The following is a 56,803-nucleotide window of genomic DNA, read 5'->3' as shown; positions in this document are numbered from 1 at the left end:
CTCGATGTTGTCCAGGAGCGGGTTGGGCTGCGGCTGCCTGGCGGTGGCACCGAGCGTGGGGCAGGCGGCGACGTCCGTGAGGAGGGTCTTCCTGATCAGGCGGACACCCGGCTGCCCGGTCAGCTTCTCGGTGCCGCTGGTGTCGGTGGCGCCGCGCGGGTCGGCGAGGTAGAGGCGGACGGTGTTGCCCACGCCGGCGGTGAAGCCGCGCTCCAGGACGAGCAGCCGCCCGTCGGGCGTGGCCTGGACCTCCGGCACGCCGAGGCTCGCGTCGTCGGTGCGGTAGGCGTACTGCGCGGCGAGCCGGAAGGGTCCGTCGCCGCTGCGCCGCCAGGTCTGGAAGCGGACGGTGCGGGCGTCGTCGCCGCTGAGCGCGTACTCCATGGAGGCGAGCAGGGTGCGGCCGCCGGGCAGCAGGGTCAGGCCCTCGAAGGTCTGGTTGGCGGCGGCCCGGCCGGCGGGGGCCACGCGCAGCGCGGCGGGCACCGGCAGCCGGTCCAGGACGCGGCCGTCGCGGGAGTAGCGGCGTACGGACGGCTCGGTCTCCGAGGTGACCAGGCGGGTGCCGTCCCGGTCGACGGCCAGGCCCTCGGAGTCGAGCGGCGCGCCGCTCTCGTCGGCGAGCCGGACCACGCCCGTCGGCTTGAGCGTGCGCCGGTCCAGGGTGAACAGCTCGGAGCGGTCGGAGAGCGCGGCCAGGTCGCCGTGCCGGTCGCGCGCGAGCGCGGAGAAGTTGCCGGCGTAGGAGCCCTGGTACGTCGTCTTGTCGAGCGCGTCGGTGAAGCGGTCCAGGGAGACGGACGGGGAGCAGGCGTGGTCCCGGCCCACCGGGGCGGCAAGGACGGCGGGGGCGGTCGAGGCGGCGGCCGGAGCGGCGGTCAGGCAGCTGGCCGCCGCCAGTGCGGCGGTGACGGTCGCGAGTACGGTTCTCAGACGCATGACCGTCACCGTAGGGCTCCCGGGTGACGGGCGGGCCACCGCGTCGTGAAGCGTCAGCCGGTCGGCGGCACCGGGACGGTCGCCTCCGCGGGCCGGGGCGCGGGCTCCACGCGCTTGACCCACCGCGCGGTGGGCGCGAGGTCCTTGTGGACGGCCCGGGCGATGTTCTGGATGGTGGTGACGCCGTAGTCCATGGTGCTGTTGTCCTGGGTCAGCACCGTGATGGTGTAGTCGTGGCCGCCGCCGTTGAAGGTGCCGACGCTGTGCACCCGCCAGCCGTGGGTGGCGCGCTGCAGCCAGCCGTTCTTGACGTGCCAGGCGACGTTGGAGGGCGCACCGGCGGGGGTGCCCCAGCGCTGGGAGGACACGACCTGGCCCATCAGCTTGAGGATGTAGGCGCGGGAGTTGTCGCTCAGGAGGGAGTTCTTCCCCGTGACGAGGGCGAGCAGCTTCTGCTCGTCGCGCACGGTGATCTGGGTCAGGCCCCAGTAGCCGTCGGCGCCCGGCTTGGTCTGGGTCATGCCGGCGGCGCTCAGGAATCCCTTGACCTTGCTCACGCCGAGCTGCTTCCACAGGGCGGACGTCGAGTCGTTGTCCGACTGGGTGATCATCGCCTTGGCGAGGTCGGCCTCGCGGTCGGTGAGCTTGCGGTTCGTCTTCTTGGCGTCCCACAGCAGGGTGGCGAGGACGGTCACCTTGACCACGCTCGCGGAGTCGTAGGCGCTCGACTCCCGGAAGGTGCAGGTGGTGTCGGTGCCGCGGTCGCGCACACCGACGGCGATGGAGCCCTTGCGGCCCGCCATGGCGGCGGTGATGTCCTTCTGCAGCTTGGCGGCCAGGCCGGCCCTGCCGGAGGTGCAGCTGACCTTCGGTGCGGCGGCCGCCGCGGGCGTCGCGGCGGCCACGCAGGGAACGAGCATCCCGGCGCCCGCGCCGATCGCCGCGAGCACCCTGACGCGTCGTGATATCCAGTGAGTCATACCCAGTGGACGCACAGATTCACGGGAATGGTTGTACGAACGCGACAACTTCCGCACGGGTGACCGGATCACGCCCCTCACCGGCGCCGGGTGAGCGTCACCGCGGTGGGTAGGAAGAGCGCGTGGCGGAACAGAGGCACGGCGAGCACCACTTGTCCGGACGGCTCCTCGCGGCGCTGTGGACGATACGTCTGCTGGCCGGGGAGACGGGACGGCCGCCGCGGCGGGAGGACCTCCTGGTGAAGGAGAAGCCCTCGGACTTCCTCGAAACGGCCATGGCGTCCCTGCTGGACCACCTCATGGCGGCCAAGCGCCGCGGCGGGGAGCACTGGAGAGCGGCCGCCGAGGTCTACGGCGCGATTCCCGGCCTGCTGCCGCTGAGGCAGGTACCGGCCCACACCATGGGCCCCGGCCCGCAACGCGCCTTCGCGGACGGGTACGCAGAACAGCGCGCGGCGCACGCGGAGAAGTACGGGCGGCTCGTGGAGGGTTGACCGCAGCGCGCCCCTGGCCGCCGGCGGTCACGCCTCCCGCGCCGCCGGTCGGTCCAGGTGCGTGGGCGCGAACATCCGCAGCACCGCCGGGAGGACGACCACCGACGGTCCGGGTGTCGCCAGGGCCCGCGCCAGGTCGGCCTCCAGCGTGTCGGGGGACGTGCGCACGCCCGGTACGCCGAAGGACTCGGCGAGGGCGACGTAGTCGGGGCGGGTGAGTTCCGTGGCCGTGGCCCGGCCGAAGGCGTCGGTCATGTACTCGCGCAGGATGCCGTAGCCGCCGTCGTCGACGATCAGCCAGGTGACGTCCAGGCCGTACTGGCGGGCCGTGGCCAGTTCGGCGATCGAGTACAGGGCGCCGCCGTCGCCGGAGACGGCGAGCACCGGGCGGGTCGGGTCGGCCACGGCCGCGCCGAGCGCCGCCGGGAAGCCGTAGCCGAGGCCGCCGGCGCCCTGGGCGGAGTGCATGGTGTTGGGTGCCTGGGCGTCGAAGGCCGACCACGCCCAGTACGCCAGGATCGTCATGTCCCAGAAGGACGGCGATCGGGCGGGCAGAGCGCGGCGCACCGACGCCAGGACGTCCTGCTCCAGGGTGAGGTCCTGGGCGGCGATGCGGTCGCGGACCTTGGCGAGGAGGTCGCGTACGCGGCCGGCCGCGGTGTCGTCCGTCCGTTCGTCCACCGTCTCCAGGAGGGCCTGGAGGGCGAGCCGGGCGTCGGCGTGGATGCCGAGGGCGGGGTGGTTGGCCTCCAGCTTGCCGGGGTCGGCCTCGATCTGGATCACCCGGCCGCGCGGGGCGAACGTGTGGTAGTTCGAGGAGAGTTCACCGAGGCCGGAGCCGACGACGAGCAGGACGTCGGCGTCCTCCAGGAAGTCGGTGGTGTGCCGGTCCTCCAGCCAGGACTGGAGGGAGAGCGGGTGGTTCCAGGGGAACGCGCCCTTGCCGCCGAAGGTGGTGACGACGGGGGCGTCCAGCCTCTCCGCCAGGGCACGCAGCTTCCCGGAGGCGTCCGCGCGGACGACGCCGCCGCCCGCGATGATCGCCGGGCGGGCCGCCGTGGACAGCAAGTGGGCGCCCACGGCGGTGAGTTCGGGGCGCGGCAGCAGGTCCTGCGGGGTCGCGTCCATCGCGGTCACCACCGGCAGGGCGGTCCGCGCGAGCAGGACGTCCTGCGGGATCTCCACCCAGACCGGGCCGTGCGGGGCGGTGAGCGCCGACTGCCAGGCAGCGGCGATCGCGGACGGGATCTGGGAGGGGGCGCGGACCGTGTGGACGGACTTCACCACCCCGCGGAACGAGGCCGCCTGGTCGGGCAGTTCGTGCAGGTAGCCGTGGCGGCCGCCGCCGAGCCCGGCGGTGGGCACCTGGCTGCTGATCGCGAGGACGGGCGCGGAGGCCGCCGCCGCCTCCTGGAGGGCGGCCAGGGAGGTGAGGGCCCCCGGGCCGGTCGACAGGAGCAGCGGGGCGGCCTCGCCGGTGACCCGGCCGTAGGCGTCGGCGGCGAAGCCCGCGTTGTTCTCCACCCGCAGGCCGACGTAGCGCAGGCCGGAGCGGCGCAGGGCGTCGAACACGCCGAGGGCGTGCTGGCCGGGCAGGCCGAAGACGGTGGTCGCGCCGAGCCCGGCCAGGGTCTCCACGACCAGGTCTCCGCCGGTGCGGCCGGGGGGAGGGTTCAGGGCGGCCTCCGCCTGGGCGGGCGTCGGGCGGAGTACCAGGTCGTGGTCGTGCGTCACTTGGGCTCGGTCTCCTCAGCGCGTCATGCGGTGCGGGCCGCCGCGATCTGGCGGCTCATGATGGTGGTCAGTTCGTACGCCGTGTGGGAGGCGGCGACGGAGGTGATCTCGGCGTGGTCGTAGGCCGGGGCGACCTCGACGACGTCGGCGGAGACCAGGTTGCAGGAGGCCAGGCCGCGCAGGATCTCCAGGAGTTCGCGGGAGGTCATGCCGCCGGCCTCGGGGGTGCCGGTGCCGGGCGCGTGGGCCGGGTCGAGGCAGTCGATGTCGATGGAGATGTACAGCGGGCGGTCGCCGATGCGCCCGCGCAGCTGGTCGGCGACCTCGTCGGCGCCGCGGCGGTACACGTCCGCGGAGGTGACGATGCCGAAGCCCATCTTCTCGTCGTCGGTGAGGTCCTGCTTGCCGTACAGCGGGCCGCGGGTGCCGACGTGGGAGAGGGCGGAGGTGTCGAGGATGCCCTCCTCCACCGCGCGCCGGAAGGGGGTGCCGTGGGTGTACTCGGCGCCGAAGTAGGTGTCCCAGGTGTCGAGGTGGGCGTCGAAGTGGAGCAGGGCGACCGGGCCGTGCTTCTTGGCGACGGACCTGAGCAGCGGCAGGGCGATGGTGTGGTCGCCGCCGAGCGTCATCAGGCGGGCGCCGGTGCCGAGCAGGTCGTCGGCGGCGGCCTCGATCGTGTCGACGGCCTCGTTGATGTTGAACGGGTTGACCGCGATGTCGCCGCCGTCGGCGACCTGGGCGAGGGCGAACGGGGAGGCGTCCTGCGCCGGGTTGTAGGGGCGCAGCAGCCGGGACGCCTCGCGGATGGCGTTACCGCCGAAGCGGGCGCCCGGCCGGTAGGAGACGCCGGAGTCGAACGGCACGCCCACGACGGCGACGTCGGCGCGGCCGACCTCGTCGAGGCGGGGCAGCCGGGCGAAGGTGGCGGGACCGGCGTAGCGCGGAACGCGGGAGGAGTCGACGGGGCCGCGGGGCGTCTCGGTGCTGCTCATGATGAAATGCCTTCTTTCCTGCGCTTCGTCGCGCATGTACTGCTTCCCTGGCGACTCTACGGGTGCGCCGGGACCGGTTCGGACGCGGGTTCGGGGGTGCGGCCGGCGAGGCGTTCGCGCCAGACGGCGAGGACGGACTCGTCGGTGGGCCGGGTGGCCAGGGACACGGCGACGTAGGCGACCAGCGAGGACAGCAGGCCGTAGTAGACGGGCTCGTTGGCGAGGATGCCGAAGCCCGCCATCAGGCCGATGACCGCGAGGCCGCCGACGATCACGGAGGCGAGGGCGCCGGGCGCGGTGCCGCGCTTCCACAGCAGCCCGCCGAGGATCGGCACGAGCAGGCCGCCGACGAGCAGGTTGTAGGCCACGGTCAGCGCCTCGACGACGTTGTTCAGCGCGATCGCGGTGCCGATGACGCCGACGCCCATGATGAGGATGAAGGCCCGGTTGCCCCTGACCTCGTCGTGCGCCTCGCCGTGGCCGTCGCCCCGCGCCTCGCCGCCGCGGCGCACCGCGCCGCGCAGCCGGGACCAGATGTCGTTGTTGGCGACGGTGGCGCAGGCGATCAGCGCGCCGGAGGAGGTCGACATCACGGCGGCCAGCGCGGCGGCCAGCACCAGGCCGCGCACGCCGACGGGCAGTTCGTCCTTGACGATGGTGGCGAACGCGTCGTCGGCGCTGCCCAGGTGCGGGTAGAGGACCTTGGCGGCGGTGCCGATGACGGCGCCGGCCAGGGCGTAGACCAGGCAGTAGGTGCCGGCGACGGTGCCGCCGTGGCGGGCGACCCTGTCACTGCGGGCGGTGAACACGCGCTGCCAGATGTCCTGCCCGATGAGCATGCCGAAGGTGTAGATCAGCACGTAGGTGAAGATCGTCTCGCCGCCGATGCCCAGCGGGTCGAAGTACGAGGTCGGCAGCTTGGCCCGCATCGCGCCGAAGCCGCCCGCCTTGACCACGGCGATGGGCAGCAGCAGGAGCAGTACGCCGATCGTCTTGACGACGAACTGCACCATGTCGGTGAGCGTGATGGACCACATGCCGCCGAGGGTGGAGTACGCGACGACGATCGCGCCGCCGATGACGATGGCGACCGTGCGGTTCAGGTCGAACAGCACGTCGAAGATCGTGGCGTAGGCGATGGTCGAGGTCACGGCGAGCATGAGGGTGTACGCCCACATGACCACGCCGGAGATGATGCCCGCCTTGCCGCCGTAGCGCAGGTCGAGCATCTCGGAGACGGTGTAGACCTTCAGCCGGGCGATGCGGGCGGAGAAGAACACGGAGAGGGCGAGGATGCCGAGGCCGATGGTGAAGACCATCCACGCGCCGGACAGGCCGTACTTGTAGCCGAGGCCCACACCGCCGATGGTGGACGCGCCGCCGAGGACGATCGCCGCCATGGTGCCGGAGTACATCGCGGGCCCCAGGCGGCGGCCCGCCACCAGGAACTCGCTCTTGGACTTGGCGCGGCGCATGCCCCACCAGCCCATGGCCAGCATGCCGGCCAGATAGAGAACGATCACCGTGTAGTCGACGGCCATGTGGGGCCCTCCTTCGCGCACTGTCCGGTGGCGGGTCGTGCAAAGACGTGTGGATTTCCTGGGGTCCCCCGGAAAGGGGGCGCCGGCAGTGGCACGCGGGGACATCCGCCCGTACCCGCGGCCGCCGGGTCTGGAACGACATTAGGTGGCCGGAAAGCGACTGCGAAGTGTACTTTTCATCCATTCGAGGGGGCAGGGATGGAGGAAGCGCACACCATGCCGGACACGCCTGCCCCAGCGGGCCCCCTCACCCAGGTGGTCCCGCCGACCCCACCGGTCCCGCTGGCCGCGCTCATGGCCCGCGACGACCTCGCCCTGCGCCAGCTCGCCGGGCCCGCCGGGCCGGACGTCGTCATCCAGTGGGCGCACGCCTCGGAGATGGCCGACCCCTACCCGTACCTGCTGGGCGGCGAGCTGCTGCTGACGGCGGGCGTGCACATCCCGCGGAACGCGCCGGCCGGGTACTTCGACGACTACGTCGCGCGGATCGTCGCGGCGGGCGGCGCGGCCCTCGGGTTCGGTGTGGCGCCGCTGCACGACACGGTCCCGCCCGCGCTGAGCGCCGCCTGCGAGGCCCGGGGACTGCCGCTGCTGGAGGTGCCGCCCCGGACGACGTTCGCCAAGGTCGCCCGGGCCGTGTGGCAACTGGTCGCCCAGTCCCGGACGGCCGAGCTGCGCCGGGTCACCGAGGCCCAGCAGAGCCTGGCCGCCGCCGCGTCCCGCCCCGACCCCGTCCCCTCGGTGCTGCGCCAGCTCGCCCAGCGGCTGACCGGCCTGGCCGTCCTCTACGGCCCCGACGGCACCCGCATCGCCGCCGCGGGCCGGGAGCCCGCCCAGGAGGTGGGAGCGGCCCTGGCCGGCCTGGCCGCGGTGGTGCGGCCGGGGCCCGCAGGACGGGCGGTTCCCCAGGGACGGACGGGGGCGGGGGCACCGCCGGGCCCCGGGGCGGGGGCGGGGGCGGGGGCCGGCGGGCCGTACGCACCCAGTTCGGCCGCCGACACCGTCGCCGGCAGCCACCTCGCCGCCTACGCCCTCGGCGCGGGCCACGGCTTCGTCCTCGCGGTGGCCTCCCCGCGGCGCGAGCAGGGGGACCACACCATCGCCTCCGTGGCCGCCGTGCTGCTGTCCCTGCTGACCGGCGAGCACCAGAGCGGCACCTCGGCGGCCCGCTCCGCCGCGCTCGTCCGGATGCTGCTGGGGGCGTCCGCCGAGGACGTGGCAGCGCTGCTCGGGCAGGGGCCGTGGACCGTCGTGCACGGCCGCCCCGAGCACCGGCCGGCGGACGCCGTCGCCGCCTCCGCGCTGGGCGCCGCCCTGGGCTCGGCGCTGGTCGACCTGACCGAAGGTTCCGGGACCGTACGGGTGCTGCTGCCGGCCGAGCGGGAAGCGGTACGGCAGCCGGGCTGGACCCTCGGGGCCAGCGCGGCCGTCCCGCCCCGGGAGTGGCCGGCCGCCGACACCCAGGCGGCGCGCGCCCTGGCCCGCGCCCGCGCCACCCGGGCCCCGCTGGTCCGCCACGGCGACCGGCCCGGCCTCGGCGACCTGGTCCCGGCCGAGGAGGCCGCCGCCCACGCCCGCGCCGTCCTCGCCCCCCTCGCCGCGCACCCCGCGCTGACCGAGACCCTGCGCGCCTGGCTCTCCCTGCACGGCAGCTGGGACCGGACCGCGGTGGCGCTGGCCGTGCACCGCAACACCGTGCGGCAGCGCATCGCCCGCTGCGCCGCCCTGCTGGCGGCCGACCTCGACGACCCGGACGTCCGCATGGAACTGTGGTTCGCGCTGAGACACGGGGAGTGACCCGCGTCCCAGCCCGTGGCGCGCGGCGGACTCGCGCAGCGGGCTGCCCCACAATGGGAGCCATGCCGATACCCGGGACACCCAGCCGCGCCGAACTCGTCGACCATCTCGTGAGGACCCGTATCGCGGGGGACGTCGCCACGCCCCGCGAGAACAACCTCTCGCACTACCGCAAGCTGGCCAACGGCGACCGCGGCTTCTGGCTCGGTCTGGAACTCGGCGACCGCTGGAGCGACGAGCAGGACGTGCTCGCGGTGATGGCCGAAAGGGTCGGCGTCAACGACGACCCCGAGTACCGGCAGGGCCAGGACACCATCGACCCGGATCTGACCGTCGACGGCCTGGAGCGGCTGGCCGGCCGGCTGCGCAAGGCGGCCGCGGGCAGGCAGCGGGTGCTGTTCGCCACCGGCCACCCCGGCGGCCTGCTGGACGTGCACCGCGCGACGGCCGCCGCGCTGCGCGCCGCCGGCTGCGAGATCGTCGTCATCCCGGAGGGACTGCGGACGGACGAGGGGTACGTCGTGCAGTTCGCGGACGTGGCGGTCCTCGAACACGGCGCCACCCTGTGGCACACCCACTCCGGCGAGCCGATGCGCGCCGTCCTCACCGGCCTGGACAGCGCGGGCCGCCCGCTGCCCGACCTCGTCGTCGCCGACCACGGCTGGGCGGGGTGCGCCGGCCAGCTCGGCGTCGACTCCGTGGGCTACGCCGACTGCAACGACCCGGCCCTCTTCCTCGCCGAGGCCGAGGGCACCCTCCAGGTGGCGGTCCCCCTCGACGACCACGTGGTCAGCCCCCGCTTCTACGACCCGATGACCGCGTACCTGCTCGACCGGGCGGGCCTGTCCGCCTGACCGCGCCCGGGCCCACCGCGTCCCGTCACGGCCACGGGTTGAGACCCTCCGAGCGGCGCTGCGCGAATCCCGGCGTCGGGTCCAGGTAGACCCGGCTGACGACGGGGAGCGCCTCGCGCAGCCGCTGCTCGGCCTGCTCGCAGGCCCACTCGATCTGCGCCGCGCTCGACACGTCCCGGAAGTCGACCTTCGCCGCCACCAGGGCCTCCCTGGGCCCCTGCACGAGCGTCGTCAGCTCCAGTACGGCCTCGATGTGCTCCACCGCCAGCAGTTCCGCCCGGATCCGCTCCCGGGTGGCGCGGGGCAGCGGACGGCCGATGAGCAGTTCCACGTTCGAGCGGCCCAGCACCCAGGCCACGTACAGGAGCAGCGCGCCGATGCACAGCGAGGCGACGCCGTCCCAGACCCCGGACCCGGTGAGCTGTCCGCCGAGCAGGCCGCCGGCGGCGAGCAGCAGACCGACCAGGGCGGCGGAGTCCTCCATGACCACGGCCTTGACGGCGGTGTCGGCGGTCCGCCGGAAGTAGCGGCCGAAGGGCACTTTCAGGCGGGCGGCCTCACCGCGGGCCTGGCGCAGCCCCGTGCGCAGCGAGAAGCCCTCCAGCAGGAAGGCGACGGCGAGCACGATGTACGACACCAGCGGGTCGCCGAGTTCCTCCCCCGACAGGAGCGTGTGGAGGCCGTCGTAGAGGGAGAAGACCGCGCCGCCGACGAACGTGGCGACGGCCGCGAGCAGCGCCCAGATGTAGCGCTCGGGGCCGTAGCCGAGCGGGTGGTCCTCGTCGGCGGGGCGCTCGCTGCGTTTGAGCGCGGTGAGCAGCAGGACCTCGGTGACCGTGTCGGCCACCGAGTGCGCGGCCTCCGAGAGCATCGCGCTGGATCCGCTGATCACCCCGGCCACCGCCTTGGCCAGCGCGATCCCGAGGTTGGCCAGGGCGGCGACGATCACCGTGAAGGTGCTCTCGCCGCCGCCCGGCCCCTGTGCTGTCGACTCTCCTGCGGTGTCCGCCATGCCCCTCAGTGTTCCCGGGGAACGCGGACCACGCCTTCCTGGATCACCGTGACGGCCAGCCGGCCGTCCCGCGTGTGGATGCGGGCCTGCCCGAGACCGCGCCCGCCGGACGCCGAGGGCGACTCCTGGTCGTACAGCAGCCACTCGTCGGCGCGGAAGGGCCGGTGGAACCACATGGCGTGGTCCAGGGAGGCGCCGACGACGTCCCCGACCGCCCAGCCGCCGCGCCCGTGGGCGAGCAGCACCGAGTCGAGCAGGGTCATGTCGGAGACGTAGGTGGCGAGGACGACGTGCAGGAGGGGCTCGTCGACGGCGCCGTCGAGCTTGCCGTTGGTGCGGAACCAGACCTGGGAGTGCGGCTCGCGGGGCGCGCCGAACTCCCCGTACGGGGGCTCGCCGACGTAGCGCAGGTCGACGGCCTCGCGGGTCTCCAGGAACCGCTCGACCACCTCGGGCGCCAGGTGGCCGTAGCCGCGCAGCCGTTCCGCGGAGGTGGGCAGGGTCTCCGGGTCCGGTGCGGACGGCATGGGCACCTGGTGGTCCAGCCCCTCCTCGTACGTCTGGAAGGACGCCGAGAGGTGGAAGACCGGCTGCCCGTGCTGGACGGCGACGACCCGGCGGGTGGTGAAGGAGCGGCCGTCGCGGATGCGGTCCACCGTGTAGACGATGGGCGCGCCGGGGTCGCCGGGGCGCAGGAAGTAGGCGTGCAGCGAGTGCGCGTGCCGGTCGGCGGGGACCGTGCGCCCGGCGGCGACCATCGCCTGCGCGGCGACCTGTCCGCCGAAGACGCGCGGGACGACGGCGGAGCGGGACCGGCCGCGGAAGATGTCCCGCTCGATCCGCTCCAGGTCGAGCAGATCGAGCAGGGACTCCAGTGCCGTGCTCACGGGTCCTACAGGCCCATGTTCTTGGCGATGATCGTCTTCATGATCTCGCTGGTGCCGCCGTAGATGCGGTTCACGCGGTTGTCGGCGTACAGACGGGCGATCGGGTACTCGTTCATGTAGCCGTAGCCGCCGTGCAACTGGAGGCAGCGGTCGATGACGCGGTGCGCGACCTCGGTGCAGAACAGCTTGGCGGAGGCGGCCTCGGCGGGGGTCAGCTCGCCGGCGTCCAGGGCCTCGGTGGCGCGGTCGGCGACGGCCTCGGCGGCGTCGACCTCGGCCTGGCAGGCGGCCAGCTCGAACTTGGTGTTCTGGAAGTGGGCGACGGGCTTGCCGAAGACGGTGCGCTCCTGCACGTACTGCTTGGCGAACCGGACGGCGGCCTTGGCCTGCGCGTAGGCGCCGAAGGCGATGCCCCAGCGCTCGGAGGCGAGGTTGTGGCCGAGGTAGGAGAAGCCCTTGTTCTCCTCGCCGAGCAGGTCCTCGACCGGGACCTTGACGTCGACGAAGGCCAGTTCGGCGGTGTCGGAGGTGCGCAGGCCCAGCTTGTCGAGCTTGCGGCCGATGGAGTAGCCCTCGGACTTGGTGTCCACGGCGAACAGGGAGATGCCGTGGCGGCGGTCCTCGGCGGTCGGCGCGGCGGTGCGGGCGCAGACGATGACGCGGTCGGCGTGGACGCCGCCGGTGATGAAGGTCTTGGCGCCGTTGAGGACGTAGTGCGTGCCGTCCTCGGAGAGCTTGGCGGTGGACTTCATGCCCGCGAGGTCGGAACCGGTGCCCGGCTCCGTCATCGCGATGGCCCACATCTCCTCGCCGGTGACGAACTTCGGCAGGTAGCGCTTCTTCTGCTCGTCGGTGGCCAGCATCTTGATGTACGGCAGGGCGAGCAGCACGTGCACGCCGGAGCCGCCGAAGCTGACGCCCGCGCGGGCGGTCTCCTCGTACAGGACGGCCTCGAACTTGTGGCTGTCCAGGCCGGCGCCGCCGAACTCCTCGGGCACGTTGATGCCGAAGATGCCCAGCTCACCGAGCTTGTAGTAGAACTCGCGCGGGGCCTGGCCGGCCGCGAACCATTCGTCGTACACGGGTACGACCTCGGCCTCTATGAAGGCGCGAAGGGTCTCCCGGAACGCCTCGTGATCCTCGTTGAACACCGTACGGCGCACGCCGCCCACCTCCGCGACCTCGACTCTCTAAGCGCTTGCTCATACAAACGTACCGGCGAGTACGGGGCCAGTAAAGAGCGGAGCCGGTAACGCTGGTCACGTGGAGCGCCCTTCAGGGCGCGGGTGTGCCCTTCGCGGGCGGGTGCGCGTGTGCTGTGGCCGGTCGCACAGTTCCCCCACCCGGTGGGCGCCCCGGGGCGCGGGGCGAAGCCCCGCAAGCCCCTCCCCGCTCAGCCCGCCGCAGGCGCCCCCGCCGAGGCGAACGCCCCCCGGGCCATCCGGTGCAGCAGCTCCGCCGTGGCCCCCCGCCCCGGCAGGACCCCGCGGCGCCCCAGGTGGGGCGTCGAGTTCAGCAGCCCGAACACCGAGTGCACCGCCGACCGCGCGGCCGGCTCGGCCAGCTCCGGGTGCACCTGGCGGACCACGTCCACCCACAGTTCGACGTACTGCCGCTGGAGCTGCCGCACGAGCTTGCGGTCGCTGTCCCGCAGGCGGTCCAGCTCGCGGTCGTGCAAGGTGATGAGGGACCGGTCGTCGAGCGCGAAGTCGATGTGCCCCTCGATGAGCGAGTCGAGGACCGCGTCCGGACCCGCCGTCCCGTCCGCCTCCGCCAGGCGCCGCTTCGCCCCGGTCAGCAGCCGGCCGCTGATGCCGACCAGCAGCTCCGCGAGCATGGCGTCCTTGCCGGGGAAGTGCCGGTACAGGCCCGGTCCGCTGATGCCCACGGCGGCGCCTATCTCGTCGACGCCGACGCCGTGGAAGCCGCGTTCGGCGAAGAGCCGCGCGGCTTCCTTGAGGATCTGCTCGCGGCGGGTGGGGGCGTCGGTTCGCATGGCCATGAGAACAATTCTAGACAGCGGCGTTAGCGCTCGTTAACCTGGAGGAAATGGGTTAACGCTCATTAACAGTGGACCACTGGGTGAGGGGACCGCGAGGATGCAGGAGGCACCGGAGCTGACGAGCGCGGCCGATCCCGCGTCGGAGGCCTGGAGGGCCAACGAACAGGCGCACCGGGCGCTCGTCGAGGAACTGCGCGGCAAGCTGGCCGCCGCCCGGCTCGGCGGCGGCGAGCGGGCACGGGCCCGCCACACCGCGCGCGGGAAGCTGCTGCCGCGCGAGCGCGTGGACGCCCTTCTCGACGCGGGCTCGCCGTTCCTGGAGCTGGCCCCGCTGGCCGCCGAGGGGATGTACGACGGGCAGGCCCCGGCCGCCGGGGTGATCGCGGGGATCGGGCGGGTGAGCGGGCGCGAGTGCGTGATCGTCGCCAACGACGCCACCGTCAAGGGCGGCACGTACTACCCGATGACGGTGAAGAAGCACTTGAGGGCCCAGGAGGTGGCCCTGGAGAACCGGCTGCCGTGCCTGTACCTGGTCGACTCGGGCGGCGCGTTCCTGCCGATGCAGGACGAGGTCTTCCCCGACCGGGAGCACTTCGGCCGGATCTTCTACAACCAGGCCCGCATGTCCGGCGCCGGGATCCCGCAGATCGCCGCGGTGCTCGGCTCGTGCACGGCGGGCGGGGCGTACGTCCCGGCGATGAGCGACGAGGCGGTGATCGTCCGGGGCCAGGGCACCATCTTCCTGGGCGGTCCGCCGCTGGTGAAGGCGGCCACCGGGGAGGTCGTGACCGCCGAGGAGCTGGGCGGCGGCGAGGTGCACTCCCGCACCTCCGGCGTCACCGACCACCTCGCCGAGGACGACGCGCACGCGCTGCGGATCGTGCGCACCATCGTCTCCACCCTCCCCGCGCGCGGGACCCTGCCCTGGGACGTCACCGCGGCCGTGGAACCGAAGGTCGACCCCTACGGGCTGTACGGCGCGGTGCCGGTGGACTCCCGCACCCCCTACGACGTGCGGGAGATCATCGCGCGCGTGGTGGACGGCTCCCGCTTCGCCGAGTTCAAGGCGGAGTTCGGGCAGACCCTGGTCACCGGCTTCGCCCGGATCCACGGCCACCCGGTGGGGATCGTCGGCAACAACGGCATCCTGTTCTCCGAGTCCGCCCAGAAGGGCGCCCACTTCATCGAGCTGTGCGACCAGCGCGGCATCCCGCTGCTGTTCCTGCAGAACATCTCCGGCTTCATGGTGGGCCGGGACTACGAGGCGGGCGGCATCGCCAAGCACGGCGCGAAGATGGTCACGGCGGTGGCCTGCACGCGCGTGCCCAAGCTGACGGTCGTCGTCGGCGGCTCCTACGGCGCGGGCAACTACTCGATGTGCGGCCGGGCCTACTCCCCCCGCTTCCTGTGGATGTGGCCCAACGCGAAGATCTCCGTCATGGGCGGCGAGCAGGCCGCCTCCGTGCTCGCCACGGTCAAGCGCGACCAGCTCGAGGCGCGCGGCGAGGAGTGGTCCGTGGAGGACGAGGAGTCCTTCAAGGCTCCGGTCCGCGCGCAGTACGAGCGCCAGGGCAGCGCCTACTACGCCACCGCGCGGCTGTGGGACGACGGGGTGATCGATCCGCTGGAGACCCGGCAGGTGCTGGGCCTGGCCCTGACCGCGTGCGCCAACGCTCCGCTGGGCGACCCCCAGTTCGGCGTTTTCCGGATGTGAGGGGGACTTCGTAAACATGTTCGACACAGTTCTGGTGGCCAACCGCGGCGAGATCGCCGTCCGGGTCATCCGCACCCTGCGGGCGCTGGGCGTGCGCTCGGTGGCGGTCTTCTCCGACGCCGACGCGGACGCCCGCCACGTCCGGGAGGCCGACGCGGCGGTACGGATCGGCCCGGCGCCCGCGGCCGAGAGCTACCTGTCCATCGACCGGCTGCTGGAGGCCGCCGCCCGCACCGGCGCGCAGGCCGTCCACCCCGGGTACGGCTTCCTCGCCGAGAACGCGGACTTCGCACGCGCCTGCGAGGGGGCCGGCCTGGTCTTCATCGGCCCGCCGGCGGACGCGATCGCCCTCATGGGCGACAAGATCCGCGCCAAGGAGACGGTTGCGGCGGCCGGGGTGCCGGTCGTCCCCGGCTCCAGCGGCTCCGGCCTGAGCGACGAGCAGCTCGCCGAGGCCGCCCGCGCCATCGGCATGCCGGTGCTGCTCAAGCCGTCGGCGGGCGGCGGCGGCAAGGGCATGCGGCTGGTGCGCGCCCCGGAGGCGCTCGCGGACGAGATCGCCGCCGCCCGCCGCGAGGCCCGCGCCTCCTTCGGCGACGACACCCTGCTGGTCGAGCGCTGGGTGGACACCCCCCGGCACATCGAGATCCAGGTCCTGGCCGACGGCCACGGCCACGTGATCCACCTGGGCGAGCGCGAGTGCTCCCTGCAGCGCCGCCACCAGAAGATCATCGAGGAGGCGCCCAGCGTGCTCCTCGACGAGGGGATCCGGGCCGCGATGGGCGAGGCCGCGGTGCAGGCGGCCCGCTCCTGCGGCTACCGGGGCGCGGGCACGGTGGAGTTCATCGTCCCCGGCGGCGACCCGTCGTCGTACTACTTCATGGAGATGAACACCCGCCTCCAGGTGGAGCACCCGGTCACCGAACTGGTCACCGGCCTCGACCTGGTGGAGTGGCAGCTGCGGGTCGCGGCCGGCGAGCACCTGCCGTACGCGCAGGAGGACGTCACCCTCACCGGTCACGCGGTGGAGGCCCGGCTGTGCGCGGAGGACCCCGCGCGCGGGTTCCTGCCCTCCGGCGGCACCGTGCTCAGGCTGCGCGAGCCGCAGGGCGAGGGGGTGCGCACCGACTCCGGTCTCACCGAGGGCACCGAGATCGGCAGCCTCTACGACCCGATGCTCTCCAAGGTCATCGCCTACGGCCCCGACCGCGCGACCGCGCTGCGCAAGCTGCGCGCGGCCCTCGCCGGGACGGTCACGCTGGGCGTGCAGACCAACGCCGGGTTCCTGCGCCGGCTGCTGGCCCATCCGGCGGTCGTGGCGGGTGACCTGGACACCGGTCTGGTCGAGCGGGTGGTGGACGAGCTGGTCCCCGCCGACGTTCCGGAGGAGGTCTACGAGGCCGCGGCGGCCCTCCGCCTGGACGCGCTGCGCCCGAAGGCGGAGGGCTGGACCGATCCGTTCTCCGTGCCGAGCGGCTGGCGGCTGGGCGGCGAGCCGAGGCCGGTGGCCTTCCCGCTGCGGGTGACCGACCCCGTGGAGTACACCCCGCGCGGCACGCACACCGTCACCGAGGACACGGTCTCCGTCACCCTCGACGGCGTCCGCCACACCTTCCACCGCGCCGCCGACTGGCTGGGCCGCGACGGCGACGCCTGGCACGTGCGCGACCACGACCCGGTGGCCGCCTCCCTCACCCGGTCGGCCCACTCCGGCGCGGACTCGCTCACCGCCCCCATGCCCGGCACGGTCACGGTGGTGAAGGTCGCCGTCGGCGACGAGGTGAGCGCGGGCGAGAGCCTGCTGGTGGTCGAGGCGATGAAGATGGAACACGTCATCTCCGCCCCGCACGCCGGCACGGTCACCGAGCTGGACGTCACCCCCGGCACGACGGTCGCCATGGACCAGGTCCTCGCGGTCGTCGCACCGCACGACGAGGAAGGAACGGCGCGGCCATGACCCCCGAAGCCCTGCCCATGACCGTCCCCGCCCCCGACCTGCCCGCCCGGGTCCGGATCCACGAGGTCGGCCCGCGCGACGGCCTGCAGAACGAGAAGGCGACGGTCCCGACCGAGATCAAGGCGAAGTTCATCCGCCGCCTGGCCGAGGCGGGCCTGACGACCATCGAGGCCACCAGCTTCGTCCACCCCAAGTGGGTGCCGCAGCTCGCCGACGCGGAAGACCTGTTCCCCCTCGTCAGCGACCTCCCGGTGGACCTCCCGGTCCTCGTGCCGAACGAGCGCGGCCTGGACCGCGCCCTGGCCCGGCACGCCGACCGCGTCGCCGTCTTCGCCAGCGCCACCGAGTCCTTCGCCAAGGCCAACCTCAACCGGACGGTCGACGAGGCCCTGGCCATGTTCGAGCCCGTGGTGCGGCGCGCCAAGGACGCGGGCGCGCACGTGCGCGGCTACCTGTCGATGTGCTTCGGCGACCCGTGGGAGGGCGCGGTCCCCGTCCACCAGGTGGTCCGGGTCTGCCGCGCCCTGCTGGACATGGGCTGCGACGAGCTGAGCCTCGGCGACACGATCGGCGTCGCCACCCCCGGGCACGTCCTGGAGCTGCTGTCCGCGCTCAGCGAGCAGCGGGTGCCGGTCTCGGCGCTCGGCGTGCACTTCCACGACACCTACGGCCAGGCGCTCGCCAACACCCTGGCCGCCCTCCAGCACGGCGTCACCACCGTCGACGCCTCCGCGGGCGGCCTGGGCGGCTGCCCCTACGCCCGGTCCGCCACCGGCAACCTCGCCACCGAGGACCTGGTGTGGATGCTGCGGGGCCTCGGCATCGACACCGGAGTGGACCTCGGCCGCCTCGTCGCCACGAGCGAGTGGATGGCCGCGCACCTGGGCCGCCCCAGCCCCTCCCGAACCCTCCGCGCCCTCTCCCACAAGGAGCAGTGATGAACCACCGTCTGACCCCCGAACTGGAGGAACTCCGCCGCACGGTGGAGGAGTTCGCGCACGACGTCGTGGCGCCGAAGATCGGCGACTTCTACGAGCGGCACGAGTTCCCGTACGAGATCGTGCGCGAGATGGGCCGCATGGGCCTGTTCGGGCTGCCGTTCCCCGAGGAGTACGGCGGCATGGGCGGCGACTACCTGGCGCTCGGCATCGCCCTGGAGGAGCTGGCACGGGTGGACTCCTCGGTCGCCATCACCCTGGAGGCCGGCGTCTCCCTGGGCGCCATGCCGCTGCACCTGTTCGGTACCGAGGAGCAGAAGCGCGAGTGGCTGCCCCGTCTGTGCGCGGGCGAGATCCTGGGCGCCTTCGGCCTGACGGAGCCGGACGGCGGCTCGGACGCGGGCGCGACCCGGACGACGGCCCGCCTGGACGCGGCCACCGGCGAGTGGGTGATCAACGGCAGCAAGTGCTTCATCACCAACTCGGGCACGGACATCACCGGCCTGGTGACGGTCACGGCGGTGACCGGCCACAAGCCCGACGGCAAGCCGCTCATCTCCGCGATCATCGTCCCGTCCGGCACGCCCGGCTTCACCGTCGCCCCCGCCTACTCCAAGGTCGGCTGGAACGCCTCGGACACCCGCGAGCTGTCCTTCCAGGACGTCCGGGTCCCGGCCGCCAACCTGCTCGGCCAGGAGGGCCGCGGCTACGCGCAGTTCCTGCGCATCCTCGACGAGGGCCGCATCGCCATCGCGGCGCTGGCGACCGGTCTGGCCCAGGGCTGCGTGGACGAGTCGGTGAAGTACGCCAGGGAACGCCACTCCTTCGGCCGCCCGATCGGCGCCAACCAGGCGATCCAGTTCAAGATCGCCGACATGGAGATGAAGGCCCACACCTCGCGCCTGGCGTGGCGGGACGCGGCCTACCGCCTGGTCGCGGGCGAGCCCTTCAAGAAGGAGGCGGCCCTGGCCAAGCTGTACTCCTCCACGATCGCCGTCGACAACGCCCGCGACGCCACGCAGATCCACGGCGGCTACGGCTTCATGAACGAGTACCCGGTCGCCCGCATGTGGCGCGACTCCAAGATCCTGGAGATCGGCGAGGGCACGAGCGAGGTCCAGCGCATGCTGATCGCCCGGGAGCTGGGGCTGACGAGCTGAGGCGGTGCCGCCCCTGACCGGCCCGGCGGACGATGCGCACCGGGCCCGTCAGGGCGTTCACGCCCGCCATGACGAGAAGCAGGCGAGAGCGGACGAGAGCCCGCTCCCCCCGTCATGGCGGGCGTACCGTGGCGGCGTGGCGAACGAGGAGCTGGGACGGACCCTGCGCCGCTTGCGGGAACTGGCCTCCCTGACTCAAGAAGAACTGGCCGAGCGCTCCGGTGTGTCCGTCGATGTGATCCGCCATCTGGAACAGGGGCGGAAACACTCGGCACGTCTTCCCACGCTGCACGCGCTGGCGAACGGTCTCGGCGTGGAGCTGACCACGCTCCTGGGTGATCCGCCTGCGGTCTCCTCCACAGGGGAGAACGACGGACCGCGCTTCGTCGCCGTGCGGCGGGCCATCATGCCGGCGCTGTGGGGTGCGGAGCCCGTGCCGCCGGGGCCCGACTTCTCGCCGGGCCGCCTGCGTGAGCAGATCGCGGACGGCTGGACGCAGTACCACTCCGCCGAGTTCGACGCGGTGATGAAGGCACTGCCGGACCTGATCTCGGATGCGCGCGCCGCCACGGCCTCGGACAGCGAGGACGACCGCAGGGCCGGTTTCGCAGCCCTGGCAAAGGCACTTCAGCTCGCCGGGCACGTCGCCGTGCGGATGGGGAAGACGGACCTCGCCCTCATCAGCCTGGAACGCGCCATAGACGCCGCGGGACAGTCCTGCGATCCGCTGCTCGTGCCGGTGATCGTCAACTCCACGGCATGGACCTACCAGCGGCAGGGACGCCTGGAGGACGCGTTGGGCATCGCGCTCCGTACCGCCGACGACATGGCGGGCGCGGGCCGGACCGACACGGCCGACGGCCTCAAGGTCTGGGGCGCGCTGACCATGAGCGCCGCCACCTCGGCGGCACGGAGCGGCGACTACGAGCGCGCCGCGGCGATGATGGAGACGGCCGAGAAGGAAGCCGCCCGTGTCGCAAAACTGCCCGACGTCGGAGACAACCGCATGGTCAGCGTCTTCAGCCCGTCGTCGGTCCGCATCGAGCGCGTACGGCTCGCCGTCCAGTACGGACACCCGCAGGACGCCTTGGCACTGGCCAAAGGAATGCGGCTGAGCAAGGACACGCCGCCTTCCTGGCGGACGTGGCTCCTGTTGGACGTGGCACGAGCCCATACGGACACCGGTGACGCGGCCGGTGCGGTGAAAACCCTGGAGTCCCTGCGTCGTGTGGCGCCCACGTGGATGCAGCACCACACGTTGGCCGTGGCCATCGTGCGTGATCTGTGGGCGCTCCCCAACCATCCACCGGGTCTGCGGCCGTTGGCGGAGTTCCTGGGGGTCGGCGAATAGCGTGCGGAAAGTGGGACGTTGCGTCCCTGCCGATGCTCCTGGCGTAACGCTTTCATGAGCGGACAGCGCCCCGGCGGCCGTGTGACCGGCCCCGGGGCTCGGCCGATCTGAGAGAGCAGACCGACATGCCGCGACCTACAACCCGGGCCGGACCCGGGTGGACTCCCGCCGGGCATGCTGGACTGCGTTGGTCACCAACTCGGAGACGACCAGGGCCCCCTCGTCGACCAAGTCGTCCAGGCCCCAGGCGGCCAGCGCGTCACGCACCAGACGCCGGGCGGTCGCGGCGCTCTCGGGCGCGCACGGCAGGGTCTGGTTGTACCCCGGGTGCCCGGTGGACGTACGCGGCGGTACCACGTGGGTGCTGCGGCCGGAATACGGGCCGGACCGGTGGACCTCGCGACGACGGGACCGGCTGCGGGTGGTCAAGACCCGTGAAGAGAGACTGCGGGAGCGGGGCGCCTGAAGGCAGAAGCCCCGGCCGGTGAACACCACCGGCCGGGGCTTCTGCGATGGCGGCCTATGCGACGGCCGGCAAGGCGAATCGCACCCCCGTCAGCTGTTCCGACAGGTCCCCCAGGCGGCGGCCGGTCGCCGGGACGGTGGCGGACGGGGACAGGGACACCCGCGTCGGCGCGCCGCGCAGTTCTCCGGGGCCGTCCGGGCCGACGAACTCGCCGCCGGTCACGTCCGGGGCGGTCGCCGCGTACAACTGCGGCAGGGCGCCCCGATCGGCGGGCTGGGCGAGCGGGCGCAGCTCGACGGGGCGTTCGCCGTGGTCGCGCCCGCGCTGGATGCCGCAGTCACTCTCGCCCCGGACACCCCGGTCGCGCCCCGCCCCCTGGACAGCGACTGAGGTTAGGCTAACCTACCTTCGAACCTGTCCGGCGGTGCTCCGCCCCGTTCGAAAGCAGCCATACCCATGTCCAACGCCCGTGCCACCACCCTCTCCCGCCGCGGCATCCTGGCCGCGGGCGGCGCCCTCGGTCTCGGGGCCGCGCTCGCGGCCTGCGGCACCGACGACGGGAAAAGCGGGGGGTCGGGCAGCGGCGCGGCGGGGGCGAAGTCCGGGCCGTGGACGTTCGAGGACGACCGCGGGCAGACGGTCAAGGCCGGCAGGACACCCTCGGCCATCGTCGCGTTCGTCGGCGTCGCCGCCGCCCTCCACGACTACGGCGTCCCGGTCAAGGGCGTCTTCGGTCCGACGACCACCAAGGACGGCAAGCCCGACGTGCAGGCCGGCGACCTGGACGTCACCAAGGTGGTGAGCCTCGGCAACGAGTGGGGCCAGTTCAACATCGAGAAGTACGCGGCCCTCGCCCCCGACCTCCTCGTCTCCACGATGTTCGACGCCGCCGGCACCCTCTGGTACGTCCCGGAGGAGCAGAAGAAGAAGATCCTCGGCGTGGGCGCCCCCACCGTCGGCATCTCCGTCTACGACCGGCAGCTGACCCGGCCGCTGGAGCGCATGCTCGCGCTCGCCAGGTCGCTCGGCGGCGACGTGACCGGCGACAAGGTCACGCAGGCCAAGAAGCGCTTCGAGGACGCCGCCGCCCGGCTGCGCGCCGCCGCCAAGGCCAAGCCGGAGATCAAGGTGATGGTCGGCTCCGCCAGCCAGGACCTGTTCTACGTCTCCGGCACCAACCTCTCCATCGACCTGGAGTACTTCAAGGCCCTCGGTGTGAACTTCGTCGAGCCCCCGGAGAGCGCCAAGAAGCAGGGCGGCGGCTGGTACGAGTCGCTGAGCTGGGAGAACATCGACAAGTACCCGGCCGACATCATCATGATGGACAACCGCACCTCGGCCATCCAGCCGGCCGCGATCACCCAGGCCACCTGGAAGAAGCTGCCCGCCGTCAAGGCCGGCCAGGTCATCGCGCGCAACCCCGAGCCGATCCTGTCCTACGACAAGTGCGTGCCGCTCCTCGACGACCTGGCGAAGGCCATCGAGACGGCGAAGAAGGTCTCCTGACCCCAGGCCCCTTCACCACCCCCTGACGGCGAACCGACGACGACGCAGGAGCACTCATGACGACGGCCGTGGCCGCCCCGTTCCGGTTCTTCTCCCTCCAGGTCACCGGCACGAGGCGGCTCGGTCCGTCGCTCGTCCGGATCGGCTTCGCCGGTCCCGGCCTGCACGCCTTCGCCTCCCACGGACGCGACCAGTCCCTCTCCCTGTTCCTGCCGCACCCCGGCCAGGACGAGCCCGCCGTGCCGCTGGAGCTGGGCGAGGGCTGGTGGCAGGGCTGGCGCGAACTGCCCGACGATGTACGGGCGGTGATGCGCTCGTACACCCTGCGCGCGCTGCACCGGGACGCCGTCGGCCGGCCCACCGGCATCGACATCGACTTCGCCCTGCACGGCATGGATCCCGGCGCCCCCTCCCCCGCGGGGCCCGCCTCCCGCTGGGCCGCCCGCGCCCGGCCCGGTGACCGCGTCCTGCTGCTCGGCCCGGCCGTCGCGGACAACCGGGCGATCCGCTTCCGCCCGCCCGAGGACACCGACCTGGTGGTGATGTGGGGCGACGAGACGGCCGTACCGGCCGCGACCGCGATCCTGGAGTCCCTCCCGGCCGGCACCCGGGTACGCGCCTGGCTGGAGGTGCGCCACGCCGGGGACGTCCAGGACGTGGCGTGCGCCGCCGACGCCGAGATCACCTGGCTGGTGAACGACGGCAGCGGCGCCGAGGGCTCCCCCATGGCCCTCGGCGCGCTGCGCGCCGCCCGCCTCCCCGCGGCCGAACGCCCCTACGTCTGGCTCGCCGGCGAGTCCGGCTGCGTGCGGGCGCTGCGCCGGCACTGCGTCGGCGAGCGCGGGATCGACAAGCGGCGCGTCACCTTCGTCGGCTACTGGCGGCGCGGTCTGACGGAGGAGCAGTTGCGCGCCCAGGAGTAAGAGCTGCGGACAGAAGCGGGTTCCGATCAGCGGGCGGTGTCCGGTGCGTGCGATCGCAAGGCGCCGGAAGGTCCTTCCGCCGGGGCCCGCTTCTGTCCGCGGCTCTGAGACCGGTCGCCGCGCGCGGCGCACCGGCTCGCGCTGACACGGCACAGCAGTGACGCCGGTCACGCAGGGGCGGAGTTTGAGCGATACAAAGTTAGGTTAGGCTTACCTAAGTTGATCGTGAGGCTCCGCCCTTCGTCACGTCCTGCCCCGGACCGTCCCCACCCCCGGAGGACCCCCATGCGCTCGCACCTGCTCAATGACCTCACCGCGGAGCACTACCGCCGTTCCGTGACCGAAGGAGTCGAGCGGGTGGCCGCCCGGATCGCCGCCACCGACCGTCCGTTCACCGGTGTCACCCCCGGCGCCCTGGCCCCCCGCGTCGACGGCATCGACCTCGACCGGCCGCTGGGCGACACCGCCGCCGTCCTCGACGAACTCGACGAGGTCTACCTGCGGGACGCGGTCTACTTCCACCACCCCCGCTACGTCGCCCACCTCAACTGCCCGGTCGTCATCCCGGCGGTGCTCGGCGAGGCGGTCCTGTCCGCCGTCAACTCCTCCCTGGACACCTGGGACCAGTCGGCCGGCGCCACCCTCATCGAGCGCAAGCTCGTCGGCTGGACGGCCACCCGGATCGGCCTGGGTCCCGCCGCCGACGGCGTGTTCACCTCCGGCGGCTCCCAGTCCAACCTCCAGGCGCTGCTGCTGGCCCGCGAGGAGGCCAAGACCGACGACCCGGCCCGGCTGCGCGTCCTCGCCTCCGAGGCAGGCCACTTCAGCGTCCAGAAATCGGCGAAACTGCTCGGCCTCGGCCCCGACGCGGTGATCCCCGTCCCCGTCGACCGCGACAAGCGGATGCGGACGGTCGCGCTCGCCCGTGAACTGGAGCGCTGCCGCGCCGAGGGCCTGGTGCCCATGGCCGTGGTCGCCACCGCCGGCACCACCGACTACGGCTCCATCGACCCGCTGCCCGAGACCGCCGAGCTGTGCGCGCGCTACGGCACCTGGCTGCACGTGGACGCCGCCTACGGCTGCGGCCTGCTGGTCTCCCCCACCCGGCGCCACCTGCTCGCCGGCATCGAGCGCGCCGACTCGGTCACCGTCGACTTCCACAAGTCCTTCTTCCAGCCGGTGAGTTCGTCGGCCCTGCTGGTCCGTGACGCGGCGACCCTGCGGCACGCCACCTTCCACGCCGACTACCTCAACCCCCGCCGCGCTCTCGCCGAACGCATCCCCAACCAGGTCGACAAGTCCCTGCAGACCACCCGCCGCTTCGACGCGCTCAAGCTGTGGACGACGCTGCGCGTGATGGGCGCCGACGGCGTCGGCCGGCTCTTCGACGAGGTCTGCGACCTGGCCGCCGAGGGCTGGCGGATGCTCACCGCGGACCCCCGCTACGAGGTCGTCGTCGAACCGGCGCTGTCCACCCTGGTCTTCCGCTACGTCCCCGCCGCCGTCACCGACCCGGCCGCCGTCGACCGCGCCAACCTGCACGCCCGCAAGGCGCTGTTCGCCTCCGGCGAGGCCGTGGTCGCGGGCACCAAGGCGGGCGGCCGCCACTACCTGAAGTTCACCCTGCTCAACCCGGAGACGACGAGGGACGACCTCGCCGCCGTCCTCGACCTGATCGCCGGCCACGCCGAGCAGTACCTGGGGGAGTCCCTTGACCGCGCGTCCTGAAGCCGCACCCGCCGCCACGACCGGCACGTCCGCCACGACCACCACGGTCCACGACTTCGTGGGGATCGGGCTCGGCCCCTTCAACCTCGGCCTCGCCTGCCTCACCGAGCCGATCGACGGGCTCGACGGGGTCTTCCTGGAGTCCAAGCCCGACTTCAGCTGGCACCCGGGCATGTTCCTGGACGGCGCCCACCTGCAGACCCCGTTCATGTCGGACCTGGTCACCCTGGCCGACCCCACGTCCCCGTACTCCTTCCTCAACTACCTGAAGGAGAAGGGACGGCTGTACTCCTTCTACATCCGGGAGAACTTCTACCCGCTGCGCGTCGAGTACGACGACTACTGCCGCTGGGCGGCGAACCGGCTGAGCAGCGTCCGCTTCGGCACGACGGTCACCGAGGTGACGTACGAGGAGGACGACGGGCTCTACACGGTCCGGACGGACACCGGGGCCGCGTACCGGGCGCCCCGGCTGGTCCTCGGCACCGGCACCCCGCCGCACCTGCCCGACGCCTGCCGGGGCCTCGGCGGCGACTTCCTGCACAACTCCCGCTACCTGGAGCACAAGGCGGACCTCCAGCGCAAGAAGTCGATCACGCTGGTCGGCAGCGGCCAGTCCGCCGCCGAGATCTACCTCGACCTGCTCGGCGAGATCGACGTCCACGGCTACCGGCTGAACTGGGTGACCCGCTCCCCGCGCTTCTTCCCCCTCGAATACACCAAGCTCACCCTGGAGATGACCTCACCGGAGTACGTCGACTACTACCACGCGCTGCCCGAAGCCACCCGCTACCGCCTCACCGAGCAGCACAAGGGCCTGTTCAAGGGCATCGACGGCGACCTGATCGACGAGATCTTCGACCTGCTCTACCGGAAGAACCTCAGCGGCCCCGTCCCCACCCGCCTGCTCACCAACTGCGCCCTGCACAGCGCCTCCTACGACCCGGACAGCGGCTCCTACACCCTCGGCTTCCGCCAGGAGGAGCAGGGCAAGGAATTCGAGCTGCGCAGCGAGGGCCTGGTCCTGGCCACCGGCTACCGCTACACCGAACCGGAGTTCCTCGCGCCCGTCCGCCACCGGCTGCGCCGCGACACGCGCGGCAACCACGCCATCGGCCGCAACTACGCCATCGACGTGACCGGCCGGGGCGTCTTCCTCCAGAACGCGGGCGTGCACGCCCACAGCATCACCAGCCCCGACCTGGGCATGGGTGCCTACCGCAACAGCTGCATCATCCGCGAGCTGCTCGGCACCGAGTACTACCCCGTCGAGAAGTCGATCGCATTCCAGGAGTTCGCCGTATGACCTTCACGATCCGCCCGCTCGACCCGCTGAAGGACGCCGAGCTGCTGCACGGCTGGGTCACCCACCCCAAGGCGGTGTTCTGGATGATGCAGGACGCGAGGCTCCAGGACGTCGAACGCGCCTACATGGAGATCGCGGCCGACGAGCACCACGACGCCTTCCTCGGCCTCCACGACGGCGAACCCGTCTTCCTGATGGAGCGGTACGACCCCGCCCGCCGCGAGCTGACCGGGCTGTACGAGGCCGAGCCGGGCGACGTCGGCATGCACTTCCTGGTCGCCCCCACCGGCACACCCGTGCACGGCTTCACCCGGGCCGTGATCACCGCCGTGCTGCGGTACCTGTTCGAGGACCCGGCCGTCCGGCGGATCGTGGTCGAGCCGGACATACGCAACACCGCCGTGCACGCCCTGAACGAGGCCGTCGGGTTCGTCCCGGAACGGGAGATCCGCAAACCGGAGAAGAAGGCGCTGCTGAGCTTCTGCACCCGCGAGCGGTTCGAGAAGGCGGTGGCCGCGTGAGCCTCGCCGACGCCGTCTCCCACCTCTCCCCCGCGCGCTGGGAACGGGCCAACCGCCTGCTGATCCGCAAGGCGCTCGCCGAGTTCGCCCACGAGCGGCTGATCGCGCCCGAGCCGGACGGCGACGGCTACGCGGTGCGCAGCGACGACGGGCTGACCCGCTACCGCTTCACGGCCACCCGCCGCGCCCTGGACCACTGGCAGGTCGACCCGGACTCCCTCACCCGCCACCGCGACGGCACGGAGGTACCGCTCGCGGCGCTGGACTTCTTCGTCGAGCTGAGGGAGACCCTCGGCCTGAGCGAGGACATCCTGCCGGTCTACCTGGAGGAGATCTCCTCCACCCTCTCCAGCACCTGCTACAAGCTCACCAAGCCCCAGGTCACCTCCGCCGAACTGGCGAAGGGCTCCTTCCAGGACATCGAGACCGGCATGACCGAGGGCCACCCGTGCTTCGTGGCCAACAACGGACGGCTCGGCTTCGGCGTGCACGAGTACCTGTCCTACGCGCCCGAGACCGCGAGCCCGCTGCGGCTGGTGTGGCTGGCCGCGCACCGCTCACGGGCGGCGTTCACCGCCGGCGCCGGCATCGAGTACGAGACGTTCCTGCGCGCGGAACTGGGCGAGGAGACGATCCGTCGCTTCCACGGCGTGCTCACCTCCCAGGGCCTGGACCCCGCCGACTACCTCTTCCTCCCCGTCCACCCCTGGCAGTGGTGGAACAAACTGTCCGTCACCTTCGCCGCCGAGATCGCCCGCCGCCACCTGGTGTGCCTGGGCGAGGGCGACGACGAGTACCTGGCCCAGCAGTCCGTGCGGACCTTCTTCAACGCCTCCCACCCCGAGAAGCACTATGTGAAGACGGCCCTGTCCGTCCTCAACATGGGCTTCATGCGCGGCCTGTCCGCCGCATACATGGAGGCCACCCCGGCCATCAACGACTGGCTGGCCCGGCTGATCGAGGGCGACCCGGTCCTGAAGGACACGGGCCTGAGCATCATCCGGGAGCGGGCGGCGGCCGGCTACCGGCACCTGGAGTACGAGGCCGCCACGGACCGCCACTCGCCGTACCGCAAGATGCTGGCCGCGCTGTGGCGGGAGAGCCCGGTGCCCTCGCTGCGCGGCGGGGAGTCCCTGGCGACGATGGCCTCGCTGCTGCACGTCGACCACGAGGGCGCCTCCTTCGCGGGCGCGCTGATCGCCCGCTCAGGGCTGCCGCCCCGGCAGTGGCTGCGCGCCTACCTGCGCGCCTACCTGGTGCCGCTGCTGCACAGCTTCTACGCCTACGACCTGGTGTTCATGCCGCACGGCGAGAACGTGATCCTGGTCCTGGAGGACGGTGCGGTGCGCCGGGCGGTGTTCAAGGACATCGCCGAGGAGATCGCGGTGATGGACCCGGACGCGGTGCTGCCGCCCGAGGTGCGCCGGATCCGGGTGGAGGTCCCGGAGGACCACAAGCTGCTGTCCCTCTTCACCGACGTCTTCGACTGCTTCTTCCGCTTCCTGGCGGCGATCCTGGCCGAGGAGGGCGTGCTGGAGGAGGACGGTTTCTGGGCGACGGTCGCCGAGGTCGTGCGCGCCTACCAGGAGTCGGTGCCCTCCCTCGCCGACCGGTTTTGCCGGTACGACCTGTTCGCCCCCGAGTTCGCGCTGTCCTGCCTCAACCGGCTCCAGTTGCGCAACAACCGGCAGATGGTGGACCTCGCCGACCCGTCGGGCGCCCTGCAGCTGGCGGGCACCCTGCGCAACCCCCTGGCCGGGCTGTAGAGCGGCCCCGAAGACGTGCGGGCGCCCCGGAGTACGGTCCTCCGGGGCGCCCGCCGGCCCGTCCGTGCCGGTCAGCCGTTCGTCCAGGGCACCTGCGGCGAGCGGTAGTAGCCGATGCCCAGGGCGTCCCAGCGCGGTGCCTGCGCGGCGAGCCGGACCTTGTAGGTGTCCCAGTCGTGCGTGGCCGCGGGCGACCAGCCGAGTTCGGCGGCGCCCGGCAGCCGCGGGAAGGCCATCGTGTCGAGCTGGGCCGAGGTGGACAGCGTCTCCGACCACAGCGGCGCCTCGACGCCCCGCACCGCGGACGCGGGCGCCCCCGGCAGATAGGCGGCGGGGTCCCAGTCGTAGGAGCGCCGCACCTCCACGTACCCGGCCCAGGACAGGCCGAGCGGGGTGTCCTTGGTGTACTTCATGTCGAGGTAGACCCGGTCGGCCGGGGAGAGGATCAGCCCGGTGCCGTGCTGCGCGGCCCGGGCGACCTGGGCCTTCTCGGCGGCACTGGTGGAGTCCATGCCCCAGTACTGGGCGAGGGCGCCCTCGGCGGGGGCGGCGCCGGTCAGCTGGTGCCAGCCGATGACCGTCTTGCCGTACTTCGCGACGATCGGCTGCACCCGGTCCATGAAGGTGACGTAGTCCTCGTGGCTGGTGGAGTGCGCCTCGTCGCCGCCGATGTGCAGGTAGCGGCCGGGGGTGAGGGCGGCCAGCTCGCGGATCACGTCGTCCGCGAAGTCGTACGTCCTCTCCTTGGGCGCGCACAGCGAGCTGAAGCCGACCTTGGTGCCGGTGTAGAGCGGGGGCGCCACGCCGTCGCAGTTCAGCTCGGCGTAGGAGGCGAGGGCCGCGTTGGTGTGGCCGGGCATGTCGATCTCGGGCACGACCTCCAGGTAGCGGGAGGCCGCGTAGCGCACGATCTCGCGGTAGTCGGCCTTGGTGTAGAACCCGCCCGGTCCGCCGCCGACCTGGGTGGAACCGCCGTAGGCGGCCAGGCGCGGCCAGGAGTCCACGGCGATGCGCCAGCCCTGGTCGTCGCTGAGGTGCAGGTGCAGCTCGTTGATCTTGTAGAGGGCGAGTTCGTCGATGTAACGCTTGACCTGGCCGACGGTGAAGAAGTGCCGGGAGACGTCGAGCATGGCGCCCCGGTAGGCGTAGCGCGGGCTGTCCTGGACGGTGCCGCCCGCGACCAGCCAGGGGCCGCGCTGCACGGACTTCTTCTCGACGGCGGCGGGCAGCAGCTGACGCAGCGTCTGCACGCCGTGGAAGAGGCCGGCCGGCTTCCCGGCGGTGATCGTCACGCCCCGGGGGCCGCTGTCGAGGCGGTAGCCCTCGGCGCCGAACGGGCCCTCGCCCAGGCGGAGCCGGATGCCCGCCCGGCCGTGCGTGGTCAGCGGCAGGCGGTAGCCGGTGGCGGGGCGCAGGAGGTCCGCCAGGTAGGCGCCGACCTGCCGGGCCTCGCGGGAGCCGTCGACGCCGATACGGGTGCCGGGCGTGATCCGGTACGGGGATCCGCCCGCCGTGACGGAGGCCGGGGCGGGGATCACCTGGCTCAGCGGGGTCAGCGCGCCTGCCCGGCCGGTGGGGGCCTGCCCGGCGGGTGCGGCGCCGACCGCGAAGGCCCCGGCCGCCGCCACCAGCAGCAGGGCGCCCAGGACCCGCGGGGCGCGGGCGGGGTGGCGGGACGGGGCGGGCCGGTCCGGCCGGCCGGTCCGGGAAGTGGTGCGGGCGGTGAGGGACTTGCGGGGAGTCGTGCTGCGGTGCCGTCTCACATGCGCTCCCTTCACACTGGGGCGGGGGCCCGGGAGGCCCGGGGGTACCCCGAGGGTATAGACCACTCTCCCGCAGAACCGGTGAAACAATCACCCCATGGCGGAAATCCTCCAGAAGGACGGCACCTGGGCCTTCGACGGCGACGCCCTCCGGCTGACCCCGGGGCGGGACCGGAACATCAGTGTGCTGCGGCAGACCCTGGGCGAACTCCGGGTGCCACTGCGGGCGTTGGCCGGCATCTCGTTCGAGCAGGGCAAGCGGGCGGGGCGGCTCAGGCTGCGACTGCGCGAGGGCGCCGACCCCCTGCTGCACGCCACCGGCGGCCGGCTGACCGAACCCCACGACCCCTACCAGCTCCTCGTGGAGCCGGACCGCTACGGCGTCGCCGAGTACGTCGTCGACGAGGTGCGCGGCGCCCTGCTGCTCGAAGAGGTCCCGCCCGGCCCGGTGAAGGAGTACCTGCTGCCCGGCCCGTCCGTGCCGCTGTCGGTGTCCGCCGGGGACGGCACGGCGAGCTTCGACGGCGAACGGGTCCGCCTGGAGTGGAACTGGAAGACGGAGGACGCCAAGGCCGCCACCGGCGTGCGCACCCTGGAGCTGGCGGACATCACCGGCGTGGAGTGGGTGCCCGCCGCCGGCCTGGAGAACGGCCACCTGCGGCTGACCGTGCGGGGCGCGCCGTCCTCGGCTCCGCCGAAGTACGACCCGAACGCCGTCGAGCTGTGGGGCTTCAAGAAGGACCCGCTGATGGCGCTGGTCGCGGCGGCGGTGCAGGCACGGCTGCCGCACCCGTCCGCCCCGGTGGCGGGCGACGGACCGCGGGAGTCCGCGGCCCCGCCCGCGCGGCCCGCGCCGTCCGCCGCCGAGGACGAGCACGACGCGCTGCTGCGGCGGCTGCGGGAGCTGGGCGAGCTGCACCGCTCGGGCGTGCTCACCGACGAGGAGTTCACGCAGGCCAAGCAGGCGGTCCTCAACCGGATGTGAGGACCGCCCGCGGGGCCCCGCCGGGCCGGGTGCCGCCGGGTGCGGGCCGGCCCGGCGCTACTTGGCGCGGCGGGCCACCGTGAAGTGGTCGACCTGCGCGCCGGTCTCGGCGATGCCGCGCACCGTCAGCGTGGCCTGGCGGCCCCGGGCGGCGGGGGTGACGTCCACGCGCAGGAAGGAGTAGTCGAGGTAGCGCACGCGCGACCAGTCGGCGGTCTCCTTCTGCCGGGCGCCGTCCTTGAGGCAGACGAACGACGAGACGGCGTCCACCTGCTTCTCGTGGCCCTCGTAGGTCTGGTCGGCGCTGAAGGCGTACAGGCTCTTGCCGGCCGCGCCCGCCGTGACGTAGACGACGCCGTCGGTCTCGGGGTAGGCGGTGCCGCCGATCGGGAGCTTCTTGGCGACCTGGCCGCCCTTGATCACGTCGGTGCGCTCGTAGACGTGGTTGTGACCGTTGATGACCAGGTCCACGGTGTACTTCTCGAACAGCGGCACCCATTCCTGGCGCACGCCCCCCTCCGAGGCGTGCGCGGTGGAGGTGCAGTAGGCGCAGTGGTGGAAGAAGACGACGACGAAGTCGACGTCCCGACTGGCCCGGTACTTCTTGAGCTGGGCCTCCAGCCACCTGGTCTGGGTGCCGCCGGAGATGCCGAGGTTGGCCGGGATCTCGAAGGAGATGTCGTTGGCGTCCAGCGAGATGACGGCGGTGTTGCCGTAGACGAAGGAGTAGACGCCCGGCAGGTTCTCGGCGTCGGGCCCGTTGTCCGGAAGCGTCCAGCGGGCCTCCTCGCCGCCGTAGCCGTTGGGCGAGTACCAGGCCTCCATGTCGTGGTTGCCGTACGAGACCATCCACGGGACCTGCTTGGCGACGGACTCGGTCTGGTACAGGAACTGGTCCCAGACGCGGGAGTCGAAGCCGCTGTCGCTCGTCCTGCCCTGTCCGGCCGGGTCGCCGTAGGCGATGTCACCGGCGTGCAGGTGGAAGGCCGGGTCCTGGCCGAGGATCAGGGCGTCGTTGGCCAGGCCGTGGTAGCTGACGCCCTGGTCGCCGAAGGCGGTGAAGGTGAACGGCGCCTTGTCCGCGGGGGCGGTGGTGAAGGTGCCGAGGGTGCCGGTCAGGTGCCGCTCGGCCGGGTCGAAGCCCTGGTGGCCGACGCCGTAGTAGTAGGTGCGGCCGGGGCGCAGGTGGGTGAGCTTGGCGTGCAGGTAGTACTGGGTGCGGTCGCCGCTCGCGCCGACACCGGCCGGGGTGTACAGGGTGCGGACCTCGGCGGGTATCTTCCGCGACAGGTCCCAGGGGTGCGCGCCGACCCGGATGAACGGCTTCCTGACGGCGACCGGGACCTGCCAGGAGACGGTGATCTCGGTGCGCGGGTCGTTGCCGAAGGCGAGGTGGCGGCCGAAGGGGGCGACCAGGGCACCGTCGACGGAGCCGGCCGAGGAGGCGGGGGCGGAGGAGGCGGTGCGCTGCGCGGGCACGGCGGCCTGCGCGGCGGTGCCCGTCACGAACGCGCCACCCGCGACGGCGCCGAGGGTGACCGCGCCGCCCCGGATCATCGTGCGCCGCGAGAACTTGGAACGCAGGTACTCGTGCTGCTCGGCCATGCTCATGCGCTCGGCCAGCTTCTCGGGTACGCCCATGCGAGGAATGTCCATGGCGTCTGAAAATGGCCGACCGGGGCGGCGGCGGTCGGGACGGCGGGTGGCCGGCGCACGAACAGCACCTCACCGACGCATGAACAGGCTCTTGCCCGAAATCGGGCAGGATTCTTGCGAAAGTGATCGCGGTACCCCAGGATCTACCGGGTGCACGACGAACTGGTTGATCATCTGACGCGGTCCACGCCCCTGAACCGGGGCGAGGCGCTGCGTGTGGTCCAGGACGTGCTCGCCTACTTCGACGAGACGACCGAGGAGTTCGTCCGTCGCCGCCACCGCGAGCTGCAGGCCCAGGGCCTGGTGAACGCGGAGATCTTCGAACGGATCGCGGCGGACCTGAAGTACCGCGCGGTGGCGCCGCCGGAGCTGTCGCTGCGGCAGCTGCGGCGCATCGTCTACGGCTGACCGCGCACCGGCGGCGCCGCCGGCACCACCGTGCGGCGGCAACGGCGGCAGCAACACCAGCACCCACACCAACAGCACCAACTCGGGGAAAAGGGACGGGACTTGTATGTGCGGAATCGTCGGATACATCGGGAAGCGTGACGTCGCCCCGCTGCTCCTGGAGGGCCTGCAGCGCCTGGAGTACCGCGGCTACGACTCCGCGGGCATCGTCGTCACCTCGCCGAAGACGCCCGGCCTGCGGATGGTCAAGGCCAAGGGCCGGGTCCGCGACCTGGAGGCGAAGGTCCCGGCGCGCTTCAAGGGCACCACCGGCATCGCCCACACCCGCTGGGCCACCCACGGCGCCCCCTCCGACGTGAACGCCCACCCGCACATGTCCGGCGACAACAAGGTCGCCGTCGTGCACAACGGCATCATCGACAACGCCGCCGACCTGCGCCGCAAGCTGGAGGCGGACGGCGTGGAGTTCCTCTCCGAGACCGACACCGAGGTGCTCGTCCACCTCATCGCGCGTTCGGAGGCCGGCAAGCTGGAGGACCGGGTCCGCGAGACCCTGCGCCTGATCGAGGGCACCTACGGCATCGCCGTCATGCACGCCGACTTCCCCGACCGCATCGTGGTGGCCCGCAACGGCTCCCCGGTCGTCCTCGGCATCGGCGAGAAGGAGATGTTCGTCGCCTCCGACGTCGCCGCGCTGGTCGCCCACACCCGGCAGATAGTCACCCTCGACGACGGCGAGATGGCCACCCTCAAGGCCGACGACTTCCGCACGTACACCACCGAGGGCACCCGCACCACCGCCGAGCCGACCACCGTGGAGTGGGAGGCCGAGTCGTACGACATGGGCGGCCACGACACGTACATGCACAAGGAGATCCACGAGCAGGCCGAGGCCGTGGACCGGGTGCTGCGCGGCCGGATCGACGACCGGTTCGCCACCGTGCACCTGGGCGGCATCAACCTGGACGCCCGCGAGGCGCGCGCGGTGCGCCGGGTGAAGATCCTGGGCTGCGGCACCTCGTACCACGCGGGCATGATCGGCGCCCAGATGATCGAGGAGCTGGCCCGCATCCCCGCCGACGCGGAGCCGGCCTCCGAGTTCCGCTACCGCAACGCGGTCGTGGACCCCGACACCCTGTACATCGCGGTCTCGCAGTCCGGTGAGACCTACGACGTGCTGGCGGCCGTGCAGGAGCTGAAGCGCAAGGGCGCGCGGGTCCTCGGCGTGGTCAACGTGGTCGGTTCGGCCATCGCCCGCGAGGCCGACGGCGGCATCTACGTGCACGCCGGGCCCGAGGTGTGCGTGGTCTCCACGAAGTGCTTCACCAACACCTGCGTCGCCTTCGCGCTGCTCGCCCTGCACCTGGGCCGCATCCGCGACCTGTCGGTGCGCGACGGCAAGCGGATCATCGAGGGCCTGCGCAAGCTGCCGGAGCAGATCTCCCAGATCATGAAGCAGGAGGCGGAGATCGAGGAGCTGGCCAAGAGCTACGCCGACGCCCGCTCGATGCTCTTCATCGGCCGCGTCCGGGGCTACCCGGTGGCCCGCGAGGCCTCCCTGAAGCTCAAGGAGGTCTCCTACATCCACGCCGAGGCCTACCCGGCCTCCGAGCTGAAGCACGGCCCGCTGGCCCTGATCGAGCCCGCGCTGCCCACGGTGGCGATCGTGCCCGACGACGACCTGCTGGAGAAGAACCGGGCGGCCATGGAGGAGATCAAGGCCCGCAGCGGCAAGATCCTCGCCGTCGCCCACCAGGAGCAGGAGAAGGCCGACCAGACGATCGTCGTGCCGAAGAACGAGGACGAGCTGGACCCGATCCTCATGGGCATCCCGCTCCAGCTCCTCTCCTACCACACGGCCCTGGCGCTGGGCCGGGACATCGACAAGCCCAGGAACCTCGCCAAGTCGGTGACGGTGGAGTAGGACACCCGCGAGGGGCGCCCGCGGGGGCGCCCTCGAGGGACGCGGCGGCGGGGCCGGTGCTGGGCTCCGCCGCGCGGGCGCGACCGGCCCCGCACCCGCCCGCGGAGGCCGGACAGAGCCCTTCCCGGCAGGCACGAACGCTGTCGCGCACGAGTGATGTGGACGTCGGGCAGCGGGAGTTGAGGGGCGCAGGGCGAGGGAGCGGAGGGCGCCGCCCGCAGGCCGTCAGGAGTGTTCCCGACCGGCCGCCGTGACGTCAGGAGATGACACCGGCCGGCCGCCGTGACGTCAGGAGACGGCCACGGCCGCTGTCCGTGGCGTCAGGGGATGACGACGACCGGCCGCTGCGCCCGCTTGGCGAGCCGGCCCGCGACCGATCCGAAGACGCGGCCCACGATGCCGTGCGTGGAGCCGACCACGATGGCGTCCGCCGCGTACTCCTTGCCGACCTCTTCCAGTTCGTGACAGATGTCGCCGCCGCGCTCGACCAGGATCCAGGGCACCTCGGCGAGGTACTCCGCGCACGCCAGCTCCAGGCCGAGGACCTCGGTGCGGTGGTCGGGCACGTCCACGAAGACCGGCGGTTCGCAGCCCGCCCAGACCGTGGTGGGCAGCCGGTTGGCCACATGCACGATGATCAGACCGGACCGGGTGCGGTGCGCCATCCCGATCGCGTAGGCGAGGGCTCGCTCGCTGGAGTCCGATCCGTCGAAGCCGACGACGACGCCGTGCTTGAACGCCGGATCGCAGGGATGGCGTAGCTCTTGTGCCGCCAGGGGTTCGGCCGCCGTGGGGTCGGCGACCGGCCGCTTGCGGTCCGCGTGTTCGAAGAATTCGTGACCGGCCATGGCTGTCTCGGCGATGTGATCCTTTGTCGGGGACGGCAATCTGCGGCGGAGCTGTGTCCGGGAATCGTCTTCCCGTCCCCATACCCGCAAGGGTACGGCCGCACTCCTCCTTGGCCCAGATCCCGCACACGCTCCGTGGCGGTTCACCGGAGCATGCACGACAGCCGCCCGTAACGCAATGGTTGCTGCCCCGTACAGGCGGTTCGCACGGGATTCACTTGCCCCGGCCGGACGGCGGCCCGTGACGGCCGCCGGGCCGGGCACCGCCGTACCGGTGTCCTTCGGCTCCGTACAGTGACCGGCGCATCGAACACGCGTTGAACCGGGTGAGCCGTCGCCGAGGGAGCACCGAGAGGGAGCACGCCGTGTCCGGACCCCGTACCGCCCCCGGAAGGCACTCCTCGCCGCCCGCACCCGGGCCGGTGCCCGACGCGTCCGGCGAGCGGTCGGCGGGGCGGGCGCGGGCCGCCGGCGACAATGCGGGGGACGTGGTCCGCTGGGCCCTGTTCAGCTGCGCCCTCGTCCCGGTGGTCCTGCTCTGGCACGGCACCTCGCCGGCCGGCGCCGCCGGGACGGCGCTGGGCCTGGCGGCCGTCACCGGGGCCTGCCGCGTCCTGCTGCGGCAGTCGGAGCGGGGAGCGGCCCGGCTGCGCGCCGAGGAGCGCGCCCCGCACCGCGGCCGGCACCAGCGGACGGGCACGGGCGCGCACCGGGGCGGTCGGCACCCCGGGGGAACGACACCGGTCAACTGACCGGTTTCCGCGCACGCGAACGTATCTTTTCAGCCAACTTCCTGAACCCGCGCATCCCCCCGTCCCCCACCCCCTCAACCGGCGTTTGACCTGCACGGAAAGGGTCCCGGGAGCACCGCGCACCCTACGTGGATTGGCCACTGCCACGAGGCGCACTTCCCTGCACGCCGTGGGAGTGCAACGCTTCGTGATCGAATGCTTCACGCCAAGTTGCCATGTCGACAATGTGCCGGGTGTCGAACTGGTCACCGCGGCACGGCGGGACGCAGTAGATTCGATCTTGACTGTCTTACGGCGGGGGACTCGTGCAGGACCGAGGGGAAACGTGCAGGAGCGACACAACCGAGGAGCCGCGACCACCGAGGGGGGCTTAGCAGTATGAGCCACGACTCCACTGCCGCGCCGGAAAACGCGGCCCGGAAACTGTCCGGGCGCCGCCGCAAGGAGATCGTCGCGGTGCTGCTGTTCAGCGGCGGCCCCATCTTCGAGAGTTCCATACCGCTGTCGGTGTTCGGGATCGACCGCCAGGACGCCGGAGTACCGCGCTACCGCCTGCTGGTGGCGGCCGGTGAGGAAGGCCCGCTGCGGACCACAGGGGGCCTGGAACTCACCGCGCCGCATGGCCTGGAGGCGATCTCCCGGGCGGGCACCGTCGTCGTGCCCGCCTGGCGTTCGATCACCGCGCCACCGCCGGAAGAGGCGCTCGACGCGCTGCGCCGGGCGCACGAGGAGGGCGCCCGCATCGTGGGCCTGTGCACCGGGGCCTTCGTCCTGGCCGCGGCCGGCCTGCTGGACGGCCGTCCCGCCACCACCCACTGGATGTACGCGCCGACGCTGGCCAAGCGCTACCCGTCGGTGCACGTCGACCCGCGTGAGCTGTTCGTCGACGACGGCGACGTGCTGACGTCGGCGGGCACGGCGGCCGGTATCGACCTGTGCCTGCACATCGTGCGCACCGACCACGGCAACGAGGCGGCCGGCGCGCTGGCCCGCCGCCTGGTCGTGCCGCCGCGCCGCAGCGGAGGCCAGGAGCGCTACCTGGACAGGTCTTTACCCGAGGAGATCGGCGCCGACCCGCTCGCCGAGGTCGTCGCCTGGGCGCTGGAACACCTCCACGAGCAGTTCGACGTGGAGACGCTGGCCGCGCGCGCCTACATGAGCCGGCGCACGTTCGACCGCCGCTTCCGCTCGCTCACCGGCAGCGCGCCGCTGCAGTGGCTGATCACCCAGCGGGTGCTCCAGGCGCAGCGGCTGCTGGAGACGTCGGACTACTCGGTGGACGAGGTCGCGGGCCGCTGCGGCTTCCGCTCCCCCGTGGCGCTGCGCGGCCACTTCCGGCGGCAGCTGGGCTCGTCCCCGGCCGCCTACCGGGCGGCGTACCGGGCGCGGCGTCCGCAGGGCGAGCGGCCGGCCGAGGCGGAGGCGCCGCTGGGCGCGGCGGGGCCGGGAGCCGGCCCGGGTCCCCTCCTGGGGGTCCCGCAGCCGTCGGGTCCGATTCCCTCCTCGCTGCACCCCGACGGCCCGCCGGCCCACCCGGGGCGGCGCACCCCGGCGGCCCTGTCGGCGAGCCTGCCGGGCCAGCGCAGCGGTAACTGAGGCGGCGGACGGCGGGGGGAGCGCGGTGACCGCGCTCCCCCCGCCCGCGTCCGGTGCGAGGTTCCGCACGGTCGGTCCGGTGCGCCGCGGCGCGCCGTAAGGTGAGACACATGAACGATCGCATGGTGTGGATCGACTGCGAGATGACCGGTCTCTCGCTGTCCGACGACGCTCTCATCGAGGTGGCCGCCCTCGTCACCGACTCCGAGCTGAACGTACTCGGCGAGGGGGTCGACATCGTCATCCGCCCGCCGGACGCGGCGCTGGAGACGATGCCGGAGGTGGTGCGTCAGATGCACACCGCCTCCGGCCTGCTCGCGGAACTGGCCGGCGGCACGACCCTGAAGGACGCCGAGGAGCAGGTCCTCGCCTATGTCCGCGAGCACGTGAAGGAGCCCGGCAAGGCCCCCCTGTGCGGGAACTCGGTCGGCACCGACCGCGGCTTCCTGCTGCGCGACATGCCGGACCTGGAGGGCTACCTCCACTACCGCATCGTCGACGTCTCCTCCATCAAGGAACTGGCCCGCCGCTGGTACCCGAGGGCGTACTTCAACAGCCCGGAGAAGAACGGCAACCACCGCGCCCTCGCCGACATCCGCGAGTCCATCGCGGAGTTGCGCTACTACCGCGAGGCCGTCTTCGTGCCGCAGCCCGGCCCCGACTCCGACACCGCCAAGGCGATCTCCGCGAAGTACGTCCTGCCTGCTCAGCAGGGTTAGAAGAGGCCCGGGAAGGGGCGCCGCGAAACACGTGCGCGAGCACCCCTTCGGACCCTGTACACTTTTTCTCGGCCGGTCGGGGAAACGAAAGATTCACCGCCACCGGTCATGGTGGGTGTAGCTCAGCTGGTAGAGCACCTGGTTGTGGTCCAGGATGCCGCGGGTTCGAGTCCCGTCACTCACCCTGTGGGATCGGCCGGTGGCCGCGACAGATGTCGCGATCACCGGCCGATGTCGTTTCCGGGAGTCCTCTGTGCGTGCCGAACCCGTCCGTACCGACCGCCTCGACCTGGTCCCGCTGCGGGCCGGACATGCCGGGGAGATGGCCGCCGTGCTGTCCGACCCGGCGCTGCACACCTTCATCGGGGGTGCGCCGCTCGGTGCCGATGAGCTGCGGGCGCGCTACGAACGGCTCGTGGCCGGATCCGGCGACCCGGACGTCTCCTGGTGCAACTGGGTGCTGCGGCTGCGCGCGCCCGGCCAGGGGGACGGCTCCGGTGAGCGGTCGGACGGCCCGCTGGTGGGGACCGTACAGGCCACCGTGCGCGGGCGGGAGACGGCCGAGATCGCCTGGGTGGTGGGGTCGGCCTGGCAGCGGCGCGGGTTCGCCTCGGAGGCGGCCCGCGCGCTGGTCGGGCTGCTCGGGCGGGCGGGCGTGGGCAGCGTCGTCGCGCACATCCACCCCGGTCACCATGCCTCCGCCGCCGTCGCCGCGGCCGCCGGACTCGCGCCGACCGGGGAGAGCCGGGACGGCGAGACGGTGTGGCGGGCGCCGGCACCGGGGCGGTGACGGCGCGGCGCGCACCCGTACGCCCCGGCTCCTCGGCGGTGACGGTCCGGCCGCGGAACCGGCACGGCGAAGGCTTCGCCGCGGGCCGGCACGGTGACGGTGCTTTCCCCGGGCCGGCACGGTGGAGGGGCGTCTCCGGACCGGGACGGTGACGGTCCGGCTCCGGTGTCCTGCCTACGGCGTCACGACGACGTGCGGACGACCAGTTCCGTGGGCAGCACGGCGTGCCGCCGTTCCGGTGCGGCGGCGCCCGCCGGGCGGCGGTCCGCGATCTCCGTCAGGAGCAGGTCGATCATCGCGCGGCCCATCTCCTCGATGGGCTGGCGGACGCTGGTCAGCGGCGGGTCCATGTGGCGGGCGATGGCCGAGTCGTCGTAGCCGACCAGGGCCACGTCGTCCGGGATGCGGCGGCCCGAGGTGCGCAGCACCTGGCGGGCGCCCGCCGCGGTGACGTCGGAACCGGCGAAGACCGCGTCCAGCCCGGGCGCCCGCTCCAGCAGGCGCGTCATCGCCCGGCGCCCGCCCTCCTCCGTGAAGTCGCCTTCTTCCAGGAGGATTTCGTCGACCCCGAGACCCGCGTCGCCGAGCGCGTCGCGGTAGCCGTCCACGCGCCGCTGGGCGCCGTAGACGTCCATGTGGCCGGTGATGTGCGCGATGCGGCGGCGGCCGCGGGAGAGCAGGTGCTCCACCGCCGAGCGGGCGCCGCCGTAGTTGTCGGAGTCCACCGAGGTCAGCGCCTCCGCCGCGGACCGCGGGCCGCTGATCACCGCGGGGATCTCCAGCTGCGCCACCAGGTCGGGCAGCGGGTCGTCCGCGTGGACGGACACCAGCAGCACGCCGTCCACCCGGTGCGCGGCCAGGTACTGGGCGAGCCGCCGGCGTTCGCGGTCACCGCCCGCGAAGATCAGCAGCAACTGCATCTCGGTGTCGGTGAGTTCGGCGCCGACCCCGCGCAGCATGTCGGAGAAGTACGGCTCAGCGAAGAACCGGGTCTCCGGCTCGGGGACCACCAGGGCGATCGCGTCGGTGCGGTTGGCGGCCAGCGCGCGGGCGGCGGTGTTGGGGACGTAGCCGAGTTCCGCGACCGCCGCCTGGACCGCCGCGCGGGTGGCGTCGCTGACCCGCGGCGAACCGTTGATCACGCGGGAGACCGTGCCGCGGCCCACACCGGCCCGGGCGGCGACCTCCTCCAGGGTCGGCCGGCCGCCGCCCCGGCCCCGCCCACCGTTGACCGCCATAGTCGCCGCCTTCCGTTCGCAGCCGTCAGGCCAGGAATCCAGGTCAGGAATGTAACAGCCGGGCCCGGGCCCCCCTGGTCCCATGGTCCCGCGCGGGCCCGCCCCCGTGCTCCCGCGCCCGGGCCCGCGCGCCGCCTTCCTCCCAGCCCTCCTCCTCCCCTCCCCCGGCTGCTCCGCCGCCCGCCGGCCGGGCTCAGCCGGCCGAGGGCAGCGCGTTGTCCCGGATCACGCCCGCGTACCAGTGCGCGCTCTGCTTGGGGATGCGGCGCTGGGTGCCGTAGTCGACGTAGACGGCGCCGAAGCGCTTCGAGTAGCCGTAGGACCATTCGAAGTTGTCCAGCAGGGACCACAGGAAGTAGCCGCGCACGTCCGCGCCGTCCGCGACGGCCCGCAGCACGGCGTCCAGGTGGGAGTGGAGGTACGCGATGCGCCGCGGGTCGTTGACCCGGCCCTCGGGCGAGACGTAGTCGTCGAAGGCGGCGCCGTTCTCGGTGACCATCAGCGGCAGACCGGGGTGCGTGGCGGCCAGGCCGGTCAGCAGGGTGTGCAGGCCCTCGGCGTCGATGGCCCAGTTCATCGCGGTGAGCTGGTCGTTGGCGAGGTGGAAGGCGACGTGGTCGGAGCCGGTCCACGGGGAGTGTTCGCTCGCGCCGTGCCCGTCGTTCTTCGTGGCGGCGCCGCCGGCGGAGTGGGAGACCACGGTCGGCGCGTAGTAGTTGACGCCGAGGACGTCGATCGGACGGGAGATCTCGGCCAGGTCGCCGTCGTGCACCAGCTGCCCCCAGTCGACGAGGTGCGCGGTGTCCGCGAGCAGGTCTTCCGGGTAGGCGCCGTCCAGGATCGGGCCGGTGAAGATCCGGTTGCCGACCGCGTCGATGCGGCGGGCGGCCTCGGCGTCCTCGGGACTGCCGGTGAGCGGGCGCACCTGGTGCAGGTTGAGGGTGATGGAGGTCTGCGCGGAGGCGGGCAGCACCGAGCGCAGCGCCCCGACCGCCTGGCCGTGCGCCAGGTTGAGGTGGTGTGCGGCTCGCAGGGTGGCGGCCGGGTCCGTGCGGCCCGGGGCGTGCACGCCGGAGCCGTAGCCGAGGAAGGCGCTGCACCAGGGCTCGTTGAGGGTGGTCCACACGCCGACGCGGTCACCGAGGGCGCGGGCGGTCATCTCGGCGTACTCGGCGAAGCGGTGCGCGGTGTCGCGGTGCGGCCAGCCGCCGGCGTCCTCCAGTTCCTGGGGCAGGTCCCAGTGGTAGAGGGTGGCGACGGGGGTGATGCCCGCCGCCAGCAGTTCGTCGGTGAGGCGGCGGTAGAAGTCCAGGCCGCGCTCGACGGCGGGCCCCCGGCCGGTGGGCTGGACCCGGGACCAGGAGACGGAGAACCGGTACGCCTTCAGGCCGAGGTCCTTCATCAGCGCCACGTCGTCGCGGTAGCGGTGGTAGTGGTCGGCGGCGATGTCGCCGGTGTCGCCGTTGAGGACCTTGCCGGGGGTGTGGCTGAAGGTGTCCCAGATGGAGGGGGTGCGGCCGTCCTCGGCGGCGGCGCCCTCCACCTGGTAGGCGGCGGTGGCGGCGCCCCAGACGAAGCCGGTGGGGAAGGCGGTGGCGGAGGTCTGCCGGGCAGTGGTCTCGGGTCGTACGGCGGTCATCGTGAGAGCGCTCCCAGGAGTGGCGTGCGGAAAGGGCCCCGACCGGGGCCCGGTGGGGGGTGCGGGCGGGCGCGGGGGTACGCGCCCGGCCCGCGGACGAGACGGTGCAGGGGGTGGTGCGGTTGTCGCGTGGTGCGGTTGTCGCGTGGTGCGGGGTGGGGCCGGGGGCAGGTGAGCCGGTGTGGACGGGTCTGCCGGTGCGGGCCCGGTCTGCCGGTGCGGGGCGGGTGCGGGCGGGTCAGCCCTTGACCGCGCCCGCCATGATGCCGCCGACGATCTGCTTGCCGAAGACGATGAAGACCACCAGCAGCGGCAGCGTGCTGATCAGGGCTCCGGCCATGACGATGCTCTGGTCCGGGGTGTAGGAGGCGCTGAGCTGGCCGAGCGCCACCTGGAGGGTGGGGTTCTCCTGGTTCAGCGCGAGGAAGGGCCAGAAGAAGTCGTTCCACGCCTGGACGAAGGTGAGCATGCCGAGCACCATCATCGCCGGGCGGGCCGCGGGCAGCACGACGCTCCACACGATGCGGATGTTGCTCGCGCCGTCCACCTTGGCGGCCTCGATCAGCTCGTAGGGCAGGGCCTCCAGCAGGTACTGGCGCATGAAGAAGACACCGAAGGCGCCGACCAGGGTCGGGAAGATCACCGACTCCAGCTTGTTGCCCCACCCGATGTCCGCCATCAGCATGAACAGCGGGACGACGCTGAGCTGCGGCGGGATCGTCAGGGTGGCGATGACCGCGGTCATCAGCGCGCCGCGGCCCCGGAAGCGCATCTTGGCGAAGGCGTACCCGGCGAGGGTGCAGAAGAACAGCGTGGCCACGGTGATGGAGCCGGCCACGATGACGCTGTTGACGATGGCCTTGCCGAGGTTGGCCTGCTCCCAGGCCGCCTGGAGGTTGTGCCACAGCTTGCCGCCCGGGATCAGCGGCGGCGGGCTGTCCAGGACCCGCTGCTGGTCGTGGGAGGCGGCCACCAGCGTCCAGTACAGCGGGAAGATCGAGCCCAGGCCGACGACGACCAGGGCGATGTAGGTGAACGGGCCGCCCTTGAGCTGCTGCCCGGCGCCGATCCTGAAACGGCCGCGGCCCCGCTGCGGGGAGGCGGGCAGCGATGCGGGGGCGAGGGCCGGAGCGCTCTTTTCGGGATGAGTCGTGGTCATCGATATCGCTCCCGTCAGGCCGCGCTCTTGCGCACGAGCCGGCCGACGATCCAGTTGATCAGTGCGATGAGCAGCAGCAGGACGAGCATGGCCCAGGCGACGGCGGCGGCCGGGCCCAGGTGCTGCAGCTTCCAGCCGTAGTTGTAGAGGTAGATGCTGAGGGTCTCGTACTGGTGCTCGCTGCCTCCGACGGCACCGAGGGTGCCGCCCTGGAGCAGCAGGGGTTCACCGAACAGCTGCATGGAGCCGATCGTCGAGATGACGATGGTGAACAGGATCGTCGGCCGCAGCGAGGGGATGGTCACCTTGCGGAACTGCTGCCAGCGCGTGGCACCGTCGATCGACGCCGCCTCGTACAGGTCGGCCGGCACCGCCTGCATGGCCGCGAGGTAGATCAGGGCGTTGTAGCCGGTCCAGCGCCAGATCACGATGACCGAGATGGCGATCTTGGACGTCCACTCCCCGTTGCCCCAGTCGGTGTTGCCGGCGCCGAAGAAGTGCAGCACCCAGTTGAGGAAGCCGCCGTCGGCGCGGAAGACGAGAGCGAAGACCAGGGCGGCGGTGGCCACCGAGGTGGCGTACGGGGTGAGGATCACCGTCCGCCAGAACGTGCTGGCGCGCAGCTTGTAGTTGAGCAGGTGGGCCAGGCCCAGCGCCACGAGCAGTTGGGGGACGGTCGAGATGACGCCGATGATGAAGGTGTTGGTGACGGCCGTCCAGAACTCGGAGTCCTGGAGGATCTTCGAGAAGTTGTCGAAGCCGACCCACTGCGACTGGTCGAGCCCCGTCAGCTCCACGCGGTGCAGGGCGATCCAGCCGGTGTAGAGGAGCGGGTAGAGCCCGAAGGCACCGAAGACGAGGAAGAAGGGGGCGATGTACGCGTACGGCGAGACCTTGTCGTCCAGGCGCCACAGCCGGCTGCGCCACTTGGCGCGTCCGTTCGGCGCGGCGCCGGTGCCGCCGGGTGGCGGGGTGTAGGCGCCCCGTGCGGGGGTTGTCGTTGCCACGGAGGGAGTCCTTCCCTGGGAGGTTTCGGCCGGGTAGGGGGCGGGGGCGGAGCGGAGGTCGGGTGCACGGGCGCCGGATCCGCCGCGTCCCCGCCGCTCCCCGCGCGGATCGGTACGGGATCGGCAGAGCATCGGGAGGGGGCCGGCAGGCCGGCGGCAGGGACACTGCGGGCCCGCTCGCCTCGGTGCCGGGCGGGCCGCGTCAGGGCCCGCGGCGGCACGTGGACGGACACGGGACGGGACGGCAACCGGGGCCTGCCGCGGAGTTCAGCCGCCCCGGCCTGCCGGCGGGTGCGGCACCCGGGCCGGCCGGCGGTCCTCGCCACCGCGGCCCGCTGCCGGGCCTGGCCGCCGGGGTCCTGGCCGCCCGGGTCCTGGCACGAAGCCGGGCCGGGCGGCCCGGCACCAGGCCGGGCCACCGGATCCTGCCCTCGCCGGGCCGCTCACCGCCGCCCGGCCACCGCCGGTCCGCTCACCACCGCCGGCCCGCTCACCGGAAACACCGCTGCGGCCCAGCCTGCGGCGGCCGGGCCTGGTGCGGGCGTTACCGTGCCGCGCCGGCGGCCGCTGCGCGGCGCCGGGTGCGCGGCCGGTGCGGGCGGCCCGGGGACCGCCCGCACCGGCGGGTGTCAGCCGATCGCCTTGTCGATCGATTCGGTCGCGGCGTCCCACGCCTTCTCGGGCGAAGTGCCGCGCTGCTCCATGTTGTTGATCTGCGTGGAGATGGTGTCCTTGATCGCGGCGTCCTTCGGGCCGAGCACCGCCTCGGGGATGGACTTGGCCTCTTCGGCGTAGATCTGGCCGACCGGGGCGTTGTTGAAGTACGGCAGGGTCGCGTTCTTCACGCTGGCCAGCTCGTAGGCGCCCTTGTTCGACGGGAAGACACCGACCGCCTTGAACACGGCGGCCTGCTGCTCGGGAGCGGTCAGCCACTTGACCAGCTCGGTGGCCTCCTTGACGTGCTTGCCGTTCTTGGGCACGGCGAGGAAGGAGCCGCCCCAGTTGGCCGCGGCCGAACCGGGCGCACGGGCGATGTCCCACTTGCCCTTGTAGTTGTCACCGGAGTAGGTCGTGATCTGGGCGGCCATCCAGGCCGGGCACGCCATGGAGGCGATGGTGCCCTTGCGCAGTGCCGCCTGCCACGGGTCCTGGAACTGCGGCACGCCCTGGCTCAGCTTCTTCGCGGCGGCCTCGGCGGCCAGGTTCCAGCCCTGCTTGACGGACTCGCTGTCCTTGTAGACCGCCTTGCCGTCGGCGTCGTAGTACTGCTTGGGGGACGAGCTGACGACCGCGTTGTACATGGCGCTCGCGGAGTCCATGAAGAAGGTGCCGGACGGCGCCTTCTTCTTGTACTGCTCGCCGAGCTTGAGGTAGTCCTCCCAGCCGCCGGCGACGGCCTTGGCGACGGCCTCGCGGTCGCTGGGCAGGCCGGCCTGCTGGAAGAGGTCCCGGCGGTAGCACAGCGACATGGGGCCGATGTCGGTGCCGGCGCCGATGACCGAGCCGTCCTTGGCGGTGGCCTGCTTCTCCTTCCAGGACACCCAGTCGCCGACGTTGATCGACTTGCTCAGGTCGGCGAACTTGCCCGCCTGGGTGTCGACGACCTCCTTGATGCGCCCGACCTCGATACCCGTGACGTCCGCCAGACCGTTGCCCGCGTTCAGCTGCTGAAGCAGCTTGGGGTAGTAGTCCGCCTCGTTCGCGGTGGTCTCTTCCTTCACCGTGATGTTCGGGTGCAGCTTCTGGTACTGGGCGAACAGACCGGCCTCCTTGTAGCCGAACTGTCCGTAGTCGGCCACCTTGAGGGTGATCTTCCCGTTGGCGTCCGAGCTGTCCGAGTCGCTGTCGCTGCTGCAGCCGGTCAGCAGGAGGGCCGAGGCCGTCAGGACCGTCGTGGTCAAGGCCGCTGCTCTGCGGCCTCGACCGCCGCCGGTACGGGTGATGCGCATTCCACTACTCCTTGTTCCAGGGGGAACGGGGCCTCAAAGGAATCAGGCCGCCGGTGCTCCGGCGGTTCGGACCTGCCCTCTCGGTTCGAGCAGCGGCCAGCCCACAGCACGCGGCGTGCGGTGCGAAGGTGCTGGTCAACGGTGTGCCATGCGAGGTAGAGGGAAGGGCCGTTGGTACTGGGGTCCGCACGGGAGGGAGTCCCGATGCTCCGTGGGACCGCTCCCACGCGGCATGCCGGAAGACTCCTTGCTGCCGGGCCAGGTGTCAAGAGTTGAAAACGGCGTTGTTGCGCAAGCGTGTTCCGCACGTCACGTGAACGTGTCACGCCCCCGCCCGTAACCGGCCGGTCATCGAACGGTCTCGCGCCGGATTCACGCAGGTCACACAGGGGTTGGGAGTCAGGGGGCGCCCGCCGTGCGGTCGGCCGGGCCGGTGTCCGGAATTTCTGGGTCAGAATGAGCGGGCCCCCACCGCAACCGCCGGAAGGTGAACGATGAGCCCCGCCGAACCGCCCCCGAGGCCAGCGGACGTCCGGCGCCCCACCCTGAACGCCGTGGCCGCCCGCGCCGGGGTCGGCAGGGGCACGGTCTCCCGGGTGATCAACGGCTCCCCGAAGGTGAGCGACCGCTCGCGGGCGGCCGTGGAAAAGGCCATCGCCGACCTCGGCTACGTCCCCAACCGCGCCGCCCGCTCCCTGGTCACCCGGCGCACCGACTCGGTGGCCCTGGTCGTCCCGGAGGCGGAGGCCCGGCTCTTCTCCGAGCCGTACTTCTCGGGGATCATCCGGGGCGTGTCGACCGGACTGGCCAGCGCGGGCATGCAGTTGCTGCTGGTGCTGGCGCGGGACGAGAAGGAGTACGCCCGCCTCGCCACGTACCTGTCCGCGCAACGCGTGGACGGCGTCCTGATGATGGCGGTCCACAGCGACGACACGCTCCCCGACCGGCTGGAGGAGCTGGCGGTGCCGACCGTGCTGGCCGGGCGGCGCAGCGACCGGGAACGGCTGGGGCACGTCCGCGCGGACAACAGCGGGGGCGCGCGGGCGGCGGTGCGGCACCTGGTGGCGGGCGGGCGGCGGAGCATCGGCACCATCACGGGGCCGCTGGACATGGACGCGGCCCGGGCCCGGCTCGACGGCTACCGCGCGGCCCTGAAGGAGGCGGGTCTGCCCGCCGACGAGGACCTCGTCGCGCGGGGCGACTTCACGGAGGAGGGTGGGCGTGCCGCCATGCGGGAACTGCTGCGCCGGCGGCCCGGTCTCGACGCCGTCTTCGCCGCTTCCGACGTCATGGCCTCGGGCGCGGTGCTGGAACTGCGCGCCTCGGGGCTGCGGGTGCCGCACGACGTCGCCCTGGTCGGTTTCGACGACTCGATCGTCGCGCGGCACATCGACCCGCCGCTGACCAGCGTCCGCCAGCCGCTGGAGGAGATGGGCCGCACCATGGCCGACCTCCTGATGGACGAGATCGCCCACCGCGGCACCGGCCACCGCGAGGTGGTGCTGCCGACGGAACTGGTGGTGCGGGCGTCGGCCTGAATGGTTGGGGCGGGCCGGGCGGGAGCGGTAGGGGCGTCGCGGCCTGAACGGCCGGGGCGAGCGGCGGGACCGTCGGCCTGAACGGCCGGGCGGGCGTGGCGCCGAGCGGGCGGGGCGGGCCTGCGGGCGAGCGGTCGGCGTGGGCGCGCGCCGAGCCCTCGTCTGCCCGAACAGCCGGAGCAGACCGCGGGGCAAGCGGCCGGGACGGGCCTCGCCCCACGCGGTGCGCGGTGCGGTCGTCCGGGCGCTCCCCCTTTTGCTGTGGGAGCGCTCCCATGCATAATGAGGCCCACCCGACTCGTGGGAGCGATTCCATGCCCGAACCGAAGCCCGTCACGTTTCCTCCCGCCTTCCTGTGGGGCGCGGCGACCTCCGCGTACCAGATCGAGGGCGCCGTGCGGGAGGGCGGCCGTACGCCCTCGATCTGGGACACCTTCAGCCGTACGCCGGGCGCGACGGCCGGCGGCGACACCGGCGACGTCGCCGTCGACCACTACCACCGCTACCGCGACGACGTCGCCCTGATGGCCGAACTCGGCCTGAACGCCTACCGCTTCTCGGTCTCCTGGCCGCGCGTGCAGCCCACCGGCCGGGGCCCCGCCGCGCAGGCCGGCCTGGACTTCTACCGGCGCCTGGTCGACGAACTGCTGGCCCACGGCATCAGACCCGCCCTCACCCTCTACCACTGGGACCTGCCGCAGGAGCTGGAGGACGCGGGCGGCTGGCCCGAGCGCGAGACCGCGCTGCGCTTCGCGGAGTACGCGCAGCTCGTCGGCGAGGCGCTCGGTGACCGGGTGGAGCAGTGGATCACGCTCAACGAGCCCTGGTGCAGCGCTTTCCTGGGCTATGGCTCCGGGGTGCACGCGCCCGGCCGCACCGAACCCCTGGGGGCGCTGCGCGCCGCGCACCACCTGAACCTGGCGCACGGCCTGGGCACCCAGGCGCTGCGCTCGGTGCTCCCGGCCGGTGCCTCGGTCGCGGTCAGCCTCAACTCCCAGGTCATCCGCCCGCTGTCGCAGCACCCGGCCGACCTGGCCGCCGCCCAGCGCATCGACGACCTGGCCTGCGGTGTCTTCCACGGTCCGGTCCTGCACGGCGCGTACCCGGCCACGCTGCTGGAGGCGACCTCGTCGCTCACCGACTGGTCGTACGTGCTCGACGGGGACCTGCGCGCCATCCGGCAGCCGCTGGACGCGCTCGGCCTCAACTACTACACGACCGCCCTGGTGTCGTCGGCGGACACGGCCCCCGAGGGTCCGCGCGCCGACGGGCACGGGTCGAGCGCGCACTCGCCGTGGCCGGGCTCGGAGGACGTCGCCTTCCACCAGGTACCGGGCGAGCAGACCGAGATGGGCTGGACGATCGATCCGGGCGGCCTGCACGAGCTGATCATGCGCTACACCCGTGAGGCGCCCGGGGTTCCGCTCTACGTCACGGAGAACGGCGCCGCCTACCCGGACAAGGTCGACGCCGACGGCCGGGTGCACGACCCGGAGCGCATCGCCTACCTGCACGGCCACCTGTCGGCCGTCCACCGGGCCAACGCGGACGGCGCCGACGTGCGCGGGTACTACCTGTGGTCCCTGATGGACAACTTCGAGTGGGCCTACGGCTACGCCAAGCGGTTCGGGGCCGTCCACGTGGACTACGCGACGCTGGCCCGGACGCCGAAGTCCAGCGCCCACTGGTACGGCAGGGCGGCCCGGACCGGTCAGCTGCCGCCGGTGGACGCCGTGTGACGGACGGCCCTCGTTCCACCGGCCGCACGGGGGGGGCGGGCGGGGGACCGGCGGGGCGCGGCACACGGGAGTCGAGGGGTGTGCCGCGCCCACCGGTCACTTGTAGGCGCCGAACGCCTTGCTGAAGGCGAACGGTTCCTGGGCGATCGAGCTGCACGTCGCGTCGGCGGTGGGCTTGGGGCCGCCGGCGCACTGCTTGTCCCGGGTGGCCGACCACATGGACAGCCCGCCGAGCCCCTTGGCCCTGGCGAAGTCGACCAGCTGGGTGGCGTCGTCGACCTTGAACACCTCGGTGGAGACGTCGTTGACGCCGATCATCGGGGTGACGGCGACCGCCTTCCAGGCGGCGCTTTCGGACAGGCCGAGGACGCCCTTGACCTGGGCCTGGGTGGCGGTGGCGGCCTGCTCGGCGTAGGTGCCCATGTCGCCGCCGTACGAGGCGCCGTAGTCCATCGCCATGATGTTGACGGTGGAGATCTTCACGCCGCCGGACTTGGCGCCCGCCAGCAGGGCGACGCCGTCCTGGGTCAGGCCCTCGGGCATGACGGGGAGGGTGAAGGAGACGTCCAGGCCGGGGTGCTGCTGCTGGAGCCTGGCGATGGCCTGTGCGCGGCGGGTGTTGGCGGCGGCGTCCGGCAGCGCGCCGCCCTCGATGTCGAAGTCGACCTTGGTGAGCTTGAACCGGTCGACTGCCTTGCCGTACGCCGCCGCCAGCGCGTCCGCCGAGGAGCAGGTCGTCGCCAGCTCGGAGCCGTTGGCGCCGCCGAAGGAGACGCGGACGTCGCCGCCCTTGGCGCGCAGCGCGCCGATCTGGGCGGCGACGGCGTCGGCGCCGAGGTCGGTGACGCCGCCCCACTTGGGGGTGCAGCCGCCGCCGTCGGTGACGAAGGCGAGGTTGTAGTCCTTGACGCCGGTGGTGTCGGCGCTCGCCGTGAGGTCGAAGGCGGGGTAGAGGGAGGTGTCGACGTAGGGCGCGAAACCGGCGCCCGCGGTGGTGCCGGTGCCGGTGCTCTGGGACGGGGTGGGGTTCGCGGTCGGCGTCGAGGTCTTCGTGGGGGCGGGCGTGGCGGTGGGGCCGGACGTCGGGGCCGGGCTCGTGGACCCGGTGGGGCGGCCGCTGGGCTGCGGGGTGGCGCCGCCGTCCGCGGAGCACGCGGCGCCGTCGATCCGGCAGCCGGTCGGGTCGCCGGTGCCGTCGACGACGAAGCCGACGGTGACCGACCTGCCGGGGGCGAGCCCCGCGGTGTCCCACTTGGCGGGCTTCACGGTGACGTGCTGCCCGCTGACGCCGGCCTCCCCGTTCCACAGCGAGCCCAGCTTCGTGCCCGCCGGGAGGTCGAACTCCAGGGTCCAGTCCTTCTGGGTCCCGCCGCTGTTGTTGGTGACCACGTACTGCGCGGTGTAGCCGGTCGACCAGTCACTGGTCCTCGTGTACGCGGCCCCGGTCCCGGCGGCCTGGGCGGTGGCGGTGAAGACGAACACCCCGCCGCCGACCACGGCCGCCGCCACCAGGCCGCCTGCCGCCTTGTTCCTGCCGCTGATCCTGCGCCGGTGCGTGCTCATCGTCCCTGCCTGCCTTCGCTGTTCACGGGCTCCGGGGCCCGGTGGGCCTCGGAGGGGTGCGGTGCGGCAGCACGCTAGCGATCCGGAACCGGGCAATCAGCGTGATCCGGACGGCGGCCGAGGATCTTAGGGTGCGCTTAAGGAAGCCATCAAGGCCGGTTAAAGGTCCGCCCCGGCCGGGCCCTGCGCGCGGTTCCCCCGGCCGCCGGCGGAGCCGGCACGGTCCACCGCCGCGCGCCGGCGGCGGCGGACCGTGCCCCGGTGACTCCTGCGTTCCGGCCGACGGCCGTCCAGCTGGATCCGGACGCGTATCTCCGTGCCGCCGAGGACGGAGGAGCCGATGCGCATGTCGCCGCCGGTCGACTCCGCGAGGCGGCGCACGATGTCCAGGCCGAGCCCGGTGGATCCGTCGCTCCCCGACCCCCGGCCGCGCAGCATGGCCGCGGCCGGGTCGGGTATGCCGGGGCCCGCGTCGGAGACGAGCACGATCACCGCGTCCTCGGCGTGGTGCACGTCGACGGCGAACGCCGTGCCCTCGGGGGTGTGCCGGAAGACGTTGCCCAGCAGGGCGTCCAGCGCCGCCGCGAGGTCGGCGCGGGCCACCGGTGCGCGCGCCGGCCGCTCGACCCCGGCCGGCCGCCACGTGCGGCCCTCGTCCTCGGCGAGCGCGGACCAGAACTCCATCCGTTCCCGGACCACCTCGGCCACGTCGCAGCCCGCGCCCGGTCCCACCGCCGCCGTGCGCGGCCTGGCCTGCCGGGCCATGCGGATGATGGTGTCCACCTCACGCTCCAGCTGGGCGACCGCGGCCCGGGTCTGCTCGGCGGCCGGCCCGTGGCCCAGCGACGCCGCGTTGAGCCGCAGCACGGTCAGCGGTGTGCGCAGCCGGTGGGAGAGGTCGGCGGCCAGCTCCCGCTCGCCCGCGAGGAGCTGGACGACCTGGTCGGCCATGGAGTTGAACGCGACCGCCGCCCGGCGCAGTTCGGCCGGTCCCTCCTCGGGCACCCGCGCGCCCAGCTTGCCCTCCCCCAGTTCGTGCGCGCCCTCTGCGAGCCGCCGCGCGGGCCGCACCATCCGCACGCCGAGCCGGTCGGCGACGACGACCGAGCCGACGACGAGGGCGGCCCCGACACCGGCGAGCACCGCCCAGGCCCTGCCCACACCGTTGCCGACCTCGGCCCGGGGGACGTAGACCTCGACGACCGCGATGGCACCGGAACCGAGCGCGACCGGCTGGAGCAGCGCGGATCCGCCGGACACCGCGGTGGTGGAGGCGCGGCCCATCCGCCGGACGGCCGCGATGTCCGCCCCGGCGGCCCGGCGCCGGCCGATGTCGACGGCGCCGCCGCCCTCGGTCGCCGGGATGTGCACGGCCATCCGGCCGTCCGTGCCCGCCGAGGCGACGACCCGTTCCAGCTGGTCGCGTCCGGTGGTGATGGACAGGGCGGGCGCGACGGCGGCGGCCTGCCGCTCGGCGTTGGAGAAGGCGCGGTCGCGGGCCATCTCCTTGACGACGAGCCCCAGCGGGACCGCGAAGGCGACGACCACCATCGTGGTGACCGCCAGGCAGACCTTGACCAGCGCCCACCTCATCGCCCCGGCTCCGCTCCGGGTGGCTCCAGCTTCACGCCCACGCCCCGCAGGGTGTGCAGGTAGCGGGGCCGGGCGGCGGTCTCGCCCAGCTTGCGCCGCAGCCAGGAGAGGTGGACGTCGATGGTCTGGTCGTCGCCGTAGGACTGCTGCCACACCTCGGCGAGCAGTTCCTTGCGGGCCACGACGACGCCGGGTCGCCCGGCGAGGAAGGCGAGCAGGTCGAACTCACGGCGGGTCAGGTCGAGCCGTACGCCGTCCAGTTCGGCCTGGCGGCGCAGCGGGTCGACGGTCAGCCCGCCGACGCGGACGGCGGTGGACGGCGCGGCCCCGGTGGGGCCGGAGCGGACGCGCCGCAGCACGGCGGCCATCCGCGCCGAGAGGTGCTCGACCGAGAACGGCTTGGTCAGGTAGTCGTCCGCCCCGTCGTTCAGCAGCCGGACGATCTCCGCCTCGTCGTCGCGCGCGGTGGCGACGATGACGGGCACGTCGGTGATGCCGCGCAGCATCTTCAGGGCCTCGGCGCCGTCCAGGTCGGGCAGTCCGAGGTCCAGGACGACCACGTCGAAACGGAGGTGGGCGACCTCGCGCAGCGCCTCCAGCGCCGTACCGACGCTGCGCACGGTGTGCGAGGCGTCGGTCAGGTGACGGATGAGCGCCGAGCGTACGAACTGGTCGTCCTCGACCACGAGCACACTTGCCATGCGCCGCACCGTACGCCATCCGGGCGGATGCGGTGCGAGCCTGTGGACGACGCCGCCGCGGACCCCGCCGCCTGTGGACAACTCGCCTCTTCCGGCCGCTCGTCGGCACCTCCCCCGGCCCTCCCCGGCCGCTTACCCGCGGCGCCTGCGGGACGCGTGCGGCAGGATGACCCCGATGTACAGAGGAGTCGTTCACGTACTGGCGTGGTCGCTGGCGACGAGCGCCGCGGTCACGCTGTCGTGGTGGGGCGTGCACACGGTGATGGCGGGCACCGCCTACGAGCCGCCGCGCGCCCTGCCCGTCACGGCGGCCGGTGCCGGCGCGCGGCAGCCCGAGGTGCCGGGCCCCGCCGCGCACCGCCCGGCACCGTCGAAGAGCCCGTCCGCCCCGTCGGCCGCTCCGGCCCGCACCCCGGCCGCGTCTTCCTCCAACGTCCCGGAAGGTTCCGGTGGTTCCGGGGCGGCCGGCACCGCGAGACCGACGGCGCCGGCGGACGGCGGCGGTTCGTCCACGGGCTCGGCCGGTTCCGCCGGCCCGGCCGGTTCGCCCGGCGACTCCGGCGCCTCCGGGCAGGTGAAGAGCTACGACACCGCGGGCGGGCGCGCGGTCTTCGACCTGGGCACGGCCTCCGCGACCCTCGTCTCGGCGACACCGGGCACGGGCTGGTCGATGCAGGTGTAGAAGACGGCGACGTGGATCCGCGTCGAGTTCACGTCGGGCACGGACCGGGTGTCGGTCATCTGCACCTGGCACGACGGCCCGCCACGGGTGGAAGTGGGCGACTACTAGGGCGTGTTTCCCAGCCCCGTCCCGCGCTCGGCCCGGCCCCGCGACCGGCTCGGCCCCGCCGCCGGCTCGGTCCCGCGGTCGCCCGGCTCCCGCGGCGCCCAGGTGCCGCCGGCTTGCGGCGTCAGCGGAAGACGGAGGGCGGCGGGGCCGGGGACGCCACGGCCGCCGCGTCCGTCACGGGGACGGCCCCGCCCGTGAAGTCGATGAGCGCACGGCCGTGTTCGACCCGGGCCGGGTGCGGGTCGGAGGCGGCCCGGCGGGTCAGCTCCGCCACCGGCAGCGGCAGGTCACGGGCGACGAGGACCGCGTTGCCGAAGCGCTTGCCGCGCAGCACCGCCGGATCGGCGACCAGGGCCAGTTCGGCGAAGCGGGCCGCCGCGGTGGCGATCTGGCCGCGCAGGTGGGCGAGCGGCGGGCCGTCGGCGAGGTTCGCGGCGTAGACGGCACCCGGCTTCAGGGCCCTGCGGACCTCGTCGAGGAACTCCACCGAGGTGAGGTGCGCGGGGGTGCGGGCACCGCTGAACACGTCCGCCACGACGAGGTCGGCCCATCCGTCGGGCACCTTCGCGAGCCCTTCGCGGGCGTCGGCGGACCGCACCCGGATCCGGGCGTTCGCGTCCAGCGGAAGCTCACGGCGCACCAGCCGCACCAGGGCCGCGTCCCGCTCGACGACCCGCTGGGTGGAGCGGGGGCGGGTGGCGGCGACGTACCGGGCGAGCGTGAGGGCGCCGCCGCCGAGGTGGACGGCCTGGACCGGCTTCCCGGGGGGTGCGGCGAGGTCGATGACGTGGCCGAGCCTGCGCTGGTACTCGAAGGAGAGGTACGCCGGGTCGTCCAGGTCGACGTGCGACTGCGGTGCCCCGTCGATCAGCAGGGTCCAGGCCCGCGCCCGTTCCCGGTCGGGGACGAGCTGCGCGAGCCCGCCGTCCACCTGCTCGGCGACGGCCTGCTCGGACCCGCGCTCTCGGCGGGAGCTTCTGGACCTTCCCATCCCGCCATTGTCCCAGGCCCGCCGCAGCCCTCAGCAGCAGCTGTCCGCGGCCTCGATCATCCGGGCCGCCTCGCCCAGCGCGCGCCGCAGCACCGCGGGGTCCGTCGCACGGTCGGCCTCCCCGGGCGGGAGCAGCCAGTCCGAGCCCTCGACGGGGGGCAGGGGTGCCATCCGCAGGCCCCGGCCGTCCGTCCGCGTGCACGTGCTGCCCGGCAGGTCCCACGCCGCGGCCGTGCCCGCCGGGACCACGAACCCCAGCGTGTCACCGCCGTCGTCGTGCAGGACGGGACCCACCGCGTCCCCGGCCTCACGGCGCAGGATGTCGACCGCCTCCAGGCCCTGCCGGGCCGGCACCGTCACCAGGTCGCAGCCGGTTTCCGGCTCCGGCGGCCGACAGCGGTCGGCGCTCCCGTGAGCCTGCGTCCCGGACTCCACCACGGGTACCCCTCCTCGTGCGCGAGCGGGTCGGGAGTCGGGCGGCTCCCGGTTCGCACGGTTCAACGCGGGGGGCGCGTCAACGGCTACGGCCGAAGTCAGCCACAAAGGATGGCAGTTCATGGCAGATCGTGGATGAGATATCCGGTTTGTAGCTAAACCCTGCGTGGCGGAGCGGACACAACCGGTACGTTCTTGCTCGTCGGAAACAGGGTGCCACCGGGGCAACCCGGGTAACTCGCCTCGAATCCGGCATGGTTCGACGGTTCGCACGAGAGGGCCCGGCCATGGCGTCGTCAACGGTGACCTCGTCCCCGTACCCCCGGCCACCGCGGCCGAACCTCGCCTTCCGGCACCTGCGCGGACAGCGCTCGCCGGCCGAGTTCGCCGCGGCGGTGCGGCGTGCCGCCCGCGAGATCGGCGAGCGGGTCAGCTGCGACGCGCGCTACATC

General features: G+C 72.9%; 46 protein-coding genes, 1 tRNA gene and 3 pseudogenes (2 of these 50 cut by a window edge). 26 read left to right on the top strand and 24 right to left on the bottom strand.

All coding sequences use genetic code 11. The features are described from left to right. Together ABZ719_RS12890 and ABZ719_RS12885 are read right to left on the bottom strand one after the other, a co-directional pair. Positions 1-939, bottom strand: partial view of an esterase-like activity of phytase family protein gene (locus ABZ719_RS12890; protein ID WP_366725225.1) — the 5' portion only. The gene continues 117 nt to the left of window position 1, outside the view; 939 of the gene's 1,056 nt are visible here — the first part of the coding sequence; the start codon lies at positions 937-939; its stop codon lies off the left edge, out of view. 53 nt (positions 940-992) lie between these two features. Next, on the bottom strand, positions 993-1,919 hold the full coding sequence (locus tag ABZ719_RS12885; protein ID WP_366725224.1) for a serine hydrolase: 927 nt from the start codon (positions 1,917-1,919) through the stop codon (positions 993-995). A gap of 122 nt (positions 1,920-2,041) precedes the next feature. Between ABZ719_RS12885 and ABZ719_RS12880 the strand changes: the two genes are divergently transcribed. After that, positions 2,042-2,413 carry a hypothetical protein gene (locus tag ABZ719_RS12880; protein WP_366725223.1) on the top strand — a complete coding sequence of 124 codons (372 nt, stop codon included), beginning with the start codon at positions 2,042-2,044 and terminating at the stop codon, positions 2,411-2,413. A 27-nt stretch (positions 2,414-2,440) separates the two neighbouring features. Here ABZ719_RS12880 and ABZ719_RS12875 read toward each other — a convergent pair whose 3' ends face one another. Genes ABZ719_RS12875 through ABZ719_RS12865 form a run of 3 tightly spaced genes read right to left on the bottom strand, consistent with a single transcriptional unit; the run spans position 2,441 to position 6,680 of the window. Next, positions 2,441-4,147, bottom strand: a complete 1,707-nt coding sequence (locus tag ABZ719_RS12875; RefSeq protein WP_366725222.1) for a thiamine pyrophosphate-binding protein — start codon at positions 4,145-4,147, stop codon at positions 2,441-2,443. Positions 4,148-4,170: 23 nt separating this feature from the next. After that, a complete protein-coding gene (gene speB / locus ABZ719_RS12870; RefSeq protein ID WP_366725221.1) occupies positions 4,171-5,139 on the bottom strand; it encodes an agmatinase in 969 nt (322 codons plus the stop codon). A 56-nt stretch (positions 5,140-5,195) separates the two neighbouring features. Further along, positions 5,196-6,680 carry a sodium:solute symporter gene (locus tag ABZ719_RS12865; RefSeq protein WP_366725220.1) on the bottom strand — a complete coding sequence of 495 codons (1,485 nt, stop codon included), beginning with the start codon at positions 6,678-6,680 and terminating at the stop codon, positions 5,196-5,198. Between the two features lie 216 nt (positions 6,681-6,896). Here ABZ719_RS12865 and ABZ719_RS12860 point away from each other — a divergent pair, with 216 nt between their 5' ends. Next, positions 6,897-8,477 carry a PucR family transcriptional regulator ligand-binding domain-containing protein gene (locus ABZ719_RS12860; RefSeq protein ID WP_366725219.1) on the top strand — a complete coding sequence of 527 codons (1,581 nt, stop codon included), beginning with the start codon at positions 6,897-6,899 and terminating at the stop codon, positions 8,475-8,477. 62 nt (positions 8,478-8,539) lie between these two features. After that, positions 8,540-9,331, top strand: a complete 792-nt coding sequence (locus ABZ719_RS12855) for a phosphatase (protein WP_366725218.1) — start codon at positions 8,540-8,542, stop codon at positions 9,329-9,331. Positions 9,332-9,356: 25 nt separating this feature from the next. On the opposite strand, the gene ABZ719_RS12850 is transcribed toward ABZ719_RS12855, so the two are convergent. From ABZ719_RS12850 to ABZ719_RS12835, 4 genes are all read right to left on the bottom strand, one after another. Beyond that, positions 9,357-10,343: a cation diffusion facilitator family transporter gene (locus tag ABZ719_RS12850; RefSeq protein WP_366725217.1), complete on the bottom strand. Its 987-nt coding sequence runs from the start codon at positions 10,341-10,343 to the stop codon at positions 9,357-9,359. A 5-nt stretch (positions 10,344-10,348) separates the two neighbouring features. Further along, complete coding sequence (locus tag ABZ719_RS12845) at positions 10,349-11,230, bottom strand: acyl-CoA thioesterase II (protein WP_366725216.1); 882 nt, start codon at positions 11,228-11,230, stop codon at positions 10,349-10,351. A 5-nt stretch (positions 11,231-11,235) separates the two neighbouring features. Next, on the bottom strand, positions 11,236-12,393 hold the full coding sequence (locus tag ABZ719_RS12840) for an acyl-CoA dehydrogenase family protein (protein WP_366725215.1): 1,158 nt from the start codon (positions 12,391-12,393) through the stop codon (positions 11,236-11,238). A gap of 230 nt (positions 12,394-12,623) precedes the next feature. Further along, a complete protein-coding gene (locus tag ABZ719_RS12835) occupies positions 12,624-13,232 on the bottom strand; it encodes a TetR/AcrR family transcriptional regulator (protein ID WP_366725214.1) in 609 nt (202 codons plus the stop codon). 97 nt (positions 13,233-13,329) lie between these two features. Here ABZ719_RS12835 and ABZ719_RS12830 point away from each other — a divergent pair, with 97 nt between their 5' ends. The 5 genes from ABZ719_RS12830 (at position 13,330) to ABZ719_RS12810 (ending at position 20,352) form a co-directional block, all read left to right on the top strand. Then, entirely contained in the window at positions 13,330-14,946 is a 1,617-nt protein-coding gene (locus ABZ719_RS12830) for a carboxyl transferase domain-containing protein (protein ID WP_366725213.1), read from the top strand. 16 nt (positions 14,947-14,962) lie between these two features. Then, the gene (locus ABZ719_RS12825) at positions 14,963-16,903 is read left to right on the top strand and encodes an acetyl/propionyl/methylcrotonyl-CoA carboxylase subunit alpha (protein WP_366725212.1); all 1,941 of its coding nucleotides are present in this window, start codon (positions 14,963-14,965) and stop codon (positions 16,901-16,903) included. After that, complete coding sequence (locus ABZ719_RS12820) at positions 16,900-17,841, top strand: hydroxymethylglutaryl-CoA lyase (RefSeq protein WP_366725211.1); 942 nt, start codon at positions 16,900-16,902, stop codon at positions 17,839-17,841. Before ABZ719_RS12825 ends, ABZ719_RS12820 begins: the two co-directional genes overlap by 4 nt. Then, positions 17,841-19,001, top strand: a complete 1,161-nt coding sequence (locus ABZ719_RS12815) for an acyl-CoA dehydrogenase family protein (RefSeq protein ID WP_366725210.1) — start codon at positions 17,841-17,843, stop codon at positions 18,999-19,001. Before ABZ719_RS12820 ends, ABZ719_RS12815 begins: the two co-directional genes overlap by 1 nt. A 136-nt stretch (positions 19,002-19,137) precedes the next feature. Beyond that, positions 19,138-20,352 carry a helix-turn-helix transcriptional regulator gene (locus ABZ719_RS12810; protein WP_366725209.1) on the top strand — a complete coding sequence of 405 codons (1,215 nt, stop codon included), beginning with the start codon at positions 19,138-19,140 and terminating at the stop codon, positions 20,350-20,352. A gap of 150 nt (positions 20,353-20,502) precedes the next feature. Here ABZ719_RS12810 and ABZ719_RS12805 read toward each other — a convergent pair. Together ABZ719_RS12805 and ABZ719_RS12800 are read right to left on the bottom strand one after the other, a co-directional pair. Continuing rightward, a pseudogene (locus ABZ719_RS12805) lies at positions 20,503-20,709 on the bottom strand (ATP-binding protein); the annotation flags it as partial. A gap of 163 nt (positions 20,710-20,872) precedes the next feature. Continuing rightward, a pseudogene (locus tag ABZ719_RS12800) lies at positions 20,873-21,109 on the bottom strand (short-chain dehydrogenase); the annotation flags it as partial. A gap of 165 nt (positions 21,110-21,274) precedes the next feature. Between ABZ719_RS12800 and ABZ719_RS12795 the strand changes: the two are divergent. From ABZ719_RS12795 to ABZ719_RS12770, 6 genes are all read left to right on the top strand, one after another. Beyond that, positions 21,275-22,324: an ABC transporter substrate-binding protein gene (locus ABZ719_RS12795; protein ID WP_366725208.1), complete on the top strand. Its 1,050-nt coding sequence runs from the start codon at positions 21,275-21,277 to the stop codon at positions 22,322-22,324. 56 nt (positions 22,325-22,380) lie between these two features. After that, complete coding sequence (locus tag ABZ719_RS12790) at positions 22,381-23,247, top strand: siderophore-interacting protein (RefSeq protein ID WP_366725207.1); 867 nt, start codon at positions 22,381-22,383, stop codon at positions 23,245-23,247. 285 nt (positions 23,248-23,532) lie between these two features. Beyond that, positions 23,533-24,975, top strand: a complete 1,443-nt coding sequence (locus ABZ719_RS12785; protein ID WP_366725206.1) for an aspartate aminotransferase family protein — start codon at positions 23,533-23,535, stop codon at positions 24,973-24,975. A gap of 58 nt (positions 24,976-25,033) precedes the next feature. After that, positions 25,034-26,281 (top strand): SidA/IucD/PvdA family monooxygenase, encoded by a 1,248-nt coding sequence (locus ABZ719_RS12780; RefSeq protein WP_366725257.1) that lies wholly within the window; start codon positions 25,034-25,036, stop codon positions 26,279-26,281. After that, complete coding sequence (locus ABZ719_RS12775; protein WP_366725205.1) at positions 26,278-26,802, top strand: GNAT family N-acetyltransferase; 525 nt, start codon at positions 26,278-26,280, stop codon at positions 26,800-26,802. The genes ABZ719_RS12780 and ABZ719_RS12775 overlap by 4 nt, the downstream gene beginning before the upstream one ends. Continuing rightward, positions 26,799-28,568, top strand: a complete 1,770-nt coding sequence (locus ABZ719_RS12770; protein ID WP_366725204.1) for an IucA/IucC family siderophore biosynthesis protein — start codon at positions 26,799-26,801, stop codon at positions 28,566-28,568. Before ABZ719_RS12775 ends, ABZ719_RS12770 begins: the two co-directional genes overlap by 4 nt. Before the next feature lie 71 nt (positions 28,569-28,639). Here ABZ719_RS12770 and ABZ719_RS12765 read toward each other — a convergent pair whose 3' ends face one another. Next, positions 28,640-30,214 (bottom strand): beta-N-acetylhexosaminidase, encoded by a 1,575-nt coding sequence (locus tag ABZ719_RS12765; RefSeq protein WP_366725256.1) that lies wholly within the window; start codon positions 30,212-30,214, stop codon positions 28,640-28,642. 214 nt (positions 30,215-30,428) lie between these two features. Between ABZ719_RS12765 and ABZ719_RS12760 the strand changes: the two genes are divergently transcribed. Continuing rightward, entirely contained in the window at positions 30,429-31,316 is an 888-nt protein-coding gene (locus ABZ719_RS12760; RefSeq protein ID WP_366725203.1) for a DUF4429 domain-containing protein, read from the top strand. Between the two features lie 57 nt (positions 31,317-31,373). Here ABZ719_RS12760 and ABZ719_RS12755 read toward each other — a convergent pair whose 3' ends face one another. Continuing rightward, the gene (locus ABZ719_RS12755) at positions 31,374-32,957 is read right to left on the bottom strand and encodes a metallophosphoesterase family protein (protein WP_366725202.1); all 1,584 of its coding nucleotides are present in this window, start codon (positions 32,955-32,957) and stop codon (positions 31,374-31,376) included. Between the two features lie 165 nt (positions 32,958-33,122). Between ABZ719_RS12755 and ABZ719_RS12750 the strand changes: the two genes are divergently transcribed. Together ABZ719_RS12750 and glmS are read left to right on the top strand one after the other, a co-directional pair. After that, a complete protein-coding gene (locus tag ABZ719_RS12750) occupies positions 33,123-33,380 on the top strand; it encodes a hypothetical protein (RefSeq protein ID WP_037853086.1) in 258 nt (85 codons plus the stop codon). 106 nt (positions 33,381-33,486) lie between these two features. Beyond that, the gene (glmS, locus tag ABZ719_RS12745) at positions 33,487-35,304 is read left to right on the top strand and encodes a glutamine--fructose-6-phosphate transaminase (isomerizing) (protein ID WP_366725201.1); all 1,818 of its coding nucleotides are present in this window, start codon (positions 33,487-33,489) and stop codon (positions 35,302-35,304) included. A gap of 320 nt (positions 35,305-35,624) precedes the next feature. Here the strand turns inward: glmS and ABZ719_RS12740 are convergent, their stop codons facing one another. After that, positions 35,625-36,152, bottom strand: a complete 528-nt coding sequence (locus ABZ719_RS12740; protein WP_037853088.1) for a universal stress protein — start codon at positions 36,150-36,152, stop codon at positions 35,625-35,627. A 488-nt stretch (positions 36,153-36,640) separates the two neighbouring features. Between ABZ719_RS12740 and ABZ719_RS12735 the strand changes: the two genes are divergently transcribed. The 5 genes from ABZ719_RS12735 to ABZ719_RS12715 all read left to right on the top strand — a co-directional run bounded on the left by ABZ719_RS12735 (position 36,641) and on the right by ABZ719_RS12715 (position 40,009). After that, positions 36,641-36,904 (top strand): hypothetical protein, encoded by a 264-nt coding sequence (locus ABZ719_RS12735; protein WP_366725255.1) that lies wholly within the window; start codon positions 36,641-36,643, stop codon positions 36,902-36,904. A gap of 378 nt (positions 36,905-37,282) precedes the next feature. After that, a complete protein-coding gene (locus ABZ719_RS12730) occupies positions 37,283-38,500 on the top strand; it encodes a helix-turn-helix domain-containing protein (RefSeq protein WP_366725200.1) in 1,218 nt (405 codons plus the stop codon). 110 nt (positions 38,501-38,610) lie between these two features. Then, positions 38,611-39,219 carry an oligoribonuclease gene (gene orn / locus ABZ719_RS12725; RefSeq protein ID WP_366725199.1) on the top strand — a complete coding sequence of 203 codons (609 nt, stop codon included), beginning with the start codon at positions 38,611-38,613 and terminating at the stop codon, positions 39,217-39,219. A gap of 111 nt (positions 39,220-39,330) precedes the next feature. Then, a tRNA-His gene (locus tag ABZ719_RS12720) sits at positions 39,331-39,403 on the top strand. A gap of 69 nt (positions 39,404-39,472) precedes the next feature. Continuing rightward, positions 39,473-40,009: a GNAT family N-acetyltransferase gene (locus tag ABZ719_RS12715; RefSeq protein ID WP_366725198.1), complete on the top strand. Its 537-nt coding sequence runs from the start codon at positions 39,473-39,475 to the stop codon at positions 40,007-40,009. A 182-nt stretch (positions 40,010-40,191) separates the two neighbouring features. On the opposite strand, the gene ABZ719_RS12710 is transcribed toward ABZ719_RS12715, so the two are convergent. From ABZ719_RS12710 to ABZ719_RS12690, 5 genes are all read right to left on the bottom strand, one after another. Next, complete coding sequence (locus ABZ719_RS12710; RefSeq protein WP_366725197.1) at positions 40,192-41,247, bottom strand: LacI family DNA-binding transcriptional regulator; 1,056 nt, start codon at positions 41,245-41,247, stop codon at positions 40,192-40,194. A 193-nt stretch (positions 41,248-41,440) separates the two neighbouring features. Beyond that, positions 41,441-42,886 carry a GH1 family beta-glucosidase gene (locus ABZ719_RS12705; RefSeq protein ID WP_366725196.1) on the bottom strand — a complete coding sequence of 482 codons (1,446 nt, stop codon included), beginning with the start codon at positions 42,884-42,886 and terminating at the stop codon, positions 41,441-41,443. Positions 42,887-43,124: 238 nt separating this feature from the next. After that, positions 43,125-44,045, bottom strand: coding sequence for a carbohydrate ABC transporter permease (locus ABZ719_RS12700; protein WP_037853099.1), 921 nt, complete (start codon positions 44,043-44,045; stop codon positions 43,125-43,127). A 14-nt stretch (positions 44,046-44,059) separates the two neighbouring features. Next, positions 44,060-45,052, bottom strand: coding sequence for a sugar ABC transporter permease (locus ABZ719_RS12695; RefSeq protein WP_366725195.1), 993 nt, complete (start codon positions 45,050-45,052; stop codon positions 44,060-44,062). Between the two features lie 629 nt (positions 45,053-45,681). Then, positions 45,682-47,001, bottom strand: a complete 1,320-nt coding sequence (locus tag ABZ719_RS12690; protein ID WP_366725194.1) for an extracellular solute-binding protein — start codon at positions 46,999-47,001, stop codon at positions 45,682-45,684. A 494-nt stretch (positions 47,002-47,495) separates the two neighbouring features. Here ABZ719_RS12690 and ABZ719_RS12685 point away from each other — a divergent pair, with 494 nt between their 5' ends. Next, entirely contained in the window at positions 47,496-48,539 is a 1,044-nt protein-coding gene (locus ABZ719_RS12685; protein ID WP_366725193.1) for a LacI family DNA-binding transcriptional regulator, read from the top strand. A 314-nt stretch (positions 48,540-48,853) separates the two neighbouring features. After that, positions 48,854-50,278, top strand: coding sequence for a GH1 family beta-glucosidase (locus ABZ719_RS12680; RefSeq protein WP_366725192.1), 1,425 nt, complete (start codon positions 48,854-48,856; stop codon positions 50,276-50,278). Between the two features lie 96 nt (positions 50,279-50,374). On the opposite strand, the gene ABZ719_RS12675 is transcribed toward ABZ719_RS12680, so the two are convergent. The 3 genes from ABZ719_RS12675 to ABZ719_RS12665 all read right to left on the bottom strand — a co-directional run bounded on the left by ABZ719_RS12675 (position 50,375) and on the right by ABZ719_RS12665 (position 54,135). After that, complete coding sequence (locus ABZ719_RS12675) at positions 50,375-51,841, bottom strand: cellulose binding domain-containing protein (protein WP_366725191.1); 1,467 nt, start codon at positions 51,839-51,841, stop codon at positions 50,375-50,377. Positions 51,842-52,000: 159 nt separating this feature from the next. Next, on the bottom strand, positions 52,001-53,434 hold the full coding sequence (locus tag ABZ719_RS12670; protein WP_366725190.1) for a HAMP domain-containing sensor histidine kinase: 1,434 nt from the start codon (positions 53,432-53,434) through the stop codon (positions 52,001-52,003). After that, positions 53,431-54,135, bottom strand: a complete 705-nt coding sequence (locus ABZ719_RS12665; RefSeq protein WP_366725189.1) for a response regulator transcription factor — start codon at positions 54,133-54,135, stop codon at positions 53,431-53,433. Before ABZ719_RS12665 ends, ABZ719_RS12670 begins: the two co-directional genes overlap by 4 nt. Before the next feature lie 166 nt (positions 54,136-54,301). On the opposite strand from ABZ719_RS12665, the pseudogene ABZ719_RS12660 reads away from it, so the two are divergent. Next, positions 54,302-54,925, top strand: a pseudogene (locus ABZ719_RS12660) (hypothetical protein). 121 nt (positions 54,926-55,046) lie between these two features. On the opposite strand, the gene ABZ719_RS12655 reads toward ABZ719_RS12660, so the two are convergent. Beyond that, a complete protein-coding gene (locus tag ABZ719_RS12655; protein WP_366725188.1) occupies positions 55,047-55,916 on the bottom strand; it encodes a fused MFS/spermidine synthase in 870 nt (289 codons plus the stop codon). Positions 55,917-55,946: 30 nt separating this feature from the next. Further along, a complete protein-coding gene (locus ABZ719_RS12650) occupies positions 55,947-56,279 on the bottom strand; it encodes a hypothetical protein (protein WP_366725254.1) in 333 nt (110 codons plus the stop codon). A 359-nt stretch (positions 56,280-56,638) separates the two neighbouring features. Here ABZ719_RS12650 and ABZ719_RS12645 point away from each other — a divergent pair, with 359 nt between their 5' ends. Further along, positions 56,639-56,803, top strand: the 5' portion of a protein-coding gene (locus ABZ719_RS12645; RefSeq protein WP_366725187.1) for a hypothetical protein. Its footprint extends 1,323 nt past the window's final position; the window shows 165 of its 1,488 coding nt (coding positions 1-165); its start codon is at positions 56,639-56,641; its stop codon lies off the right edge, out of view.

Source organism: Streptomyces sp. NPDC006743 (assembly GCF_040703815.1).
GTDB lineage: Bacteria > Actinomycetota > Actinomycetes > Streptomycetales > Streptomycetaceae > Streptomyces.
Note: the sequence above shows the minus strand (reverse complement) of the source record. Positions and strands in the feature narration are given on the sequence as shown.

Excerpts from the sequence above, each read along its gene's own strand:
- ABZ719_RS12690 (WP_366725194.1), bottom strand. The coding sequence starts at position 47,001 with ATGCGCATCACCCGTACCGGCGGCGGTCGAGGCCGCAGAGCAGCGGCC.
- ABZ719_RS12830 (WP_366725213.1), top strand. The coding sequence starts at position 13,330 with ATGCAGGAGGCACCGGAGCTGACGAGCGCGGCCGATCCCGCGTCGGAG.
- ABZ719_RS12790 (WP_366725207.1), top strand. The coding sequence starts at position 22,381 with ATGACGACGGCCGTGGCCGCCCCGTTCCGGTTCTTCTCCCTCCAGGTC.
- ABZ719_RS12785 (WP_366725206.1), top strand. The coding sequence starts at position 23,533 with ATGCGCTCGCACCTGCTCAATGACCTCACCGCGGAGCACTACCGCCGT.
- ABZ719_RS12670 (WP_366725190.1), bottom strand. The coding sequence starts at position 53,434 with ATGAGGTGGGCGCTGGTCAAGGTCTGCCTGGCGGTCACCACGATGGTG.
- ABZ719_RS12710 (WP_366725197.1), bottom strand. The coding sequence starts at position 41,247 with ATGGCGGTCAACGGTGGGCGGGGCCGGGGCGGCGGCCGGCCGACCCTG.
- ABZ719_RS12675 (WP_366725191.1), bottom strand. The coding sequence starts at position 51,841 with ATGAGCACGCACCGGCGCAGGATCAGCGGCAGGAACAAGGCGGCAGGC.
- ABZ719_RS12760 (WP_366725203.1), top strand. The coding sequence starts at position 30,429 with ATGGCGGAAATCCTCCAGAAGGACGGCACCTGGGCCTTCGACGGCGAC.
- ABZ719_RS12755 (WP_366725202.1), bottom strand. The coding sequence starts at position 32,957 with ATGGGCGTACCCGAGAAGCTGGCCGAGCGCATGAGCATGGCCGAGCAG.
- orn (WP_366725199.1), top strand. The coding sequence starts at position 38,611 with ATGAACGATCGCATGGTGTGGATCGACTGCGAGATGACCGGTCTCTCG.
- ABZ719_RS12680 (WP_366725192.1), top strand. The coding sequence starts at position 48,854 with ATGCCCGAACCGAAGCCCGTCACGTTTCCTCCCGCCTTCCTGTGGGGC.
- ABZ719_RS12795 (WP_366725208.1), top strand. The coding sequence starts at position 21,275 with ATGTCCAACGCCCGTGCCACCACCCTCTCCCGCCGCGGCATCCTGGCC.
- ABZ719_RS12865 (WP_366725220.1), bottom strand. The coding sequence starts at position 6,680 with ATGGCCGTCGACTACACGGTGATCGTTCTCTATCTGGCCGGCATGCTG.
- ABZ719_RS12740 (WP_037853088.1), bottom strand. The coding sequence starts at position 36,152 with ATGGCCGGTCACGAATTCTTCGAACACGCGGACCGCAAGCGGCCGGTC.
- ABZ719_RS12835 (WP_366725214.1), bottom strand. The coding sequence starts at position 13,232 with ATGGCCATGCGAACCGACGCCCCCACCCGCCGCGAGCAGATCCTCAAG.
- ABZ719_RS12850 (WP_366725217.1), bottom strand. The coding sequence starts at position 10,343 with ATGGCGGACACCGCAGGAGAGTCGACAGCACAGGGGCCGGGCGGCGGC.
- ABZ719_RS12825 (WP_366725212.1), top strand. The coding sequence starts at position 14,963 with ATGTTCGACACAGTTCTGGTGGCCAACCGCGGCGAGATCGCCGTCCGG.
- ABZ719_RS12705 (WP_366725196.1), bottom strand. The coding sequence starts at position 42,886 with ATGACCGCCGTACGACCCGAGACCACTGCCCGGCAGACCTCCGCCACC.
- ABZ719_RS12775 (WP_366725205.1), top strand. The coding sequence starts at position 26,278 with ATGACCTTCACGATCCGCCCGCTCGACCCGCTGAAGGACGCCGAGCTG.
- glmS (WP_366725201.1), top strand. The coding sequence starts at position 33,487 with ATGTGCGGAATCGTCGGATACATCGGGAAGCGTGACGTCGCCCCGCTG.
- ABZ719_RS12860 (WP_366725219.1), top strand. The coding sequence starts at position 6,897 with ATGCCGGACACGCCTGCCCCAGCGGGCCCCCTCACCCAGGTGGTCCCG.
- ABZ719_RS12665 (WP_366725189.1), bottom strand. The coding sequence starts at position 54,135 with ATGGCAAGTGTGCTCGTGGTCGAGGACGACCAGTTCGTACGCTCGGCG.
- ABZ719_RS12700 (WP_037853099.1), bottom strand. The coding sequence starts at position 44,045 with ATGACCACGACTCATCCCGAAAAGAGCGCTCCGGCCCTCGCCCCCGCA.
- ABZ719_RS12820 (WP_366725211.1), top strand. The coding sequence starts at position 16,900 with ATGACCCCCGAAGCCCTGCCCATGACCGTCCCCGCCCCCGACCTGCCC.
- ABZ719_RS12730 (WP_366725200.1), top strand. The coding sequence starts at position 37,283 with ATGAGCCACGACTCCACTGCCGCGCCGGAAAACGCGGCCCGGAAACTG.
- ABZ719_RS12855 (WP_366725218.1), top strand. The coding sequence starts at position 8,540 with ATGCCGATACCCGGGACACCCAGCCGCGCCGAACTCGTCGACCATCTC.
- ABZ719_RS12885 (WP_366725224.1), bottom strand. The coding sequence starts at position 1,919 with ATGACTCACTGGATATCACGACGCGTCAGGGTGCTCGCGGCGATCGGC.
- ABZ719_RS12655 (WP_366725188.1), bottom strand. The coding sequence starts at position 55,916 with ATGGGAAGGTCCAGAAGCTCCCGCCGAGAGCGCGGGTCCGAGCAGGCC.
- ABZ719_RS12685 (WP_366725193.1), top strand. The coding sequence starts at position 47,496 with ATGAGCCCCGCCGAACCGCCCCCGAGGCCAGCGGACGTCCGGCGCCCC.
- ABZ719_RS12815 (WP_366725210.1), top strand. The coding sequence starts at position 17,841 with ATGAACCACCGTCTGACCCCCGAACTGGAGGAACTCCGCCGCACGGTG.
- speB (WP_366725221.1), bottom strand. The coding sequence starts at position 5,139 with ATGAGCAGCACCGAGACGCCCCGCGGCCCCGTCGACTCCTCCCGCGTT.